A 56,146-nucleotide genomic window follows, 5' to 3' on the forward strand; every position below is an offset into this window, starting at 1 on the left:
GCGCATCCGGCTGCCCGGCAAGGGGGCGCCCGGGCGCCGCGGCGGCGCCTGGACGGGCGCCGCCGCGGTGTCGGTGTCCTCCATTCAGCGGAAGGTGTCCTCGAACTCCGTGTAGGGCTGCGGTGGCTCGGGCTCGAGCGTCTGCACCTCGTCGTTCGCGTACGGGTGGTAGTCCGTCGTCGTCACCGGCTCGTCGACCGGGGGCAGGAAGACCGGGACGCCGTCGTCGCCGAACCAGGCCAGCTGCGAGTCGTGGCTCTCCTGGTTGTCCTTGGCGAAGGAGATCCAGTCCCGGTTGAACGGGGCGCGGGCGACCTCGTAGCAACGGAAGTGCCAGATCCGCCACTCGCCGTCCTGCTTGACGAAGTCGACGCCGTACTTGCACCACACCCAGTGCGCCCAGACCGGCTTGCCGTCGACCTCACCGCCCGAGAGGACCCACGGCGGAACGCCCTTCGCGACCTCCGGGTCCATGAGTCCGGACTCCAGGCCGGCCATGATCCAGATGCCCTTGGCGGTCCGGCCGTCGGCGCCGACCTCGACGACCGGGGTGGTGGTGTAGTGGAACAGCAGCTTGCCGACCGGCCGGGGCCGCCCACGGTGGTAGGCGGTCACCGACTCGTAGGTCGTGTAGAGACCGACGTTGTTGTAGCGCGACCAGATGTCCGGCGTGCCGGGCTTCACCCAGAGCTCGTCGATGATCCGCTGGTCCTCGTACGCGTTGTGGTAGTGCATGTAGCGGTTGAAGACGTTCTCGACCGCGCCGCGGTCCTGTGCGCGGGTCGCGGCCAGCTCGGCGGCCGCCAGCCGCTCCTCCAGTGCCGCCAGGCGCTGCTCGAGCGCCTGGCTCTCGTCGATGGTGGTCATGCCGGGTCCTGCTCCTCTGTCGATTCGGATGGGGTGGGCTCACGAAGAGCGGGGCGGCCCGCGGAACGGCCTCGGCGTGATCAGCCGGCAGGAGGTGGGCACGGTCAGCCGCGATCCTCCGCCAGCGAGCGCAGCAGGGCGTGCTGGCGGCGGACCTGGTCGCGGCCGCGGCCGGGCTCGCGCCGGCCCTCGTACTCGCTGGACAGCCAGCCGTTCCAGCCGGCGTCCTGCAGGGTCGGGACGATGTCGCCCCACGGCACGTGGAGGTCGTGCAGGTCGTCGTCGATCTCGAAGAACTTGGCCTGGATGAAGTGGGTGTGCGGCAGCACCTCGACCAGGTCGGCCATGGGCACCCGCAGCGGGCGCAGCGGCGGCGGGACGTCGTCCTCGTCGTCCGTCCCGAGGCTCTCGGCGTTCTCCAGGACGGCGGCCGTCTGGAAGATGCCCGTGTCGATGAGCAGCTTGAAGTGCTCGGTGCCGGTCTTCTCGATGAAGTCGACGTAGCCCTGGGTCACCGGGTGCTTGATCGGCGTCGGCGAGTGGATCTCCGGGCAGATGACGACGTCGAGCTCGGCGGCCAGGTCGAGCGAGCGCTCGACGACCTGCTCCCAGATCGGGTGCGGGTCGAGGTCCCAGGAGGTGACGCCGAACTTCGGCCGCACCGACGTGAAGCCCAGCTGCTTCGCCAGCCGCAGGTCCAGCTGCAGCTGCTCGGCGCCCTCCTCGGCGGTCAGGTCGCGGCCGTGGAAGCGGGTGGTGTCCACCCAGGAGCCGAAGTTGGTCGGCGTCAGGCCGTACTTCTCGACCAGCCCGTGCCACGAGTCGACGAAGGCGGCGTCCGGGGTCGGGTAGTTCGGCAGGTTGCCCTCGCCGAGGATCTCGATGCCGGTGGCCCCGAGGTCGGCGATGTCGGCGAAGACGTCCTCCAGCGTCATGGAGGTGTAGACGTCGCCGGTGTAGCTGTAGGTGGAGACGCCGTACTTCAGGCCCCCCTCCGGGGCCGGCGGCACGATCACGCCCGAGCCCTGCGCGGTGAACTGCGAGCGCTCGATCATCGGCGGGAAGTACGAGCGGCGCAGGAAGACCGTCACCTCGAGGTGGTGCACCCCCACCGACAGACCGCCGGGCTTCGGCACCGTGATGGTGGCCGGCTCGTCGAGCTGCCAGCGCAGGTCGGTCGACGCGCGCAGCTCGTCGAGGGTGACGGTGCGGCCCTGCAGCGTCCAGAGCGGCACGTGGTCGGGGATCCGCTCGCCGTCGATCACGACCTCGATGCCGTCGAGCAGGCTGGCCGGGCCGCCGCGGTAGTTGGGGTTGCGCAGCCGGAACTGGAAGCCGGTGACCCGGCCGCCGTCGGCGACGTTGCGGAAGCCACGGCCCTGGATGATCGGGAACTCGAGCACGGTCATGCCCCTTCGCGGAGGTCGGTGGCCAGCGCCGTGGCCCCGCGGACGGCGAGGGCGACGCTGGTGAGGGTGGGATTCATCGAGTTGGCGGTCGGGATGAGGCCGTTGCCGGCGAGCACGAGGCCGGGGACGCCCCACACCCGCGAGAACGGGTCGCAGACGCTGGTGCCGTCGTCGGCCGCGCCCATCCGGACGGTGCCCATGTAGTGCAGCGAGCTGCCGGCCGGCATCACCTTCGGCATGCCGTCGACGAACTCGCCGAGCGCGGCGGCCGCGCGGGCCTGGTGCTTGCGCGCCCGCTCGAAGTCCGCCTCCTCGACGTCGGTGAGCGCGTAGGCGATCCGGATGCCCGGCAGGCCGTTCTCGTCGGGCTGGTCGTCGTCGAAGGTCAGCCGGTCCTCGGGGCGCGGGCGCTTGCGGATGCCCCAGCCCATGCCGACGTAGCCGGCCGGGTTGTCGCGGAACCGGCTGCCCTCGGGCAGCGGCGCGGGCGAGACGGGGCTGTACATCATCTGCGCGGAGTAGGGGTGCCCGTGCTCCTCGTCGAACGGAATGGCGATGATCGCCCGGATGGGGTCGATGGCCGCGCCGGGCTCCGGCTGGGGAAGCACGTCGGGACGCACCGCGACGACGCCGAACAGCAGCGGGTGCTCGGTCAGGTACCGGCCCAGGGCCTCGGGCCGGATGCCGGAGGCCCACAGCAGCTGCGGGGTGCGCAGCGCGTCGGCCGCCAGGACGACGACGTCGGCCCGGACCTCCTCCTCCGCGCCGGTGCGCAGGTCGCGCAGGACGGCGCCGACCGCCCGGTCGCCGTCCCGCAGCACCCGCACGCACAGCGTCTCCGGCCGCAGGGTGAACCGGTCGGCGTGCGCGCCCTCGGCCAGTGGGCCCAGCACGACGTCGGTGCCGCTCCACCGCAGCGAGCCGTCGGCGCGGGGGTCGGCGGCCACCGGGAGCGGGCGGACGACGAGGCCGTCGGGGGCGAACTCGTCGCGGATCCGCTCGAGGATCGCCGTCGCCTGCGGGGAGTCGTCGAACGAGGGCCGGTGGACGTGCAGGAGTGCCTCGGCGGCCTCGACGTGCTGCTCCCACTCGGCGTCGTCGATGAACGGCACCTTCTCCGGGCCGGTGGGCCGCGGCGTGGCGCACGTCCAGTGCACGCCCTGCCCGCCGACGCAGGTGGCGCCGGCCGCGGCCGGCATGCCGCCCGAGCCGTCGGCGGCCCGGCCGATGAGGTGGGTGCCCTGGCGGGCGGTGATCGTGCCCTCGACGACGACGCCACCGGGGATGCCGGAGACGCCGCTCTCGGTGGCCCGGCCCTGCGAGGCCAGCCGGGCGGCGGCCTGCTCGTCGGGGTCGGGGACGTTCTTCACGTTCATGCCCGGCGGCGTGGTGACGACCGGGCCGGCCTCGACCATGAGCACCGACGCGTCGGGCACCTGCTCGAGGAGCAGCCGGGCGTAGGTGGCGCCGGTCGGCCCGCTGCCGACGATCAGGACGCGGGGGGTCATGCGGAGGCCTCCTGGGGGACGGCGCCGAGCTCGGTGACGAGGGCGCGGGCGGTGAGCACGCCGAGCGCGACGGCGGTGAGGGTGGGGTTGCACGCGGTGGCGGTCGGGATGACGTTGTTGCCGCCGACGTAGAGGTTCGCCGTCCCCCAGACCCGGCCGGTCGGGTCGCAGACGCTGGTGCCGTCGTCGGCCGTGCCCATCCGGGTGGTGCCGAGGTAGTGCAGCGAGCTGCCGGGCGGCATGACGAAGGGGTCGCCGAGCGGGCGGCCGAGCGCCCGGGCGGCCTCGGCGATCTCGGTCTTCGCGGCGGCGATCGAGGCCTCGTCGGCGGCGCTGAGGGCGTAGTCGATGCGGATCGCCGGCAGGCCGTGCTCGTCGGCGGCGTCCTCGTCGAACCAGACCCGGTTGCCGGGCGAGAGCTCCTTCTTGCAGAACCAGCCGAGGCCGACGACCTGCCCGGGGCGCACGGTCACGCCCGGGTCGAGGGGCACCGGGGAGGCGTCCATCTGCATGACCTGGCCGTGGAACGGGCGGTCGGCGGCGTAGGGCACCCAGGAGACCCCGGAGACGGGCACGATCGCGCCGCCGCCGGGCGCCGCCGAGGCGGTCACCGGGAGGTCGGCGTCGACCGGGGCGTCGGCGGGCACGAACCTCTCGTCCAGCACCGACGCGGCCATGATCTGCGGGTGCTCGGTCAGGTACCGGCCGAGCGCCTCGGGGCGGACGCCGGAGGCCCACAGCAGCTGCGGGGTGCGGAAGGCGTCGGCCGCCACCACCACGGCCCGCGCGGTGACGGTCGACCGCTCCCCCGTGGTCAGGTCGACGACCTCGACGCCGGTGGCGCGATCGCCGTCCAGCAGGACCCGGCGGGCCAGCGTGCCGGCCCGCAAGGTCACGTGCGGCCGCTCCCACAGGTCGCCGGCGATGATCGCCGGGCCGGTCCAGTGCAGCGCGCCGTCCTCGCCCACCGTGACGGCGACCGGCATCGCGCCCACCGGGCGCCGGCTCGGCCGGTCGAACAGCTCGCCCAGCACCTGCTGCACGGCGCCGATCAGCGGCGCCCGGTCGAAGGCGTGCGTGGTGACGGCGAGCAGCTGCTCGGCGCGGCCGAGCGCCTCGTCGAGGACGGACGGGTCGACGCAGTCCGGCACCTCGTCGTCCACCGGCCGCGGGCACGCGGCGGTCCAGTGCGCGCCCATCCCGCCGACGTTGGTGGACATCGCGGCGTTCGGCATGCTCTCCGCCCCGACCAGCACGGTGCCGGGCCGGGCCGGCGTGCCGCCGGGCAGCGGGCCGGAACCCGTGGCGAGCGCCGCCAGCGCGGCGTCGCGCGCCTCGACGTCGGCGATGTTCTTCACGTGCCCGCCGGCCACCTCGCCGACGACCTGGCCGGCCTCCAGCACCAGCACCCGCAGCCCGGCGTCGGCGTCGGCCAGCTCGCGGGCCACCGCCGTCCCGACCGGGCCGGAGCCGACGACGACGACGTCGTAGGTCTCGCTCACCGGGCCACCGCCGGCTGCGACTCGAGCAGGCGCTTGAGCATGTCGTGCTGGGCGCGGACCTGGTCGAAGGCGTTGTACCGGTCGCTGTAGGCGTGCGCCTCGTACTCGCTCGAGATGAAGCCGGCGTAGCCCTGCTCGACCAGCACGCGGGCGACCGCGGGCCAGTCGATCGACGGGTCCTGCCCGTCCTCGATGCCGTAGAACTTGCCGTGCACGTGCACGACGTGCGGGAAGAAGTCGGCCCAGCGCTCGGGCGCCATGCGCCCGTGCATGGTGAACAGCATCTTGAGGTTGCCCACCTGCGCCGGGGTGGCGCCGGCCTCGGCGGCGCGGCGCTCCAGCTCGGGGAACTTCTCGGCGGTCGGGCCGGGCTCGGCCCACAGCTGCTCGGTGAGCGCGGTCAGCTCCGGGGCGATGCCGGCGGCGCGGTGCGCGTCGTGCACCGCGCCCGGGACCGCCCGCATGCTCGAGCTCATGTCGGGGATGAACCCCAGCCACTCGGTGTCGAGGCGGGTGAAGGCCTCCTTGAGCGCGGCGACCGGCGGGGCCTCGACGGTCAGCGGGGCGTGGATCTCCACGCCGATCTTCACCCCGAGCTCCTCGGCGAGCGGGAGCAGCCGCTCGAGGGTCGCGGGTGAGGTCTCGACGCCCACCCGCGTCACCGGGAACCCGAGCGCGGCGGCACCGCGCACCTGGACGGCGACGTACTCGTAGGACTCGTCGTCGGAGAGCAGCCGGCCCGGGTACAGCCCGAGGTCGTTGTTGATCGCCAGGCACGACGGGGTGAGCCCGGAGCGCTCGATCACCGAGCGGACCTCGCGGACCTGCTCGTCGGACGGCCGGGGCCAGCCCCGCAGCGACTGGAAGGCGACCATCTCCAGGCCCGGGCCGAGGTCGCGGGCGGCGACCTCGTCCACCAGGGAGGCGAGGTCGCGGCCGGGCTGGCGCTGCTCGAGGGTGAGGCTGAACAGGGTGGTGCCGAGGCGCGGCAGCCCCGGGGCGGTGTCGGTCACGGTCGTGCTCCAGCGGCGGTGAGGGTCTTGTCGGTCGCGCTCGGCGCCACCAGGGGCACCCGGTCGGGGCCGGTGAGGATGTACGGGATCGACAGGCCGAGCAGCAGCTGCACCCGGTGCGCGCGCCCGGGCTCGGTCGGCACCGGCGTGTGCAGCACCACCGGGTCGGTGGTGAACCAGTACTCGTCGCCCTTCGCGGCCAGCTCGGCGAAGGCGTGGCGGTGCCCGTTGACGGTCACCGCCAGCGTCGCCGGGTCGATCCGCTCGCCGTCGACGGTGAGGTCGACGCGGGCGAGCGAGGGCAGCGGCAGCGCCCGGTACCAGTGCGAGTAGACGGCGATGTCCAGGCCGTCGGGGGTGGCGGTGAGCGAGTCGGCGCGCACCACCTGGTCGTCCAGGGGTCCCATCGGTGTTCCTCTCAGGCGGCGAGCGTGAGCCGCTTGCTGTCCCGGCCGCCGCTGGGCACGGGCATGTACGAGATGCGCAGCCGGACGACGACGGTGACGTCGTGCGGGCCGGGTGCGAGGGGCTCGTCGGTCTCGAAGGCGAGCTGCGCCCGCTCCCCCATCTCCCAGCGGTCGTCGGTGACGGTCGGCAGCTCGGCGAAGGTGTAGGTGTTGCCGTGCACCGTGAAGGTGGTGCGCGCCGCCGGCACGGGCCGGCCGTCGAGCACCAGGTCGACGGCCTCGACCATCGACAGGGTGAGGCCGCGGTAGTACGGCATCCGGACCTCGACGACGCCGCCGGTGCGGCCGTCGTCGCGGGCGCGGAAGCCCTCCTCGCAGACGATGTACTTGTCGAACATCAGGCGTCGTCTCCCAAGAGGCGGGCGAACAGGGCGTGCTGGCGGCGGACCTGCTCGACGGAGTCCACGGGGAAGGCGTCCTGGATGTGCCGGTTGCCCTCGTACTCGCTGGACAGGTAGCCGTCGAAGCCGCCCTCGACCAGCACCGGGACGATCTCGTCGTAGGGGATCGAGTACTCGTACTCCCGCCCTGTCGCCTCATCCAGGGCCATCTCGTAGAACTTCGCCTGGATGTGCCCGATCAGGGGCATGTGCTCGAGCATCGCCTTGGGCTCGGACCAGATGTAGTGCGTCGCCTGGCGGGCCAGCCCGAAGTCGACGGGGCCGCCGCCGCGGTAGTTCACGACGTCCATCAGCGCGTGGCTGTCGCCGTGGTCGTCGTAGGTCCCGACGATCAGGTCGACCAGCTCGGGCGTGGCGCCGTCGCGCAGCGCGCGCTCGGCGACCACGCGCGGGAACCGCCGCACGTAGGTGCCCATGTCGGGCATCAGGCCCAGCGCCGGCGAACCGGTCCGGTACATGACCTCGAGGTGCTGCAGGATCCACGGGTGCTGGTAGTGGAACGGCGCGTGCACCTCCAGCAGCAGCCGCACGCCGGCGTCCTCGGCGTACGGGGCCGCGGCCTCCATCACCTCCGGCGGGGTGTTGATGATCGCGCGGACCACCGTCGCGCCCAGCCGGACGGCGATGTCGACGTCGCGGCGCACCGAGGCGACCTGCTCCTCCAGGGTCAGCCAGCGGTGCGGGTGCAGCTTGGTGTCGAGGAACAGGTCGGTGGCGACCGGCGTGGCCCCGTAGGTCTCCATCCAGCCGAACCACGACTCGACGAACTCGTCGGAGACGTGCGGGAAGCCCGGGATCATCTGCTCGGGGATGATCTCGATCCCGCGGGCGCCGAAGGTGGCGGCCTCGCGGATGCAGTCCTCGACCGACATCGTGCGGAGGAAGTACTCCTCCTGGAACGAGTAGAGGCTGACGCCCCGCTTGACGCTGCTCACGCCGGCCTCCCTCAGGCGGTCGCGACGGCGAGCTGCCGCGCGGTCGGGGCGAGGGCCTGCCCGGTCGCCGGGTCGAAGAAGTGCAGGGCCGACGGCGGGACGGCGAACTGCGCCCGCGTGCCCTCGCGGACCCCGGCGCCGGCGTGCAGCCGGGCGAGGACCACGCTGCCCCGGCCGAGCCGGCGCAGGTCCTCGGCGGCGGCCGCGTCGATGTCCTTCGCGATCTCGACAGTGGCGTCGTTGACCACCGGCTCGGCGTCCACCCGCAGGTGCACCAGCTTCTCCGGCGGGATGTTCTCGACCACCTCGACGTCGGCCGCCAGCCGCGGCCAGCTCGGGTCGGCGTCCGCCGCGTCGCGCAGCGCCTCGGGCCGGAAGCCGAGGGCGACCGGGGTGGCGTCGGCCCCGGATAGGGCCGGGGGCACGGCCGGGACGGCGAGCCGCTGGGAGCCGACGGCGAGCTCGTACCCGCCGGGCACCCGCAGCACGGTGGCCAAGACCACGTTCATCGGCGGCGAGCCGATGAACTCGGCGACGAACAGGTTGGCCGGCGAGTCGTAGAGCTCGTCGGGGGTGCCCAGCTGCTGCAGCAGGCCCTTGCGCAGGACGGCGATCCGGTCGCCCATCGTCATCGCCTCGACCTGGTCGTGGGTGACGTAGAGCGTGGTGACGCCGTACTCGCGCTGCAGACCGCGGATCTCGGCCCGCATCTGGCCGCGCAGCTTGGCGTCGAGGTTGGACAGCGGCTCGTCCATGAGGAACGCCTGCGGGGTGCGCACGATCGCCCGGCCCATGGCCACGCGCTGCCGCTGGCCACCGGAGAGCGCCCTGGGCTTGCGGTGCAGCAGCTCGGTGAGCCCCAGTGCCTCGGCCGCTCGCTCGACCCGCCCCGTCGTCTCCTCCTTGGGCACGCCGGCGCAGGTGAGCGGGAAGGCGATGTTGTCGCGCACCGACATGTGCGGGTAGAGCGCGTAGCTCTGGAAGACCATCGCGATGTCGCGCTGCGAGGGGTGCACGTCGGTGACGTCGCGGTCGCCGATCAGCAGCCGACCCTCGGAGATCTCCTCCAGGCCGGCGGCCATGCGCAGCGCCGTCGTCTTGCCGCAGCCCGACGGGCCGACGAGGACGAGGAACTCGCCGTCGGCGACGGCCAGGTCGAGCTCGTCGACGGCCAGGGTCCCGTCCGGGTAGCGCTTGGTGATGCGGTCGAAGGTGATCGATGCCATGACAGCTCCTCAGACGGTGTGCTTGCGGAAGTCGACCCAGCCCGGCAGCTCCCACGGCCGGACCAGGGCCTCCCGCAGGCGGGCGGCCAGGTCGTCGGCGTCGGGCAGCGGGGCGCTGCGGCCGTCGCCGCGGGTGTAGACGCGGCAGGTGAGCGCCGGCGGCGCGTCGGACGGGAAGAGGTCGCGCCCGCCGACCTGGAAGGTGGGTGACCCGGGGAAGCCGAGCCGCTGCGCGTCGGCCCGCGTGCGGACCTCGCGCCGGGCGACGTGGACCTCTCCCCTGCCGAGGTCCGCGAGGGTCTCCTCGAGCAGCTCGGCCGCCTGCCCGTGCGTCGGGCAGCCCTCCCACCAGAGCAGCTCGACCCGCCACTTGATCGAGCAGCCGGCCGGCGGCGTGCTCGGGCGGGCGACCTCGCGGCCGGCGAGGACGTCGTCGAGCGCCGCGCGGACCCAGCCCGCGCGCTGCGCGGGGTCGTCGTGGTCGCCGTCCGGGGCGCCGTGGTAGCGGACGACGCCGGCGCGGTCGACGACGAACACCTCGGGCGTGGCCGTCGTGCCGTACGCGCGGGCGGCGGACTGCTCGGCGTCGCGGAGGAACGGCCCGGCGAGCTCGCCGGCGGCGATCCGCGCGCGCATGCCGTCGACGCCGTCCTCGGGGTGGTCGGCCTCGTCGTTGCTGACGACCTGCAGGACGGCGACGTCCCGGCCGGCGTAGTCGCGGGCGAGGTCCTGGATGCGGTCGTGCCAGGCGCGGGCGTACGGGCAGCCGTTGGCGGTGAAGACGACGACGGTCGCCGCGTGCGCACCGGGGTCGAGCCGGTGGACGGTGCCGTCCGGGTCGGGCAGCGCGAGCGGCGGGGCGGGGTCGCCGACGGCGAGACGGGTCATCGGAGGGTGCCTTCCGTTCGGACGGTCGCCCGCTGCACGAGCGGCACGCCGGGGGCCTGCTGGATGTAGGGGATGCGGACGGCGAGGTCGACCTCGACCGCGTGCGCGTCCCCGGGGGCAGCACCCGCGTCGAGGACGACGTCGAGGGCGTCGCGCAGGTCCCACCAGGAATCGGTGGCGGCCGCCTCGGCGACCGGGCCGGTGAAGCCACCGGTGGTGACCTGCCGGACCGCGACGGGGGCGCCGTCGACCCGCACGTCGACCGACTCGAGGCAGGACAGCGGCAGCGAGCGGTACCAGGGCAGGTGCAGGGCGAGGCCCAGCCGGCCGTCGCGGGCCGAGAGGGCGTCGGGGCGCAGGGTCCCCTCGGTCATCGTCACGCGGTCACCGCCGTCTTCTCGCTGAGCTCGCGGAGCAGGGCGACGTGCGCCGCGGTGAGGGCGACGGCGTCGACGTCGGCGCGGTCGAGCAGCTCGTGGCCGCCCCACTCGCTGACCAGGGCGCCGTCGTAGCCGGCCGCGTCGAGGGCGGCCAGCCACCCGCCGTGCGACTCCCGGACCGCGTCGACGTCGGCGTCCCAGTACTTGGCGTGCGCGTGCCGGACGAGCGGCAGCAGGTCCTGCCATTCGGCCACGGTCGACCGCCCGCAGCGGCCGAGGACACCGGCGACGAGGGTGGTCAGCTCCGCCTGCCGCGGGTGCCCGGCGACCGCCGCGAGCGCGGCCCCGATGCGCGGGCCGATCGGCCCGTCGGCCGCCCAGGCGCGGTGCACGGCGGCGACGCCGTCCGCGTCCAGCCCGAGCCGACCGAGCGCGGTGCCGAGGGCGGCCGGCAGGGCCGGGGTGGTCAGGCTCGCGTCGATGGTCAGCCCCAGGTACGGGGTGCCGGTCGCGGCCTGCAGCTCGGCGATCTCGGTGACGGCGGGGGCGTCGGGCGGCGTGTTGCCCTGCACCTCGAAGGTGAGGACCACGCCGAGCCGCTCCGCCTCGGCGGCGACCCGGCGCAGCAGGCCGCTCTCCATGCCGAGCGTCGCCCGCACGACCGGGAAGCCGAGCCGGGCGGCGGCGGCCAGCTGCGGAGCGATGTCGTCGAAGGCCTCGTCGGCGGACATCGGCCGGCCGGGCCGGCGCCAGGTGTCGGTGTAGACGCCGAGCGCGACGGGGACCAGGCCGAGCCGGTCCAGCGCGTCGCGGAACGCGCGCTCGTCGTCGGCGGACACGGCCGGGAAGCCGCGCCACGCCTGGTGCCCGATCACCTCGACCGCCGGGCCGCCGCCGGCAGCGGCGAGCCGCTCCAGCAGCGGGACGAGCCCGGCGCCGGCGCGGAACTCCGGCGTGAGCGAGAACAACGCCGTCCCCAGGATGGTCACGTCAGGCCACCTCGACCCAGCGGCTGGTCCGCGAGGACTCGAGCACCGCGGCGGTGATCCGCGCGGCGCGCAGCCCGTCGGCGAAGGTGGGCAGGCCGTCGACGGTCTCGCCGGCCAGCGCGGCGTAGCTGTCGGCGACGAAGGCGTCGAAGCAGTCCTGGTAGCCCTGCGGGTGGCCGGAGGGGACGGTGGCGTAGCGGGCGGCGGCCGGCCCCTCGCTGGTGCCGCGCAGCAGCTGCCGGTTGACCTCGCGACCGCCGATCCACAGCGAGTCGGGGTTCTCCTGGTCGAAGCACAGCGACTCGGCCGCGCCGTCCACGGAGAACCACAGCCGGTTCTTCCGCCCCGGGCTGATCTGGCTGACGGTCAGGTTGCCGAACGCGCCCCGGTCGGTCTCGAACAGCACGACCGCGGCGTCCTCGGTGGTGACGGCGCGCCCGCCGCGCTCGGGCACCGCGGTGACCGTGCGCGCGGCGAGCCGGGCGATGCGGTGGCCGGAGACGAACTCCACCAGGTCGCACCAGTGCACGCCGATGTCGGCGAACGCCCGGGAGGCGCCGCCGGCGGCGGCGTCGACGCGCCAGTTGTCGTCGGTGTCCTCGGCGAGCCAGTCCTGCAGGTAGGAGCCGTGCAGCAGGCGCACGGGGCCGGCGGTGCCGTCGGCGACGCGGGCGCGGGCCTCGCGCACCGTCGGGTAGAAGCGGTAGACGAACGGCACGGTCGCCGTCACCCCGGCCTCGGCGGCCAGGACGACGAGCTCCTCGGCCTCGGCCGGGTCCACGGCGAGCGGCTTCTCGCACACGACGTGCTTGCCGGCGGCGAGCGCCGCGCGCACCAGCGGCGCGTGGGTGGCGTTGGGGGTGCAGACGTGCACGACGTCCACGTCGTCGGCCGCCAGCAGCTCCTCGGCCGTGTCGGCGGGGAACTCGGCCCCGATCCGCTGCGCGCCCTCCCGCGAGGACTGCGGCGACGAGCCCACGATGCGGGACACGACTCCCCCGGCGCGGCGGATGGCCCGCGCGTGGACGGTGCCCATGAAGCCGACGCCGATGATGCCGGCCCGTACGCGATCGGCCATCGGAACCCCCTGGGATCGGTGCGGCGCGGCGCCGCGTGACTGCAACCACATACTTCTGCCGACAGTCGGACGAAGTCAACCGCCGGGAGGAACAAGTCTGGTGATGCCGCCCATCGACGGCACTGATGCCGCAGTGAGCGGGCAGGCCTCGGCAACCGACATGGCGATGTCGGTTGCCGAGGAGCAGGTGCTACTTGATGCCGCCGGCGAAGCCCTGGATGAACCGCTTCTGGGCGAAGAGGTAGAAGGCGAGGATCGGCACCATCGAGATGATCACGATGGCGAAGATCTTGTTCCACGCCGAGACGAGCGAGCCGACGTAGTAGTACATCGAGACGGGCAGCGTCTGGTTGTCCGAGCCGCCCAGGAAGATGAGCGACGAGAAGAAGTCGTTCCAGACGATGAGCCCGGTGAGGATGGCGACCGTTCCCGTGGCGGGGGCCATGAGCGGGAGGACCACCCGGAAGAAGACCTTGCCGGGACCGGCACCGTCGAGGGCGGCGGCCTCCTCGTAGTCGCGCGGGAGGTTGCGGAAGAACCCGGCGTAGAGGAAGACCGCCAGCGGCATGAGCGTCCCCACGTAGAGGATGACCATCCCCCACATCGTGCCGACCAGGCCGAGCTGCCGGGCACCGATGTAGAGCGGGATGAGGCCGAGCTGGGTGGGCAGGATGATCGCGACGAGGAAGAGGTAGAAGGCCACCGTGCCCCAGCGCCGGGTCGTCCTGGCCAGCACGTACGCAGCGAGCGACCCGAAGGCCACCAGGCCGACGATGCTGCCCACGGTGATCACCACGCTGTGCAGCAGGGCCAGGAGGATGTTGTTGTCGCCGCCCTCGGTGAGCACCTCGACGAAGTTCTCGACGGTCGGGCGGTTCGGCAGCGCGGAGGTGCCGGTGGTCAGCAGCTCCTCGCTGGGCTTGAACGCCGTGACGACGAGGAAGTAGAACGGCAGCAGGGTCAGCAGCGCGACGACCCAGACGATCCCCTCGCGCAGGGCGGTGGCCTTCGTGTAGCGGAACATCGGTCGGTTCTCCTAGGGGTCGTCGCCCTTACGAACGGTCCTTGGTGGCCACCTGCTGCAGCACCGAGAAGACGAGCATGATCAAGGTCAGGAGGAGCGCGAGCGCGGCACCGAAGCCGAAGTTGCTCAGCGCGAACGTCTCCTTGTAGACCTGGGTGGCCAGGGTCTCGGTCGCTCCGGCGGGACCACCGCCGGTCAGGGCGAGGACCTGGTCGAAGACGCGCAGACCCTGGATGAGCATGAGGGTCGACGCGATCGCGATCGACGGCCGGATGGACGGCACCGTGATGTGCCGGAACCGCCGCCAGGTGCCGGCCCCGTCGAGGGCGGCGGCCTCCTCGATGTCGGCCGGCACGGTGGCCAGACCGGCGAGGTAGATGACCATGACCATGCCGGTCGTCTGCCAGGCCATGACGACCAGCACGCACCAGAGCGCGAGGGTCGGGTCGGCCAGCCAGGTCCTCGGCTCCATGCCCAACCAGCCGATGACCCCGTTGAGCGGGCCGTTGAACTCGAAGATGAACTTCCAGACGTAGCTCACCGCCAGCGGGCTCAGGACGACCGGCAGGAAGAACAGCGCCCGGAGCAGGTAGCGGGTCTTCAGGGTGCGGTTGAGCGCCAGGGCCAGGAGCAGGCCGACCACGTTGGTGAGGATCAGGAAGCCGAAGGCGAGGAAGAGCGTGTTCCGGAGCGACCCGATCATCGCCGGGTCGTCGAAGATCCGCTGGAAGTTCTCGAGGCCGACGAAGTTGAAGTCACCGATCCCCGTCCAGTCGGTGAAGGCGTAGAAGGCGCCGCCGGCGGTGGCGATGTAGTGGATGAGCAGCACCATGGCGATGGCGGGGAGCGCCCACCACCAGCGGCCGTAGGAGATGAGCGGCCGGCTGCGCCGGGGGCGGGAGGAGGTCCCGCCCCCGGCGGCCGCTGTGCCCTCTCGGACGACGGGGCCGGTCGGAATCGTGGCAGTCATCGTTTCGTCCCTTGGGTCGGTCCGAGAGCTGTGCGGCTCGGTCTTACTGGTCCCAGGCCTGGTCGACCGATTCGAGCACGGACTGGATGTCCCCCTGCCCCGCGATCAGGCCCTGCGTCCCCGTGGCCAGCGCGTCGTACACGGAGGGGTTCGGCCACGCCAGGTTCGGCAGCGGCGCGTAGTCGCCGGCCTCCAGGAGGTCCCGCACCGGCTCGTAGACCGGGTTGAGGTCGTCGTCCACCCCGGTGATCGCCACCCCGCCCTGGATCTCGGTGAAGGTGGCGGCGTTCTCGGGCTGCGCGAGCCAGTCGAGGAAGTCCTGCCCGGCCTGCTTCTGGGCATCCTCGGCGTCGGCGTTGATGCTCAGCGCGTAGTTCGAGCTGGCCAGGAGGTACGGCTGGCCACCGTCGGCCGGCGGGAAGGCCTGGACGTCGAGGGCCAGCCCCGGCGTCGCGGTGTTCAGCTCGTTGGCCGCGCTACCGGGCAGGAAGCCGCCCAGCGACGTGCCCTGGGTGATGTTCTGCGTGATGGTGTCGAAGCCACCGCCGGCGGCGCCCGGCTGGAAGCAGCCGGCCTCGTTCATGTCGACGATCGCCTGCAGGGTCTCCTGCCAGCCCTCGCTGTCGGCGAACGAGACGTCGCCCGCGGCCCGCTGCTCGTTCCAGTCCGGCGTCTCGGCGTAGACCCGGGTCGCCGAGATGGCCATGGCCATCAGGCCGGGGTTGGGCGGCACCGAACCGGCGACCACGAGCAGCGACTTGCCCTCGTCGGCGAGCGGTCCGCAGGAGTCGAGCAGGGCGTCGAAGTCCGCGGGCACGTCCACGCCGGCATCGGAGGCGGCGCCCGAGTTCCAGGTCATCCCGACGGGGATGAGGTTGGTCGGCTGGGCGTAGGTCTCGCCGTCGATGCCGTAGAGCGCCTCGCTCCCCTCCGGGACCAGCTCCGCGGACGTCTCGTCCAGCGGCTCGATGTAGCCGGCCTCGGCCAGCGGGAGCACCGCGTTCGCGTTGCCCGAGCCGGGCGAGAACATCATCACGTCCGGCGCGTTGCCGCCCTGCAGCTGCGTACGGATCGTCACGCCGTAGCTGTCCGGCGGCAGGCCCTGCGTCTCGACCTCGATGCCGGTCTCCTCGGTGTACTTCTCCGCGAGGACGGTCCACGGGTTCTCGGCTCCACCGCTGGCGTTCTCGAACGCGAAGGTGAAGCTGTCGGCCGCACCGCCGGAGCCGCCGCCGGAGCCGCTGTCGTCGTCCCCTCCGCCGCAGGCCGCGAGCGTCAGAGCGCTGATCGTGGGCACGGCGACGAGGACGCCGAAGCGGCGGAACCTCCCGTGACCTTGCTGGGTCATGTGGATCCCTTTCGGAACGGACCGGCGACCGTGCCGGTTCGAGGACGGTGGAACCTCGGGCGCCACTCCCCGGAGCGGGTGGCGGCGGTCACCGTGATGGCAACCACATACTTCTGCCTGTAATCGGAGGAAGTCAACGGACCGGGAACCTAACAGTGCTGATGGCCGGCATCAGTCGGAGTGATGGCCGCCTCACCAGCCATGTCGCATCCCGTGGCGGCCCCGCGATCACCGGACCGGGCAGTCCGCATCACCGTCGCCGGACGGCGACCGGTCAGGCGGTGGCGTCCGCGGGCAGGGCGGCGACCTCCGGGTGCCCGGCCGGCGTGGAGTGGGGCAGCCAGTGCGCCAGCCGCTCGGGGGCGAACACCGCGTCCAGCACCAGGTGAACCGCGCCGGCCAGGCCGGCGGCCCCGCCGAGGGCCGAGGGCTCGATGCGCAGGGTGCGGGTCGCCAGCGGCAGGGAGCGCCGGTAGACCGACTCCCGGACGGCGGCGAGCACGTGGTCGCCGGCGTGCGCCACCCCGCCGCCCAGCACGACCAGGCCCGGGTTGTAGAAGCTGACCAGCGTGGCGAGGGTCGCCCCGACCAGCCGCCCGGCCCGGGCGAGCATCGTGCGGGCGGCCGGGTCGCCGCGGTCGGCGGCCCGGGTGACGTCGGCCGCGGTGAGCGTCCCGGTCGCGGCGAGGACCTCGGCCATGACCGGGCTGCCGCCGGACTCGGCGAGCCGCCGGCCGTCGCGGGCCAGCGCCGCGCCCCCGGCGACCGCCTCGAGGCATCCCACGTTGCCGCAGCGGCAGACGACGTTCTCGGCCTCGGCGACCGCGACGTGCCCGATGTCGCCGGCGCACCCGTTGACCCCGCGGTGCAGGCGCCCGCCGGAGACCAGGCCCGCGCCGATGCCGGTGCCGATCTTCACGTAGAGGACGTCGCCGGTCTCCCCGGCCACCGGGTTGGTGCGCAGCTCGCCGAGGGCGAGCAGGTTGACGTCGTTGTCCACCCACACCGGGGCGGCGAACCGGCCGGCGAGCCGCTCGCGGATCGGGTAGCCGTCCCAGCCCGGCATGATGGGCGGCGCGACCGGCAGGCCGGTGGCGAACTCGACCGGTCCCGGGACGCCGACGCCGACGCCCCAGAGGGGCACCGGCTCCGGCAGGCCGGCCAGCAGCGCCTCGACAACTTCCTCGACCCGGCCCAGGACGACGTCGGGCCCGTCGGCGATGTCGACCGGCTCGTCGACGCGGGTCAGGACGGTGCCGGCGAGGTCGGCGAGGCCGACCACCATGCCGGTGGCGCCGATGTCGGCGCCGGCCACCACGCCGGCCTCGGTGCGCAGCCGCAGGCGCCGCGGTGCCCGGCCCCCGGTCGACGGCCCGAGGCCGTCCTGGGCGACGAGGCCCGCGGCCTCCAGCTCGGCCACCCGCTGGGCGACGACGCTGCGGCCGAGGCCGACCCGCTGGACCAGTTGTGGCTGGGTGATCCCGTCCCGGGTGCGGACGGCGTCGAGCACCGCCACCAGCCCGTCGATGCGTTCAGCGGGCATCGCGCCGCTCCGGGGGGACGGCGGTGGTCGCGCTCACAATTGCGAGACTAGCCGCTTCTGCCGACTACCGACAGAAGTTCCCGCTGGTTGCGCAGAAGTCAGGCGGAGAGGCTGGGCTCCCCCGCGGGTGGGCTGTCCAGCAGCGCGGGCAGGTGGTCGCGGGAGAAGAGCTCGTCGATGGCGAACTGGACCGCGCCGGTGACGCCCGCGATGTCCTGGTCGACGGCGGACGGCTCGATGCGCAGGTCGCGGGTCGCCGCCGGCAGCGAGCGGCGGTAGATCTCCTCGCGGATCGCCGCCAGCACGTGCGCCCGCGCCCGGGCGATGCCGCCACCGACGATGACCAGGTCGGGGTTGAACACGTTGACCAGGGTGGCCAGGCTGCCGCCGAGGACGGCCGCCGACCGGTTGAGCAGGGCCCGCGACGCGGGATCCCCCTTCTCTGCCGCCTGGGTGACGTCGATCGGCCGGATGGTGCCGGTCTCCGCGAGCACCGCGGCCAGGGCCGGGCTCTGGCGGGTCTGCGCCAGCAGCCGCCCGTCGCGGCTGAGGGCCCCGCCGCCGGCGACGGCCTCGAGGCAGCCGATCTTGCCGCAGCGGCAGACGACCTCGCCGGCCTCGGGCACGGGCACGTGGCCGATGGCGCCGGCCAGGCCGTGCGCGCCGCGGTAGATCCGGCCGTCCACCACGACGGCCGCCCCGATGGCGTGGCCGCCGCCCAGGTAGACCATGTGCTCCGAGGCGGCGGCGACCGGGTTGACCCGGCGCTCGCCGAGGGCGCTGAGGTTGACCCGGTTGTCCAGCCACACCGGCGCCGACCAGCGCGCGGTCAGCCGGTCGCGCGTCGGGTACTTCGTCCACTCCGGCATGGTCGGCAGCGTGGCGGGCTCGCCGCTGGCGTAGGCGACCGGTCCGGGCATGCCGACGCCCACGGACCACAGGCTGCCCGCCGAGCCGGTCTCCTCCAGCAGCGTGTCGGCCAGGCGCTCCACGTGGGGGACGACGACCTCGGGCCCGTCGGCGATGTCGATCTCCTCCTGCCGCGTGGTCAGCAGGTTGCCGGCCAGGTCGGCCACGCCCACGACGAGCTCGTTGGTGGCGATGTCCACCCCGAGGACGCGCCCGGCCTCCTTGCGCAGCCGCAGCCGGCGCGGCGCCCGGCCCCCGGTGGACGGGCCGAGCCCGTCGGAGGCGACGAGGCCCGCCGCCTCGAGCTCACCGACCCGCTGGGCCACGACGCTGCGGCCGAGGCCGACCCGCTCGACGAGCACGGGCTGGGTGATGCCCTCGTCGGCGCGGACGGCGTCGAGCACGGCGGCCAGCCCGGTGAACCGCTCACTCGGCATGGAGGAACCTCACAGGCCGATTCTCCCGGACTCGCGGCGCCGGGCAAAGGCCGGTCACCGCGGGGAGCGGTGCACCCACCGGTCGACCACGACGTCCACGACCGCCAGGCCGAGCGCGGCCACCACGAACGCACCCGCCACGAGGGTCGAGCTCGTCGTGCCGGTGCTGGCGACCTCGGGCTGCCTCGTGCGCGGCACCGTGCCGCACTACCCGTGGTTGCGGGGCAAGCCGATCCGGTGACGATCCGTCGCGGGCGGTCGCCCGGTCGGGCGAGCGGTCTGGCAGTCGCGGTGCACGGACGGTGACCATGGCTGCGTGCCACTCCGTCCCGCGTGCCACCGATGACCCGGTACCCGTTCGCAGACCTGCCCTCCCCGCGGGACGCCACCGACCAGTTCCCGGTGCCGGCGCGTCGGCCGACCGCCGCCTGGCAGACGACGGGATCCCACAACGCCCCGGACCCGGGACCGGCTCCGGCTCCGGGCCGCCGGACCTCAGGCGGTGCGCTGCGGCGCGGGGCCGCCACCGTGCTGATCGCCGCTGCCGTCGCGGCCGGCACGGTGTGGGGTCTCGACGTGGCCGGAATCGGCGCAGGGTCGGATCCCGCGGACGAGACCGCCAAGGACGCGACGCTCCGCCGGGACACGGGCTGGCAGCCGCTCGAGGTCATCGGCGACTGGAGGGTCACCGGGGACGGGGCCCGCTACAGGGTGGTGGACGGCGTGTGCTTCCTGCAGGTGCACATCCGCGACCCCGACGGCCGCTGGGAGGCCAACGCACCCGTCGCCCGCCTTCCGGAGACCGTCCGGCCCGCCTGGAACATGGGCTTCGTGGCCACGCACGACGGTGTGCCGTATGCCGAGTTCACCGTCTTCAACGACGGGCAGGTGCTCATGGTCCGCCCAGGAGCCGACGCGGGTGGGTGGGTCACGGTGTCGGCGGCGTTCCCCCTAGGCGGGTGACGGCGGTTCCGCGCGACGGCGGACGGCCCGCCATCCTGTACGGGTGCTCTCCCCCACGGCCGTGCTCGTCCACGGCCTCTGGCACGGCGCCTGGTGCTGGGACGCCGTCCGCACCGGGCTCGACGCGCGCGGGGTCCAGAGCGTCGCGGTGGAGCTGCCGCTCACGAGCCTGGACGCCGACGTGCGGACCGTCCGCGACGCGCTCGACGCCGTCGCCGGGCCGGTGGTGCTGGTCGGGCACTCCTACGGCGGCGCCGTCGTCACCGCCGCCGGCGCACACCCGTCGGTGCGCGAGCTGATCTATCTCGCCGCCTTCCAGCTCGACGAGGGCGAGTCGGTCAGCCGGCCCGGTGCTCTGGGCGGGCTGCCCGACACCCGGCTCGGTGCGGCGATGCGGATCGAGGGCGACCAGGTCGCGCTCGATCCCGACCTGGGGGTCCCGCTGCTCTACGGCGACGCGCCCGCGGATGTCGTCGCCCGGTTGCGGCCGGTGCACCGGCAGGTCTTCCGCGACGTGCCGGACGTGATCGCCTGGCGCACGGTGCCCTCGACCTACGTCGTCTGCACCGAGGACGAGGCGGTGCACCCCGAGCGGCAGCGGGCGATGGCGCGGCGGGCGACGCGCACGGTGGAATGGGCGTGCGGGCACAGCCCGGCGGCGACCCGTCCCGAGGCCGTCGCCGACCTCGTCGCCGCGCGCGTATGCACCCGGGCCAGTAGGTAGCGCACTGCGGTCCTCCTCCAGTTCGGCGACGAACCGCTCGTCGTCGGCCGGGGTGGGAGTCGCAAAACCGGGCCCGTAGGCGACGCGGATGCAGGTGGACCGGATCGAGCAGGACGACCGCGCGGTGACGCTGCACTTCGCCGACGGCTCGACCCGCCGAGCACGACGTCCTGGTCGGCGCCGACGGCATCGACTCGCTCGTCCGCCGCCCCCTGTGGGGCGACGCCCCCGAGCGCGAGCACCGGCTGCACATCTCCGGCGGCTTCACCTTCGCCGAGGTCGCCGGCACCGTCCCGGCCGATCTCAAGGCGGCCGCGGGCGCGCTGGGCGCGGAGTTCCAGGCCCCGCTGCCATGGCTGATCGCCGCGACCCGGCCGCAGGACGTGCAGCGCTGGGTGCTGCGCGACCGGCCGGCGCTGGAGCAGTGGTCGGCGGCCGCTGCGCGACTTCGTCCTCGACCACACGCCGTTCCTGCAGAAGGTCGCCGGCGACTCCAACCCGCGCGAGATCGACGAGCAGCTCGCCCTGATCGAGGGCTGACGCCGTCCGCGGGGGAAGTTTTTCCGGGCCCCTGCGCGTCGCCTGCCGTGCCGTGGTGACCAGCGCGGACCCCGGAGCGGGCCTGCGCTCGACCCCGCGGATCCGGCCGGATCCGTCTGCCGCCGAGTGGTCGCGGGTCCGGCACGGTCCTACGGTTCGGACGTCCGGTCGGTCGCTCATCCCCGCCGGGGAGTCCGACCGGGTGCCGCCGAGTCACGTCCGCCACGGTGGGCGCGAGCCGGGGACCCACCGCACCAGTGGGGTGAATCCCACCCGCCGGGCCCAGCCCGGACCGGGTGGGTAGGGCGCCTCCCCGCCCGAACCCGTCAGCTAACCCGGTAGGCGGCCACGGGAAGAACGGAGAACCACCCCACGGTGCGCCCACGGGCCCCTTCCGCGCCCGCGAGCACCCCTTCCTGCGGTTCCTCGCAGCGCACCTGAGCCGGCACGCACTCCGCACGGCGCCCTCCTCCAGGCCAGCCCGGCCTCCGACCGGACCGCACGGCCACTTCCGGCCGCTCGGCGCTCCGGTGGGTGCCGTGCGCCCACGTGGGCCGCACCGCGGCCCGGTACCAGGAGCACATCTCCATGCACCTCAGCACCGACCCCACCACCCGATCCCGCCGCCGCGCCAGGGGCCGCCACGCCGCGGCACCCTCGCGCCGGACGGCCCGCGGCCTCGCCGTCTGCACGCTCGCCCTGTCCTTCACCCTGGCGGGACCGGCGGTCGCCCAGGCCGGCGACCGCTGGGACCGCTCCGGCGGCGACGGGGACTGGAACCAGTGGTCCCAGAGCTGGTCCGGCCACCGGCCCGGGCACTGGTCCGGGGGCGGGTCCGGGTCGGCCGCGCCCGCGCCGGCGGCACCGGCCCCGGCGGCACCCGCCCCCGCTCCTGCGGCACCGGCCGCACCGGCGCCGGCCGCACCGGCTCCGGAGCCCGCGCCGTCCGGCTTCGCGCCGGCCGCCCTGTCCGGCGCGCCGACCGCCAGCTCCACCGCCTACAGCGCCTGGGCCGCGCACGTGCGCCCCGTGGTCGCCGAGGTCGTGCAGCAGTGCGGGGTGTCCACCGTCCTGACCCGTCCCGGCCACTCGCCCACCCAGGCGCTGGCCGCCGACTTCATGGTCTACAGCGACCGGGCCAAGGGCGACGCGGTGGCGGCGCACGTGATCGCCAACGCCGCCCGGATGAACGTCGAGTACGTCATCTGGCAGCAGCGGATCCACCTCATCGGCGGCTCCGGGTGGCAGGCCATGGCCGACCGCGGCTCGCCCACCGCCAACCACATGGACCACGTGCACGTCGCCTTCCGGCCGTGACCTGACGAGGGAGGCCTGACGAGAAGGCACTCCGTGCACGGGCGCGCGGCGTGTGCGCGCGTGTCCCGTGCACGGAGTGCCTTCTCGACGAGACGCGTCGGCCGCGGCCGCCGTCCGGGCGGGCACTACACGGCCCCGGCGCGGGGGATTCACGGCCACGCCGGGGCCGGTTCGACCCCTGCACTGCCCGCTACCCGGCGTGTCGAAACGCTCCGTGCAGCGTGTCGGCGACGTTTGGCGGGCGGGGCGCACCCGAGAGCACGCCCCGGGGCCCCGCCCGCCGACAGCATGCGACAGCCGGATCCGTTCCGCAACAGATGTCTAGGACGTCTGGCGGACCGCCGTCAGTCCACGGACCTCGGCGTACCGCTCGCGCACGAACGGCACGGGATCGGCCTCGTGCACCTCGGTGCCCGGGGCCGGCCACCGGGGTGGGGTGCTCCCGCCGGCCAGCACCCAGGCCGCCTGCCGGGCCGCGCCGTCGGCGACGTACTCCGACGCCGGCGGGACGAGCACCGGCACGCCGAGGACGGCGGGGGCGACCCGGCGCACCGCCTCCGACTGCGCGCCGCCGCCCACGAGGAACACCCGGCGCACCGGCGTGCCCCCCGCCGCGACGGCGTCCAGCCCGTCGGCCAGCCCGCAGAGCAGCCCCTCCACCGCCGCCCGCGCGAGGTGCGCCCGGTCGGCGGTGGCCTGGGTGAGCCCGTGCAGCGCGCCGGTGGCGTCGGGCCGGTTCGGCGTCCGCTCCCCCTCGAGGTACGGCACCAGCACCAGCCCGCCGGCCCCGGCGGGCGCCGACAGCGCCAGCCGCGACAGCTCGGCGTGGTCGACCCCGAGCAGCCGGGCGGTCGCGTCGAGCACCTGGGCCGCGTTCAGCGTGGCGATCAGCGGCAGGAAGTGGCCGGTCGCGTCGGCGAACCCGGCCACCGTGCCGCTGGGGTCGGCCACCGGCTCGGTGGTCACCATGTCGACGACGCCGGAGGTGCCGATCGAGCAGACGACGTCGCCCGGCTCGGCGGCCAGGCCCAGCGCGGCCGCGGCGTTGTCCCCGGACCCGGGTCCGAGCGCCGCACCGCCGGACGCCGTCGTCCCGGCGCGCTCGGCCGGGCCGAGCACCCGCGGCACCACGGCGCCGTGCCCGAGACCGCGCTCGAGCAGGTCGGGCCGGTACTCCCCCGTCGCCGCCGACCAGTAGCCGGTCCCGCTGGCGTCGCCGCGGTCGGTGACCAGCCCGTCCAGGCCCGGCTTGCCGGCCAGAAGCCAGGTGAGCCAGTCGTGCGGCAGGCAGACCGCCGCGGTCCGGGCGGCGTTCTCCGACTCGTGCTCGGCCATCCACCGCAGCTTGGTCACGGTGAACGAGGCCACCGGCACCAGCCCGACGGCGTCGGCCCAGGCCGCTCCGCCGCCGAGCTCGGCGGTCAGGTCGAGCGCGGCCTGCGCGGAGCGGGTGTCGTTCCACAGCAGCGCCGGGCGGACCACCTCGCCGTCCTCGTCGAGGCAGACCATGCCGTGCTGCTGGCCGCCCACGGCGATCGCCGCGACGTCGTCCAGGCCACCGGCGTCGGCGAGCGCCGCGAGGAGCGCGCCCTCCCACGCCGCCGGGTGCACCTCGGTGCCCGGCGGGTGGGGGGCACGCCCCTCGCGGACCAGCGCGCCGGTCTCCGCGTCGCGGACGACGACCTTGCACGCCTGGGTCGACGAGTCGACCCCCGCGACCAGCATCAGCGCGCGCCGGTCAGGTGCTCCACCGCCAGCTGCGACAGGCGGACCGCGCCGGCGCCCCGTGCGGCCGCGGCGTCGACGTCGAAGTCCTCGAAGGCGGAGCGGTCGGCCAGCAGGTCCTCGTAGGTCTCGCCCGCGCCCAGGGTCGGCTGCGCGAGCTCGGGCACGCGGGCGGCCTCGAGCGCCTCCTGCACCTCCGGGTCGGCGCGGAAGGCCGCCGCGCGCTCCTTGAGGATCAGGTAGGTGCGCATGTTCGCCGCCGCCGACCGCCACACGCCGTTGAGGTCCTCGGTGCGCAGCGGCTTGTAGTCGAAGTGCCGCGGGCCGTCGTAGTCGCTGTTCTCGAGGAGGTCGACGGTGGCGAAGGCCGAGAGCAGGTCCCCGTGGCCGAAGACCAGGTCCTGGTCGTACTTGATGCCGTGCTGGCCGTTGAGGTCGATGTGGAAGAGCTTGCCCTGCCACAGCGCCTGGGCGATGCCGTGCGTGTAGTTGAGGCCGGCCATCTGCTCGTGCCCGACCTCGGGGTTGAGGCCCACCAGGTCGGCGTGCTCGAGGGTGGAGATGAAGCCGAGCGCGTGGCCGATGGTGGGCAGGAAGATGTCGCCGCGCGGCTCGTTCGGCTTGGGCTCCAGGGCGAAGCGCAGCCCGTAGCCGCGGTCGATCGAGTACTGGGCCAGGGTGTCGATGCCCTCGCGGTAGCGGTCCAGCGCCGCCCGCAGGTCCTTGGCGCTGTCGACCTCGGCGCCCTCGCGGCCGCCCCACAGCACGTAGACCTGCGCGCCCAGCTCGGCGGCGAGGTCCATGTTGCGCATGACCTTGCGCAGCGCGTAGCGGCGGATGTCGCGGTCGTTGGCGGTGAGCGCGCCCTCCTTGAACACCGGGTGGGTGAACAGGTTGGTCGTCGCCATCGGGACGACGATGCCGGTCTCCTCGAGCGCGGCCTTGAAGCGCTCGATGGTCTTGGCGCGCTCCGAGTCGTCGGAGCCGAACGGGATCAGGTCGTCGTCGTGGAACGTGACGCCGAAGGCGCCGAGCTCGGCGAGCTTGTGCACGGTCTCCACCGGGTCGATCGCCGGGCGGGTGGCGTCGCCGAACGGGTCGCGCGCCTGCCAGCCGACGGTCCAGAGGCCGAAGGAGAACTTGTCGTCACGGGTGGGGGTGGTCATCGCGGGATCTCTCCTCCGAGCGGGCGAGCGGTTTTGTTTCGCGCTGGAACATAATCCACGTCACAGCTAGTCTCAAGTGCGTGACGGAGCAGACGTCGCGCCGAGCCTCCCCGTGGTCGTCGCCGCGAACGGTGAACCTCGGCGTCGTCCTGCGCACCGTCTGCGCCGCACCTGGTCCGCTGTCCCGTGCGGCCGTCGCCGCGGCCACCGGGATGACCCGTGCGACCGCCGCGCGGCTGGTCGACGAGCTGCTCGCCGGCGGCCTGCTCGACGAGGGCGAGCGCATCGCCCCGGTCTCCCGAGGCCGCCCGGCGACCCCCCTGCTGCCCGGCTCGTCGTGGGCCGCGCTCGGGCTGCAGGTCGATGCCGGCCTGCTGGCGGCCCGGGTGGTCGACCTGCGCGGCCGGGTGGTCGCCGAGCGGGTGGAGGACGGCGACTTCGTGGGCAGCGACCCGGTGGCGACGCTGACCCGGCTGGGCGCGCTGACCACCGGCCTGCTCGCCAGGTCTTCTGCCGGGCTGCGGCTGGTGGGGGCCGGGCTCGCGCTGCCGGGCATCGTCGACGCCGACGCCGGCGTGCTGCTGCGGGCGCCCAACCTCGGCTGGTCCGACCTGCGGCCGGCCGACGTGCTCGACCTGCCCGCCGACCTCGTCCCGGTGCTCGGCAACGAGGCCGACCTGGCCGCGCGCACGGTCGCGGAGTCGGCGCCCGGCCGCGCCGGCGCGCACCGCGACTTCGTCTACCTGTCGGGGCAGATCGGCATCGGTGGCGCGGCGGTGCTGGGCGGGCAGGTCATGGCCGGCACGTCGGGCTGGGCCGGGGAGATGGGGCACGTCTGCGTCGACCCCGACGGCCCGGCGTGCCGGTGCGGCTCGACCGGCTGCCTCGAGCAGTACGCCGGCCGTTCGGCGCTGCTGGCGGCCGCCGGGCTGCCCCGGAACGCCGAGCCCGGCGACCTCCTCGACCGGGCCGCCGACGGCGACCCCGCCGTCCGCCGCGCGGTCGACGACGCCGCGCGGGCACTGGGCGTCGCGCTGGCCGGCGTGGTCAACGTGCTCGACATCCCGACCGTCGTCCTGGGCGGGCACCTCGGCGAGCTGGGCGAGCTGCTCTGCCCCCGCCTGGAGGAGCACCTCGCCCGGCGGGTGCTCTCCGCCCGCTGGCGCCGTCCCCGGGTGGACGCCGTGGTGGCCGCCCCGGCCGCGGGTGCGACGGGGGCCGCGCTGCGCGCGCTGGGCGACGTCGTCGCCGACCCAGCAGCCTGGTTGGCCTGAGCTCCGGTTCCGTCGCTGCGCGCCGGGGCACCTGGCGACGGTGTTCTTCCTCTTCTCCAGCCGCCTGGGCTGTCTCGGCTCGCTGGTCGTCTCCGCCCTGCTGACCCTCGTGCTCCTGCTCGTCTTCGACGTGATCTGACCGCACCGGCCCGCCGTGTCGACAGGTCGACATGTCGCTGTCGACCGGACCACATGTCGGCTTGCGGGCTTGCCGTGAAGCCGACATGTCGCCCCCGGGGCGCACCCCGGGCGGCCCGGTCGCGACCGGACGCCGCGTAACCGGCTCAGGTCGGTGAACGGCGCACCTGATAGCGCAGGTGGAGCACCCGGTCGCCCTGGATCGCCACGTCGGGCCCGTCCAGCAGGTGCTGCGCGTCGACCGACCCGAAGTAGCGCTTGCCGGACCCGAACGCGACGGGTACGACGTCCATGCGCGCCTCGTCGACCAGGCCCGCGGCGAGCACCTGGCCACCGACGTCGCCGGCCGCGACCTCGACGATGCGGTCCCCCGCGAGCTCCTGCGCCTTGGCCACGGCTGCCTCGACGCCGGCGACGAAGTGGAACGGCGCCTCGGGGTCCCAGCCCTCGGGCTTCGGCCGGTGCGTCACGACGACCACGTGGTCGATCCCACCCGGAGGCTGCCCGTCCCAGCCGTCCGTCATGTCGAAGACGTGGCGGCCGGCGATCGTGACTCCGATCTCGTCCCAGTACGGCCGGGTGTAGTCGTAGGACCTCTGCGACACCTTCACGCGCCGCTCTCGTCCAACGGGACGTCACCGCTGGACAACCAGTCGAACAGCGGGCTGGTCGTTCTCGTCCGCGATGAAGCCGTCCACCGACACCGAGGCGTACATGACCACCTTGCCCACGGGGCTCTCCTCTGCTCGGGGTGCCGTCACGACAGGCATGTCGTGAACTGTCGCTCTTGGGAGAAGCCAGTCGGCCGGCAGGGGCCGGCCGTCCAGCGCGTGGCCGGGACGTCCGCGCAGGAACCGCCGCCGGACGTCGAGGTACCGGACCGGCGTGAGCCCGGCGCCCTGTGCCCGAGAGCGACCCTCACGGGACCCGTTCGACGACCCCGGCCCGGCTGCTGCGCTCAGGAGTAGCTGAACAGCCGGGCGAGGTGCTCAGCGACGCTCAGGTACTCCTGCTGCGTGTGCAGCGCGCGCGGCACGTCACCGCCGGCAACCGCATCGGTGTCGATCAGCTCGTCGATCTGCCTGGCACGGTGACGGCAGGCGTTGATGATGAGATAGGCCATCTCGTCGCTGATGGACACTTCGCGCGTCATCGTCCCCCCACGCGGTCGGGCGTGTCGTCCACCCAGCATGGCGCATGGAACCCGTTCCGTCACGGCGGGGAGGGAGGTGGGCGGCTACCGGCCCTGCCCCGCGCGCCAGTCTGCCGTCAGAGCTGCCGCGGCCCATTGGAGCGGCGGTCACAGAGAACTTGTGCTCTGGCGACCGTTTGCCCCAGCGAGTCACCCTCGCACAGGATCGCGGGAGGTCGTCATGACGAGCCGACTGGTCAGGGCCACGGTTGTCGGCGGTGTCGGGTTGGCGCTGGCGGCGGCGGTGCCCACCTCAGCCCAGGCTGCAGCACTGGTCTTCCTCTTCCGGGACCAGGTGGACTGCGTGGCCGGCCCCAACGACGCCCCATTCCTGCCGGCTGGTGTTGGCATCACCAACTCCACGGTCGTGGTGACCCCTGATGGCGGTCTCAACGTCACCTGCTTCGGACAACTCCCCGAGGGTGTCCCAGCGCCGACCAAGACCTACGCGGGCTCCGCAACTTGTCACAGCGACACTGGAGTCGTGGGCCGGGAGCGCGTCGTTGTGACGACCAACGGCCGGATAACCATCACCTGTCACATCCCGCCGGCCTGACCGTCGATCCACGCAGTGCGCCCTCGTGAGGGCGTCCCGCAGGCCGCCCTCGGAGTGCGACCGGCACGAAGCCCCGAGCCGCCCACTCAAAAAGACATCACGCCTTGTTCGGGAGGCTGCCCACGGGCAGTGCGCGTTCACACCTGTGCTGCGATCGTGGCCACGGCGGCTCCGAGCAGCGCCAGCCCCAGGGCGGCGGGGATGCTGCGAGGCACCGTGCGCGCCTGGCCGATCCGTTCGTAGACCCGGTGGAGTCGGCGGCGCACCCGCTCGCCGTGGAGCATGCCGACGGCGAGCAGCAGCAGGCAGGGCAGGCAGTAGACGACGGCGTAGCCCACCAGTACCCACAGCCCGGTGGCCAGAGGCACGTCGGCGGTGACCAGGCGCTCGATGGCGATCAGGTACGGGAAGGCGTTGGGCAGGTCGGCCGCCGTGACGAGCACCCCGACGGGGGCAGCGGTCCACGGGCCGAACCAGCGGGGCAGGACGACCGCCGACCGGTGCTGCGGGCGCAGTCGACGGACGGCCGCCGTCAGCAGGAGCAGCGCGGCCAGGCCGAGCGCGCCTCGGCGCACCCACACCAGCCCGCCGGTGACCACATCGGCGGCCAGTTCCGCGCCGGCGTACACGGCCACCCCGACGGCGAGGACGGTCAGGTAGGCCCCGACCACGTACGCCAGCGCGGTGGCGAGCCGGCGCTGCAGCGGCGCCAGCAGGATCAGGGCGACGCCGGCGATGGTGGCCGGGTTCAACGAGTCGAGTGCTGCCAACCCGGCGACGCCTATCAGCAGGGCTGGAGTCATCGCCAGTTCACCACGGTCATGAGACCATGCTATTTCATGTGAGACGTCGAAGTCTCACGGAGCTAGGGTGGTGCCGTGCCCGAGGAATCGCTGCTGTCCCGCGCCGCCGAGGTCCTGTCCGCGGCACCGGCCGCGTCCATGGACGAGATCGCCGCAGCCGCGGGCGTCAGCCGGGCCACCCTGTTCCGGCGTTATCCGAACCGGCAGGTGCTGGTGTCAGCGGTGGCGCGCGCGGCCGCCGAGGCCTACGTCGCCGCCACGGACGTCGCCCGGCTCGAGGAAGGTCCGCCGGAGGACGCCCTGCGTCGGCTCCTCGCCGCGCTGGCCCCGCTGGGAGTCCGCTTCGGGCTGCTGACGTCCCAGCCGCTGGACGGACTGGTGGAGAAGGAACTCCTCGCCCTGGTGCGCGACAGCGACGACCAGCTGCGCGCACTGGTCCGGCGCGGCCAGGAGGACGGCGTGTTCCGCGTCGACCTCAGTGCCGAGTGGGTCGTCATCATGGTGACGTGGTTGCTCGTCGGCGCTGCCGACGGCGTCCGACTCGGGCTACTCGCCGCACGAGAGGTCGAACGACTCGTGACCGAGACGGTCCTGAGCGCGTTGAGACGGCCGAACGCACAGCGCTGACCGGTCGATCTCCACCTGTCGCACCACCCGACCCGGAACCCCACAAGGGCTCACCAGCCGCCCCGAGCGGTCCACCCGGAGACGGAAGACCGACAATTTGCGCGCTTCTTGCGGATTCGTGGAGATGGCCGTGCGGTGGGGTCGCCAAGGTCGTCGCTGTCAGCAGGAGAACCTGCCGCGGCGATCCAGACCGGAGCACCCTTCAGATGAGCAGCAACCGCACTCGGAACACGGCCCGGAAGATCCTGGGCTCGCTGGCGGCCGTCGGGGTCGCAGCCGCCGTCGCGGGGTTGGGCACCTTCGGCACCTTCACCGACAGCACCTCGGTGGACACCGCCGTGCAGGCCGGAACGCTGTCGATCGACCTGGGCGCCCCCGGCGGCCTCCCGCACACCATCCCGGTGACCACCAGCGGCTTCCTGCCCGGGGACTCGCTCACCCGGGCGATCAACCTGAGGAACGACGGCAACGTGACGCTCTCCTCGGTGAACCTCGCCACCACCACCGCCGGGTCGGCGAACGCCCTGACGACCGACCGGGTCAACGGTCTGCAGCTGACCCTGCAGCAGTGCTCGCGCGCCTGGACCAGGGGCGGGACCACCGAGTTGCCGACCTACACCTGCGGCGGCACGCAGCAGACCCTGTACGCCGGACCGGTGATCAGCACGGCCGCGCTGCCCGTCACGGGGTCCTTGAGCCCCGGCGGGGAGGACAACATGATCTTCACCCTCTCGCTGCCGACCACCGCCGGGAACGAGATGCGGGGACTGACCGCCACGCTGAACCTCGGATTCACCGCCGTGCAGGCCGCCGGCACGGCACGCTGAACCTGCCCGCGCGCCGTGGCGCCCCCTACGGACGGGCCGGCCGGCAGTCCACGCCCACCAGGGACACGGCGGTTCGCCAGCCTGAACGGCGCACACCGTTCAGGCGTGTTCCAAGGCCGCCTGATCCGAAGATCCCGTGGTCCTGGGGTTGAGGGCGACGCTGCAGCCGAGCGCCTGTGGCTCGCGGACGTGCTGGCGAACCTTGCGCTCGGGGTTGGTGCGGGGCGCGCTGACCGCAGCCGTGCCCGACGACGTGGTCGCCGTGGCCGCGCGGCCGCGCAACAGCAACGGCAAGCGGCTGGAGGTACCGCTCAAGCGCGTGCTGCAGGGGGTCCCGGCCGCCGTGAACGCCTCCGGCCGGTCGAGGCCGCCTCCAGGACGACGCGCTCCTCCCCCGCCGGGCATCGGCGACTCCGGGGCCCTACCGCACACCCGGTCCCCCCGGCCGGCACGACACGCCGTGCAGTTCGCGCAAACTTGCAGACTCTGCAAGTTTGTGGCACCATGACGGGGTGACCAGCGGCCTGCGCGAGCGCAAGAAGCTCGCCACCCGCCTCGCGCTGCACGAGGCGGCGCTGCGGCTGGTGGCCGAGCGCGGGCTGGAGCACGTGTCCGTCGACGACATCGCCGAGCGCGCCGACGTCTCGCCGCGGACCTTCTTCAACTACTTCTCCGGCAAGGACGAGGCCGTCCTGGGCCTGGACCCCGAGGCGTCGACGCGGCAGATCCAGGCGTTGCGCGACCGGCCGGCCGAGGAGTCGCCGCTGCAGGCGCTGCGGGCCGTGCAGCGTGTGCAGGCGGCGGAGATGGCCACCGAGACCGAGCTGTGGCCGCTGCGCCTCACGGTCATCGACGCCCACCCCGCCCTCGTCGGCCGGCTGGCCGCCGCGTTCGGGGAGTCCGAGCGGGCGCTCGCCGAGGCGATCGCCGAGCGCACCGGCAGCACCGTCGGCGTCGACGTCCTGCCCACCCTGCTGGCCGGCGTCGCCGCCGCGGTCATGCGCACGTCGCTGCACCGCTGGTTCACCACCGACTTCACCGCCTCGCTGCCCGACCTCGTCGACGAGGCCTGGGACGCCGTGGCCGCCGGACTGCCCACGCCGTCCTGACCCGCACCACCCGGTGCCGCGCACCCGCGGCACCTCCGCACGACCCGATGGAGTTCCCTTGCAGGCCCCGCTGACCGACAGCCCGCCGCCGATCGTCCTCACCCGGCGCCGGATCAACCTCATCTTCTCGGCGCTGCTCGCCGGCATGCTCATGGCCGCGCTCGACCAGACCATCGTGGCGACGGCGATGCCGACGATCGTCGGCGACCTCGGCGGCGTCTCGCACATGGCGTGGATGACGACCGCCTACCTGCTGGCCACCACGCTGGTCATGCCCGTCTACGGCAAGTTCGGCGACCTGTGGGGCCGCCGCAACCTGTTCCTCATGGCGATCGGGCTGTTCACGATCGCGAGCCTCGGCGCCGCGCTGTCGCCGGACTTCACCTGGCTGGTGATCTGGCGCGGGGTGCAGGGCCTCGGCGGCGGCGGGCTGATGATCCTCTCGCAGGCGATCATCGCCGACATCGTCCCGGCCCGGGAGCGGGCCAAGTACATGGGCCCGATCGGCGCCCTGTTCGGTCTCTCCGCCGTCGCCGGCCCGCTGGTCGGCGGGTTCTTCACCGACTCCGACCTGTTCGGCTGGCAGTGGTGCTTCTGGGTGAACGTGCCGGTCGGCCTGGCCGCGTTCCTGATCGGCCGGTTCGCGCTCACGCTGCCCCGCAAGCGCAGCACCACCCCGCTCGACTACGCCGGCATCGTCACCCTGTCGGCCACCACCACGTCGCTGATCATGTTCACCGACTTCGGCGGCAGCGACGGCTGGGGCGCCGGGGTCACGCTCGCGTGGCTGGCCGCGCTCGTCGTCTCGGCCGTGGCCTTCGTGCTGGTCGAGCGGCGGGCCGCCGAGCCGATCATCCCGCTAGGCTTGTTCCGCAACCGCACCTTCGTGGTGGCGACCGCGCTCGGCATGGCCGTGGGCCTGGGCATGTTCTCCGCGGTCGCGTTCATGCCGACGTTCCTGCAGATGAGCTCGGGCCTGTCGGCGGCCAACTCCGGCCTGCTCATGCTGCCGATGACCGCCGGCATCATCCTGACCATCCAGGGCTCGGCGTCGTTCATCGCGAGGACCGGCCGCTACAAGGTCTTCACGATCGCCGGCGCCGCGGTCATCGCGGCCACGATGGTCTGGATGACGACGCTGTCGGGCGCGACGTCGCTGTGGACGATCGGCCTGATGTTCTTCGCGCTCGGCGCCGGGCTCGGCCTGATCATGCAGAACGTCGTCCTGGCCGCGCAGAACGCCGTCCCGGCCGAGCAGATCGGCACCGCGACCTCCACGAACAACTACTTCCGCGAGGTCGGCGCCACCCTCGGCATCGCGCTGTTCGGCACGCTGTTCACCAGCCGGCTGGCCGACCACCTGGTCGGCGCGCTGACCGAGAACGGCGCGCAGGCGGTGCAGGCCGGCATCACCTCGGCCGACACGCTCACCCCGGCAGCGGTCGAGGCGGCCGGCGAGCCGCTGAAGACGGCGATCGTCGACGCGTACGCCGACTCGCTCGCCCCGGTGTTCTGGTACCTCGTGCCGATCCTGCTCGTCGCCGTCGTCCTGGCGTTCCTGCTCAAGGAGATCCCGCTGGCCGAGATCGCCGGCATGGTCGCCCGCGGCGAGGCGGTGGAGTCCGAGGAGGAGCTGGCCCGGCTCACCGCGCCGGTCGACGTCGTCGACGAGCGCGTGGTGGTCGAGCGGACCGACGACCGGGACGACGACCCGCGGGAGGCACCCGTCCCCGCGTAGCTGCACCGCCGCCCGAGGCCCGGAACCGCCACGGTTCCGGGCCCCAGGTGTTTGACGCCCCGAGATCAGGCGGCGGCGCGGGGACGGCGGTAGGCGGCGCGGGCCCACAGCCAGCCGACGACGCTCAGGCCCACGCACCAGGCGATCGCCGTCCACACCGTCGACGCCGGGATCGCGGTCCCGGCCAGCAGACCGCGGACGGTCTCGATGATCGGCGTGAACGGCTGGTTCTCGGCGAACCAGCGGACCGCCGCGGGCATGGTCTCCACCGGGACGAACCCGCTGCCGAAGAAGGGCAGCAGCATCAGGATCATCGGGGTGTTCGACGCCGACTCGACCGAGCGCGCCGCGGCGCCCATCGCCACGGTCAGCCAGGTGAGCATGAGCCCGAACAGGGTGAAGAAGCCCACCAGCCCCAGCCAGCCGAGCGCGTCGGCGCCGGACCGGAAGCCCAGCGCGACGGCGACGCCGAGCACGACGGCGCCGGCCAGGAGCGTCTGCACGACCGCGCCGATGACGTGCCCGCCCAGGACGGCGACGGGCGCGACCGGCATGGTGCGCAGCCGGGTGACGATCCCGCCGGTCATGTCCATGGCCACGGTGATCGCGGTGGCCTGGGCGATGGCGGCGGCCGTGATCACTAGGATCGCCGGCGTGATGTAGTCCAGGTACGCCGACCGACCGGCCGCGCCGGTCGCCGTGCCGGCGTCGACGCCGGCGCCGAACGCCCCGCCGAAGACGTAGACGAACAGCAGCAGGAGCACGACGGGCATGACGACCAGCTGCAGGCTCAGCGAGGGGTAGCGGACCATCCGCAGCATGCTGCGCCGCGTCATGGTCAGCAGGTCGCCGGCGGCGCGGGCCGGGGCGGAGGGCCCCGCGGGCAGGCCGACGGGGGCGGGAGCGACGGCGGCGGTCATCACGCCACCTCCTTCACGTCGTGATGGGACTCGGTCAGGGCGAGGAAGACGTCGTCGAGCGAGCCGGCGTCGTGGGCCGCCTTGAGGCCGGCGGGGGTGTCGTGGGCGACCAGGCGGCCCTCGTGCAGGACGGCGACGGAGTCGGCCAGCTGGTCGGCCTCGTCGAGGTACTGGGTGGTCAGCAGCACGCTCACGCCGCCGGCCACGAGGCCGCGCACCTGGTCCCACAGCTCCCGGCGGGCCCGCGGGTCGAGGCCGGTGGTGGGCTCGTCCAGGAAGACGACCTGCGGCCCCCCGACCAGGGTCATCGCCAGGTCGAGCTTGCGGCGCATGCCGCCGGAGAGCTGCTGGGCCTGCTTGCGGCCGGCGTCGGCCAGGCCGAAGCGCTCGACCAGCTCGGTGGTGCGGCGGCGGCCCTCCGCGCGGGGCAGGTGGAACAGGTCGGCCATCAGGCGCAGGTTCTCGGTGGCCGTCAGCAGCGGGTCGACGGCCGACAGCTGGCCGGTCACCCCGATCAGCTGCCGCACGACCTGCGGCTCGCGGGCGACGTCGTGGCCGAGGACGCGGGCGGTGCCGCTGTCGGCCGGCAGCAGGGTCGCCAGGATCGAGACGGTCGTGGTCTTCCCGGCCCCGTTCGGGCCGAGCAGGGCGGTCACGGTGCCGGCGGGCACCGCGAGGTCCAGGCCGGCGAGCACGGTCTGGTCGCCGTAGCGCTTGGACAGGCCGGCGACCTCGATCGCCGGGGGTGGACTGGTGGGCATGATCGCTCCTCGGGGCGTTGCCGGGGGCACTCCCGGCGGCGCCGGGAGCGTCAGATGTCGAGGTCCTCGACCTCGGGCTGGGTCGCGTAGGCCTCCACCAGTGCGGCCAGCTCGGCCGGGACCGCCGCCTGGAGCTCCTCGAAGGTGTCGAAGACCTCGAGGGTGGCCACGGCGGGGGTCTCGCCCCACTGCTGGTCGGCGGCGAAGTGCTTGCGCCAGCCGGTCAGCTGGCCGTCCTTGCCGGCCTTGTGCACGAACCCCTTGGGGAGCGAGACGTGCACGGCGAACTTGCCGGTGCGGGTGCGGTAGACGCGGAAGCGCTCCTCGCCGCCGCTGCCGCCGCTGCCGGTCCGGTGCCAGTCGACGAGCCGGACCCCCTGGAAGCGCTGCAGCCTCCCGGGCTCCACCCCGACGCGGACGGTGACCTCCTCGAACCCCTCGAGGCGGCCCTCCTCGACCTCGACCAGCCGGCGCAGGGCCTTGGAGATGGCCGCCGAGAGGTTGCCCCCGGTGAGCTCCTGCGCCCGCTGGAAGACGGGCAGGTCGGCGTCGGAGACGTAGATCGTCTTGTTCGGCACGGGACCATCATAGGCACGGCAGAAGTATATGCATACATGTACGTATAGAAGCAAGCGCGTTCCTGCGCCGCGCCGTGCGACGCGGAGCTCAGGCGGGGTCGAGGCCGGCGTAGACCCGCAGGGCGTTGCCGCCCCACACCAGCGGGACGACGTCGTCGGGGATGCCCAGGCCGGCCACGGCGCGGGCGTTGGCCGCCTGCCCGGGCACGCCGGGCCAGTCGGTGCCGTAGATGAACCGGCGCGCCAGGCGGGCGAGGTCGAAGCGGGCGTAGTACTCGGGCAGCCGCTTGGGCGGCAGGCCGGACAGCTCGATCCACACGTTGGGCCGGGAGACGGCGAGGAACGCCGCGGCGTCGTACCACCAGCCGCGCCCGCCGTGGGCGAGCACCACCTGCAGGTCGGGGAAGTCGCGCAGCACCGCGTCGAGCAGCTGCGGATCGGCGTAGGCGTTGGTCGACCCCGGGAAGCTGCTGGTGCCGCAGTGCACCACCAGCGGCACGCCGCGCTCCACCAGCACCGCGTAGGCCGGGTACAGCGCGGCGTCGTCGGCCCGGAAGCCGCCGTGCACCGGGTGGATCTTCAGCGCGGCCGCGCCCAGGTCGAGCTGGCGGGTCAGCTCGCGGGCGATCGGGAAGTGCAGGTGCGGGTTGACGTTGGCCACCGGCCGGAACCGCCGCGGGTTGGCCTCGACCAGCGGCAGCAGGTCGTCGAAGAGCTGGTAGCCGGTGGCCTTGGGGCTGTACTCGCAGAACAGCAGGGCGACGTCGACGCCCTCGGCGGCGAACAGCCGGTCCAGCGCCGCCGGGTCGGGCGTGCCGTCGGGCCGCCAGACCTCCTCGAGCACGCCCGGGCGGCCGAACTGCCGCGCCCAGTCGACCCACGCCGGGGCCAGCGAGCCGAGCACCGGGACGTGCACGTGCGCGTCCACCAGGACGTGTCCGTCGAGCACGGCTCCCGATCCTGCCTCAGCGGTAGGGGCTGAAGTCCGGCGGCCGTTTCTCGGCGAACGCCCGGGCGCCCTCCATGCCCTCCTCGCTGTGCACGAACTGCTCGAGCCCGTCGAAGGCCAGGTGGGAGATCCCGCTCTGGTGGTCGGTGTCGGCGTTGAACGAGTGCTTGAGGAACCGGATCGCCGTCGGCGAGTAGGAGCCGATCTTGCGCGCCCACTCGCGCGCCGTGTCCAGCAGCTCCTCCTGGGGGACGACGGCGTTGACCAGCCCCCAGCGCTCGGCGGTGGCCGCGTCGTACCGGTCGAGCAGGAACCAGATCTGGCGGGCCCGCTTCTCCCCCACCACGCGGGCCAGGTACGCCGTGCCGAAGCCGGCGTCGAACGAGCCCACCCGCGGGCCGGCCTGGGCGAACGTGGCGTTCTCGGCCGCGACGGTCAGGTCGCACAGCACGTGCAGCACGTGGCCGCCGCCGATCGCGATGCCGTTCACCGCGGCGATCACCGGCTTGGGGATGTCGCGGATGATGCGGTGCAGCCGCTCGATCTCGAAGGTGCCCCACTCGGTCTCGCCGTAGCCGCCGGTCTCGGCCCGCTCCTTGACGTCGCCGCCGGTGCAGAATGCCCGCTCCCCCGTCGCCGTCAGGATCACCGCGGCCACCCGGCGGTCGGCCCAGGCGTGCTTGAACGCCGCGATCAGCTCGTCGACCGTGCGGCCGCGGAAGGAGTTCATCCGCTCCTGCCGGTCGATGGTGATGACCGCGTGGTTGTCCTCCTCCACGGCGTACCGGACGTCGGTGAACTCCTCGAGCCGCATGCGATCCCCTCCGCCGGACGCCGGTATGTCGTCATGTTGACGGTCGTAACGGAGGGGTGGCAACCTCCGCCGCATGCCCGCCCGCCGCTGCCTGGTGACCGGCGCGGGGCGCGGCATCGGCGCCGCGGTGGCCCGCCGGCTCTCGGCCGAGGGGCATTCCGTCGCGCTCACCGCGCGCAGCGCCGACGAGCTCGCCGCGGTCGCCGCCGGCCTGGCCGGTCCCTCCCTCGTCGTCCCGGCCGACCTCACCGGTCCCCCCGCCGCGGAGGACGTGCTGGGCCGCGTGGAGGAGGAGTGGGGCGGGCCGGTGGAGGTGCTGGTCCTCAACGCCGGCGCCGCGACCTCCGCGCCGCTGGCCCGCACCACCGACGCCGACTGGGACCGGATGCTCGCGGTCAACCTCACCGCGCCGTTCCGCCTGCTCCGCCGGGCGCTGCCGCCGATGGTCGAGCAGGGCTGGGGCCGCGTCGTCGCCGTCGCGTCGATCGCGGCCAAGCGCGGCGACCCCTACGTGGCCGCCTACACCGCGTCCAAGCACGGCCTGCTCGGGCTGGTCCGCTCGGCGGCGGCCGAGGTGGCGCGCACCGGGGTGACCGTCAACGCCGTCTGCCCCGGCTACGTGGACACCCCGATGACCGACCGGACCGTCGAGAACATCAGCGCCACCACCGGCCGGACGGCGGAGCAGGCCCGCGAGGCGCTGGTGCGCCGGCAGCCGATCGGCCGGCTGGTCACGCCGGAGGAGGTCGCCGACGCCGTGCTGCTGTGCGTGGCGAACGCGGCGATCACGGGGCAGGGCATCGACGTGGACGGAGGGGCGGTGCAGTCGTGAGCCGACAGGGGCGTGAGCATCGCAGCGAGGAACGAGCGAGGAGCGGAGCGCCCCGCGGAGGCGAACCATGGACGTCGTGAGCGAAAGGGTCAACCCACCGGAGCTGGCGCGGCCGGCGGGCTTCGCGCACGCCGTCGTCGCCGGCCCCGGGCGGACGGTGTTCCTGGCCGGGCAGACGGCGATGGACGCCGACGGGCGGATCGTCGGCGAGGGCGTGGTCGCCCAGTTCGAGCGGGCGCTGGGCAACCTGCTCACCGCGCTGCGCGCCGCCGGCGGCGAGCCGGCGCACCTCGTCTCGCTCACCGTCTACGCCGTCGACCTCGCCGACTACCGGGCGCACGCCGGCGAGATCGGCGGGGTGTGGCGGCGGCTGGTCGGCCGCGACTACCCGGCGATGGCCGGCATCGGGGTGGCCCGCCTCTGGGACGACGAGGCGCTGGTCGAGGTGCAGGGCACCGCCGTCGTCCCCGGCTAACCGAGCACGCGCGTGGCGTGGACCTCCGCCGGTGCGGCGAGGACGGCGCTCAGCTCGACGAAGAGGTCCGCGGCGCGGGCGCCGTTCCAGCCGGCGGGCAGCAGCGCCAGCGGGAGGCCGGGGTCGGCGTAGGGCAGCCGCCGCCAGTCGGTGACCAGCCGCACGTGGTCGGCGAACGCCGTCTCCGGTGACCAGCGCCGCAGCACCGGCTCCTGCCGCTCCAGGAACTCCGCGTACCGGGCCTGCAGGGCCTGGAGGTCCCACCACCGCGCCACGTCCGCCGCGGGGTCGCCGGAGCCGACGTGCCGGCCGGCGAACAGCTCGACGTAGCCGTCGAGCCCGCGCCGGTGCAGCACCTCGGTCACCTCGTCGGTGAGGTGGCCGGGGGCGATCCACACGCCGGGCGCCACCGTGCCGCAGCCCAGGCGGGTCAGCTCCACCCGCAGCCGGTGCCGCCGGTCGCGCTCCGACTCGGGCACCGAGAAGACGACGGTCAGCCAGCCGTCGCCGACCTCGGCCCGGCGGCGGCCGAAGATGCGCGCGTCGCCCTCGGCGAGCACCTCCACCGCGTCGGCCGACAGGGCGTAGCCCGCGACGCCGGCCTCCGGGCGGGCCACCAGCAGGCCGCGCCGCTTGAGCCGCGAGATCGACGACCGGACGGCGGGCTCGTCGACCCCGAGGTCGGCCATCAGCCGCACGACCGACGCCACCGACAGCCAGCCGCCGCGCTGCCGGGCCCACAGCCCGTACAGCGTCACGATGAGCTGCCGCGGCTGCAGGCCGGCCCCCGCGGCTGCCTCCTGGACGACGGTCACGAGGTCACGATAGGTGCTCCATGGCGTCCCGTTGACTCCCGTCAGGACGGCGGCATACTGGCCCCACGGTGCCGCCGGCCCACCGCTGCGCCGGCGGCCGCTGCCGGGAGGTCCCCATGACCCTCACCCCCGCCGCCCTCACCCCCTCGGCCCACGTCGACCCCTTCTGCCGCGAGCACCTGCCGCCCCGGGAGCAGTGGCCGGTGCTCGACCTCGGCGACCTGCCCTACGGGCCGCGGCTCAACTGCGCCGCCGAGCTGCTCGACGCCACCATCGACCGGCTCGGCGCGGACCGGCCGTGCCTGCGCACCCCCGACGGCACCTCCTGGAGCTACGGGGACCTGCGCGCGCACGCCGAGCGGATCGCCGCCGTCCTGGTCGAGGAGCTCGGCGTCGTCCCCGGCACGCGGGTGCTGCTGCGCGGGTTCAACGAGCCGTGGCTGGTCGCCTGCTGGTTCGCCGTCCTGCGGGCCGGCGCGGTGGCGGTGACGACGATGCCACTGCTGCGCGCCGCGGAGCTGGCCACCGTGGCCGAGATCAGCCGGCCCGCCGTGGCGCTGTGCGACGCCCGGCTGCTGGCCGACCTGGAGCGGGCCGCCGTCCCCGGCCTGACCACCGTCGCGTTCGGCGGCGACGGGCACGACGACCTGCTCCCCCGGGCCGCCGCCCGGCCGACCGGCTTCCCCCCGGTCGACACCGCCGCCGACGACGTGGCGCTGCTGGCCTTCACCTCCGGCACCACCGGCCGGCCCAAGGCGACCATGCACTTCCACCGCGACGTGCTGGCCATCGCCGACACCTTCTCGGCGCACGTGCTGCGGCCCGAGCCGGACGACGTCTTCACCGGCACCCCGCCGCTCGCGTTCACCTACGGCCTGGGCGGGCTCGTCGTCTTCCCGCTGCGCGTCGGCGCCAGCGTGCTGCTGCTCGAGAAGGCCACCCCCGAGCAGCTGGCCGCGGCGGTGGCGGCGCACGGCGTCACGGTGCTGTTCACCGCGCCGACCATGTACAAGGCGGTCGTCGCCGGCGGGTGGGCCCGCGGCCTCGCCGGCCTGCGCCGGGCGGTGTCGGCCGGCGAGACGCTGCCGGAGGCGGTCTGGCGGGCCGTGCACGACGCGACCGGGGTGAAGATCATCGACGGCATCGGCGCCACCGAGATGCTGCACATCTTCATCTCCGCCGCCGACGACGACATCCGCCCCGGCTGCACCGGCCGCGCCGTCCCCGGCTACACCGCCGCGGTGCTCGACGACGACGGCAACCCGGTGCCCGACGGCACCGAGGGGCACCTCGCCGTCCGCGGGCCCACCGGCTGCCGCTACCTCGGCGGTGACCGGCAGACCGAGTACGTGCGGCACGGCTGGAACTACACCGGCGACACCTACGTCCGCGACGCCGACGGCTACTTCCGCTACCGGGCGCGCACCGACGACATGATCGTCTCGGCCGGCTACAACATCGCCGGCCCCGAGGTGGAGCAGGCGCTGCTGGGCCACCCGGACGTCGTCGAGTGCGCCGTCGTCGGGGCACCCGACCCCGACCGCGGCATGGTGGTCAAGGCGTTCGTCGTCCTCAACCCCGAGCGCGCGGGCGAGGTGACCGCCGAGGAGCTGCGGGCGTTCACCAAGCAGGCCATCGCCCCGTACAAGTGCCCGCGGGTGGTCGAGTTCGTCGACGAGCTGCCGCGGACCAACACCGGCAAGCTGCAGCGCTACCGGCTGCGCTGAGGGGACGACGGATGCGCATCGCGGTGGTCGGCGGGGGCCCGGGCGGCCTCTACTTCTCGGCCCTGGTCAAGCAGCTCGACCCCACGCACGAGGTGACGGTCTGGGAGCGCAACGCCCCCGACGACACCTTCGGCTTCGGCGTCGTCTTCTCCGACGAGACGCTCGGTGGCATCGAGCACGCCGACCCCGTCGTCCACCGCGAGATGGAGCAGCACTTCGCGCGCTGGGACGACATCGACGTCCACTTCCGCGGCACGGTGACCACCTCGGGCGGCCACGGCTTCGCCGCGATGAGCCGCAAGGAGCTGCTCGGCATCCTGCAGCGCCGCTGCGCCGACCTCGGCGTGAGGGTGCACTTCCGCACCGAGGCACCGGACGTCGAGGAGCTGCGCCGCACCGCCGACCTCGTCCTCGCCGCCGACGGCGCCAACTCCCGGGTCCGCGCCCGCTACGCCGACGTCTTCGGCCCCACGCTGGAGACCCGGCACAGCCGGTACATGTGGCTGGGCACCGACCTGGTGTTCGAGGCCTTCAAGTTCTACGTCGAGGAGACCCCGCACGGGGTCATGCAGATCCACGGCTACCCGTACGACCGCACCGGCAGCACGTTCATCGTCGAGATGCACGAGCGGGTGTGGCAGCGGGCGTTCGGCGACGTCGCGGCGGTCGACCTGGCGCCCGGCGAGAGCGACGAGAAGTCGATCGAGCTGGTCCGGCAGCTGTTCGCCGACGTCCTCGACGGCCACCGGGTGTTCGCCAACAACTCGAAGTGGCTGAACTTCCTGTCGCTGTCCAACCGCACCTGGCGGCACGGCAACCTGGTGCTGATCGGCGACGCCGCGCACACCGCGCACTTCTCCATCGGCTCGGGCACCAAGCTGGCCATGGAGGACGCCCTCGCCCTGGCCGCCTGCCTGCACGAGCAGCCCGACCTCGACGCCGCGCTGACCGCCTACGAGGAAGAACGGCGGCCGGTCGTGCTCTCCACCCAGCGCGCGGCCAAGGCCAGCATGCAGTGGTTCGAGGACATCGGGCACTACGTGCACCAGGACCCCGAGCAGTTCGCGTTCAACATCGTCACCCGCAGCCGCCGGGTGACCCACGAGAACCTGCGGCTGCGCGACCCCGAGTTCGTCGCCGGCGTCGACGCCTGGTTCGCGCGCAGCCAGCCCGAGCCGACGACGCCGCGGCCGCCGATGTTCCACTCCTTCCGCCTGGGGGAGCTGGAGCTGAAGAACCGCGTCGTCGTCTCCGCGATGGACATGTACTCCGGCGAGGACGGGCTGCCGACCGACTTCCACCTGGTGCACCTGGGCAGCAAGGCGCTCGGCGGCGCCGGGCTGGTGATGACCGAGATGGTGTGCGTCAGCCCGGAGGCGCGGATCAGCCTGGGCTGCACCGGCCTGTACACCGCGGAGCAGGAGCGGGCCTGGACCCGGGTCGTCGACTTCGTGCACGGGCACACCGACGCGCGGATCGGCGTCCAGCTGGGCCACTCGGGCCGCAAGGGCTCGACGAAGCGGATGTGGGAGGGCATCGACGAGCCGCTGCCCGACGGGAACTGGGAGGTCGTCGGCCCGTCGCCGATCCCCTACTCCCCCGCCAACCAGGTGCCGCGGGAGCTCTCCGAGAGCGAGCTGGCGGGGATCCGCCAGCAGTTCGTCGCCAACGCCCGGGCGGCCGCACGCGCCGGCTTCGACCTGCTCGAGCTGCACTGCGCGCACGGCTACCTGCTGTCGTCGTTCATCTCGCCGCTGTCCAACCGCCGCACCGACCGCTACGGCGGTCCGCTGGAGAACCGGCTGCGCTACCCGCTGGAGGTGTTCGACGCCGTCCGCGAGGTGTGGCCGGCCGGGCGGCCGATGACCGTGCGGATCTCGGCGACCGACTGGTGCGAGGGCGGCACCGACGTGGACGACGCGGTGGCGGTGGCCCGCGCCTTCGCCGAGCACGGCGCCGACGGCATCGACGTCTCCACCGGCCAGGTGGTCAAGGAGGAGCGCCCGGCGTTCGGCCGCAGCTACCAGACCCCGTACGCCGACCGGATCCGCAACGAGGTGGGCCGCGAGTTCGGCGTCGCGGTGATCGCCGTGGGCGCGATCTCCAGCCACGACGACGTCAACTCCATCCTGCTGGCCGGGCGGGCCGACCTGTGCGCGCTCGGCCGGCCGCACCTCTACGACCCGCAGTGGACGCTGCACGCCGCGGCCGAGCAGGAGTGGGCCGGGCCGGGCGCCACCTGGCCCGCGCCGTTCCGGGCCGGCAGCCGGCGGCCGCAGACCGGCCGCAGCGACGGGCCGCGGCCCCGGCTGGAGCTGATCCGCCGCGGCGAGCCGCGCACCCGCCATGCACGCTGGACCCCGTGAGCAGGCTGCAGCGCGTCGGCGCCCCCGCGCTGTTCGTGCTGCTGTGGAGCACCGGGTTCGTCGGCGCGAAGTACGGGCTGCCCTACGCCGACCCGTTCACCTTCCTCGGCGTCCGGCTCGCGCTGGCCGCGGTGCTGCTGGCCGGCATCGCCGCCGCGCTGCGCTCGGCCCGGCCCCGCGGCGCGCAGTACGGGCAGGCGGCCGTCGCCGGGCTCCTGCTGCACGCCGGCTACCTCGGCGGGGTCTTCTACGCGATCTCGATCGGGGTCCCCGCCGGGGTGTCGGCGGTGGTGGTGAGCCTGCAGCCGGTGCTGGTCGCCGTCCTCGCCGCCCGGGTGCTCGGCGAGCGGCCGACCGCGCGGCAGTGGGTCGGGCTGGGGCTCGGCCTGGTCGGGGTCGCGCTCGTCGTCGTCCCCGGGGTGCTGGCCGCCGGCCCGGTCGGGCCGCTGCCGCCGGCCGGGCTGCTGGCCTGCGTCGTCGCGCTGGCCGCCGGCACCTACGGCACCGTGTTCCAGAAGCGGCACGGCGAGGCCGTGCCCCTGCTGTGGGGGACGGCGGTGCAGTACGCGGCGTCGGCGGTGCTGCTGCTCGCGATCGCCCTGGCCACCGAGGACCTGCGCATCGAGTGGACCGGCGAGTTCGTCGCCGCCTTCGTCTGGCTGGTCGTCGTGCTGTCGCTCGGCGCGGTGCTGCTGCTCCTGCTGCTGCTGCGCCGCGGCAGCGCGGCGAGCGTGTCGAGCCTCTACTTCCTGGTCCCGCCGGCCACCGCGGTCGAGGCGTACCTGGTGTTCGGCGAGCGCCTGGCGCCGGTCTCGCTGGTCGGCATCGGGCTGACCGCGCTGGGCGTGGCCCTCGTCGTGGTGCCCGCTCGCATCCCCGCGGCGGTCAGCGAGCCCGGCTGAGCTCCGCCCACGCGGCCTGCGCCCGGGGGGCCCAGGCGGCGTGCCGCTCGCGGAAGACCTCGGCGGCCCGGTGCCCGCTCCAGCGCGGCGGCAGGAGCTCGCGCGGCAGGCCGGGGTCGAGCAGCGGGAAGCGGCGCCACTCCTGCACGAGCCGGATCTGGGCCAGCAGGGCCTGCCGGTCGGTCCGCGGCCGGCGGCGGCCTACCAGCTCGAGGAAGTCCTCGTACCGCTCCTCCACCGCGTCGAGCTCCCACGCGGCCCGGACGAGCGAGCGCTCGTCGCCCACGGCGCCGGCGGTGGCCACGAACGACCAGCTGCCCGCCAGCAGGCCGAGCTCCTCCAGCACCGTGCGCGCCGCCGCCTCCCGGTCGACCCGGGGTGTCACCCACGTGCCGGCCCGCGGCGAGCCGAGGCCGACCCAGCCCAGCCGGGTGCGCAGCCGCGAGCGCAGGGCCCGGTTGTTCTCGGGCACCCCGACGCTGAGCACCAGCCAGCGGTGGTCCCACGGCTGCTCGGGCGCGGCGAAGCCGTAGATCCGCTCGGTGCCCTCGCGCAGCAGGGCGACGCCGGACGGCGTCAGCCCCCAGCGGGTCTCGCGCCCGAACCGCCGCGCCTCGATCCAGCCGGAGTCGGCGGTGCGCATGATGGCCTGCCGGGCCGCCTTCTCGGCCACGTCGAGCTCGCCGAGCAGCTCCAGCAGGGTCGCCGTCCACACCGGCTGCGCCGCGGGCAGCACGAACTCGCCGAGCACGGTGAGCAGCAGGCTCCGGGCGCTGCCGGCGCCCAGCTCGCGCCGGGCCGGGACGGGCTCGACCTCGTCGAGCTCCTCGACCGGCGCGGGGTTCACGGCGTCCATCGTGGCACCCGGCCCTCCCGTCCCCGCCGTCCCTCCGGGGCGCACCACCCCGGCGGGGCATCGATCCGGTCACGAGACCCGGCGAACGCGCTGTGACCCTTGACACACCGGATCCGACTTCTACAGCATGCGTCAACGCTCGGCGCACGTCTGTAGCACGTCGGACCCGACCCGCAGGAGCCCGCGATGGCGTTGACCTCCCGTTCCCGGCGCCGCCTCCTCGCCGCCGCCGGCGCCGGTGTGCTGACCGTGGCGGTGGCCGCGTGCGGCGGCGGCAGCCTCGGCGGGGACGACGACGGCGGGGGCGGCGGCGGCGACGGGGGCGAGGGCGGCGGCAGCATCAAGGTCGGCCTGGTGATCCCGCAGGCGGGCGTCTACACCCCGCTCGGCGAGGACATGCAGAACGGCTGGGAGCTCTGGCTGGAGCAGAACGACGGCACGCTCGGCGGCTACGAGGTGGAGACCGTCGTCGCCGACGAGGGCGAGGGGCCCGACACCGGGGTGCCGGCGGTGCAGCGCCTGCTGCAGCAGGACCAGGTCGACGTCGTCGTCGGCATCGTCAACTCGGCCACCGCGCTGGGTGCGGCCGAGCAGTTCGCCGAGGCGCAGAAGGTGCTCGTCGTGGCCAACGCCGGCGCCGGCGCCATCACCGCCGACGCCGCGTCGCCGTACGTGTGGCGCACCTCGTTCACCAACGCGCAGATCGCCTCGGCCATGGGCGAGCACCTCGCCGCCGAGGGGGTCGGCCCGGTCTACGTCATGGCGCCGGACTACGCGGCCGGCCAGGAGGTCGTCGCCGGCTTCACCGAGGCCTACGAGGCCGGCGGGGGCACGGTCGCCGGCCAGGCGCTGACCCCGTTCGGGACGACGCAGGACTTCCAGCCGTTCCTCTCCGGCATCCAGTCCTCGGGGGCGGCCGCCACCTTCGTCTTCTACTCCGGCGGCGAGGCGGTGAGCTTCGTGCAGCAGTACGACTCGTTCGGGCTCAAGGACACCATCCCGCTCTACGGCTCGGGCTTCCTCACCGAGGGCAGCGTGCTCGAGGCGCAGGGCCAGTCCGCGGTCGGCGTGCAGACGACGCTGCACTACTCGACCGAGATCGAGAACGACGCCAACACGGAGTTCGTGCAGGCCTACCAGGAGGCGTACGACGAGCTGCCGACGGTCTTCGCGATGACGACGTTCGACACCGCGAACGTGCTCGACCAGGCGTTGGCCGAGGCCGACGACCTCAGCGGCGACTCGGTCTCCGCGGCGCTGGAGGGGCTCGGCGAGATCGCGAACAGCCCGCGCGGGCCGTGGAGCTTCAGCGGGCAGTCCCCCGAGCAGGCGGTCTACCTGCGGGAGGTCACCGACGACGGCGGCACGCTGATCAACAGCGTCGTCGAGGAGCTCGGCGTGTACGCCCAGCCGGGGGCCTGAGCGCTCGTGATCGGCTGGCTGGACGCCAACCTCGTCAGCATCCTCAACGGCTTCGCCATCGGATCGCTGCTGTTCATCCTCGCCCTCGGGCTGTCGATCGTCTTCGGGATGATGGACGTGCTCAACCTGGCCCACGGCGCGCTCTACCTGGTCGGTGCCTACCTGGCCTGGGACCTGCTCGGCGGCGGCGCCACCTGGGGCGCCTTCCTGGGCGCGCTGGGCCTGGCCGCCGTCGTCGGGCTGGTCGCCGGCGCGGGGCTGTCGGTCATGACCGAGCCGCTGGCCCGGCGGCCGATCCTCGACCAGGCGCTGCTCACCCTGGGCGTCTCGCTGATCGTCGCCGAGGTGCTCTCCATCGTGTACGGCAACGACGCGCTGAGCGTGGCCGCGCCGCCCGGGCTCGACGGCAGCGTGTCGGTCGCCGGCAACTCCTACCCGACCTACCGGCTGCTGCTGATCGCGATCGGCGTGGTGCTCGCCGTCGTCGTCTGGCTGGTGGTCGAGCGGACGTCGGTGGGCGCGCTGGTGCGGGCCAGCGTGGCCGACCGCGAGATGGTCTCGGCGATGGGCATCGACAACCGCAAGGTCAAGGTCGCCGTCCTGGGGATCGGCTCGATGCTGGCCACGCTGGCCGGCGTCCTGGGGGCGCCGGTGTACGGCGCCCGGCCCGGGCTGGACGACACGATCCTCATCCTGGCCCTGGTCGTCGTGGTGATCGGCGGGCTCGGGTCGGTCAAGGGGGCCTTCATCGGGGCGCTGCTGATCGGCCAGGTCGAGTCGCTGGGCCGGGCGCTGCTGCCCGACGTCTCCTCGTTCGTCCTGTTCGGCACGCTCGCCGTCGTGCTCGTCGTCCGCCCGCGGGGGCTGTTCGGTCCCCGGAAGCTGGCCGGGACATGAGCGCCTCGGTCGACCCGGCGACGACGGAGGCGCCGGGCACCGCCCCCGTCGCCGCCGCACCGGCTCCTCCGCGGCCGGGGTGGCCGGCCGCCGTCGCCGGGCTGGCGGTCGTGCTGGCGCTGGTGGCCGTCCCGCTGTTCGTCGACCCGTTCGGCACCACGGTGCTCGGCCGGATCCTGGTGTTCGCGCTGTTCGCCGTCAGCCTCGACCTGCTGGTCGGCGTCACCGGGCTGCCGTCGCTCGGCCACGCCGCGTACTTCGGGGTCGGGGCCTACACCGCCGGGCTGGTCGCCATCCACTGGACCGCCGCTGGGCCGGTGCCGGTGCTGCTCGCCGCCGGCGCCGGCGCGGTCGCCGCGGCGGCCACCGGCTGGCTGGCGGTGCGCAGCTCCGGCGTCTTCTTCCTGATGCTCACCCTGGCCATCGGCGAGCTGGCGTTCCAGCTGGCCACGCGGCTCGACGACGTCACCGGCGGCTCCAACGGCCTCTACGGCATCCCCGCCGTCCGCTTGGGCGGCGAGCCGGTGGTGCTGGCCGGTTACGTGTACTGGTACATGCTGGCGCTGTTCCTGGCCGGCTTCGTCCTGCTGTGGCTGATCGCCGCCTCGCCGTTCGGCGGCGTGCTGCGCGGCATCCGCGACAACGAGCCGCGGATGCGGTCGCTGGGCTACTCGCCGTTCTGGTACAAGTTCGGCGCCTTCGTGCTGGCCGGCGGCTTCGCCGGGATGGCCGGCGGCATGTACGCCACCCTCGTGCGGCTGGTGACCCCGGCGGAGGCCGGGTTCACCACCGGCGCCCTCGCGCTGCTCGCCGTCATCCTCGGCGGCGCGGGCTCGCTGTGGGGGCCGGTGCTCGGCGCGGCGGTCGTCGTCCTGGTCCGCGACGCGCTCGGCCCGACCCTGGAGGGCCACGGCCCGCTGGTGCTCGGGATCGTCTTCGTCATCGCGGTGTACGTGCTGCCCCAGGGGGTCGCCGGCCTCGCCGGGCTGGTGCGCCGGAGGAGGACGACGTGACCGCGCCGCTGCTGTCGCTGCAGGGGGTGAGCCGCGCCTTCGGGGCGCTGCGCGCGGTCGACGACGTCACGCTCGAGGTGCCCGCCGGCGCCCGGCACGCGCTGATCGGCCCCAACGGCGCCGGCAAGAGCACGCTGTTCCAGCTGATCTCCGGCACCATGCCCGTCTCGGCCGGCACCCTGCACTTCGCCGGGGCCGACGTCACCGGGCGGTCGGAGCCGCAGCGCGCCCGGCTCGGCATCAGCCGGACGATGCAGCACTCCAGCCTGTTCCTCACCCAGACCGTGCAGCAGAACGTGCTGCTGGCCGCGCAGCGCCGGCACGGGTCGCGGCACGCGCTCGTCCCCCGCCGGCAGCGCGCCGCCCGCGACCGGGTCCGGGCGCTGCTGGCCGACGTCGGCCTCGAGGCGCGGGCCGAGGTGCCGGTGGCCGCGCTCTCGCACGGCGAGCGGCGGCAGGTCGAGGTGGCGGTGGCGCTGGCCTGCGAGCCCCGGTTGCTGCTGCTCGACGAGCCGGCGGCGGGGATGTCGCCGGCCGAGAGCGCGCGGCTGGTCGCGCTGCTGCGCGGGCTGCCCGAGTCGGTGACCCTGGTGATCGTCGAGCACGACCTGGACGTGGTGTTCGCCCTCGCCGGCTCGATGACCGTGCTGCACCTGGGGCGGGTGCTGGTCACCGGCAGCCCCGACGAGGTGCGGCGCAGCGACGCGGTGCAGGAGGCCTACCTCGGCACCGACCGCGGGGCGCTCTTCCTCGACGACAGCGGCCCGGCGCAGCTGGAGGTGGGCTGAGTGCTGGAGGTCCGCGGGCTGCGCTCGGGCTACGGCCGCAGCAGCGTGCTGCAGGGCGTCGACCTCGACCTCGCCGACGGTCGCGTGCTCGGCCTGCTCGGCCGCAACGGGGTCGGCAAGACGACGCTGGTGAACACCGTCATGGGGCTGGTGCACGCCACCGCGGGCGCGGTCGTGCTCGACGGCCGCGACCTCGCCGGCCGCCGTCCCGACGTGGTGGCCCGGGCGGGGGTGGCGCTGGTGCCGCAGGGCCGGCGGGTGTGGGCGCCGCTGACCGTCACCGAGCACCTGGCGCTCGCCGCCCGGCGCGGGCGGGGGCGCGGCCCGTGGACCGTCGACCGGGTGCTGGAACTGCTCCCACGGCTCGGCGAGCGGCTGCGGCACAGCGCCGGCCAGCTGTCGGGCGGGGAGCAGCAGATGCTCGCGATCGCCCGCGCGCTGCTGACCAACCCGCGGCTGGTGCTGATGGACGAGCCCTCCGACGGGCTGGCGCCGTCGCTGGTCGACCGGATCGGCGAGGTCGTCGGCGACATGAAGGCCGAGGGCGTGACGCTGCTGGTGGTCGAGCAGGACCTGCACCTGGCGTTCGCCGTGGCCGACGAGATCGCCGTCATGGACAAGGGCCGGGTGGTGCACCGCTCACCCACGCAGGAGTTCCGCCGCGACAGCTCCGTGGCCCGCGCCCTGCTGGGCGTCGGCTAGTACCGCCCCATCCGGCGAGATCGGCGGTCTCGCACGGTTCGAGCCGTCCAGGCGTGCGAGACCGCCGATGTCGACGTCGGCCGGCGTCAGTACCGGTGGTCCTCCGGGTCGACGTAGCCGCCGCTCTCCTCGTGCCCCGGGCCCAGGTCTCCCCCGCCGGCCGGCTCGTCCGGCCCGCGCCGGCCGGCGGCCCGCTCCCGCGCGGCCTCGTAGCGCGCCCGGCGCGGGTCGTCGGCCTGCGGCGTCCCGGCGTCGGGACGGCGGCCGGCGACGTGCTTGCGCAGCCGCCCGTCGTCGGTGCCGCGGAAGCCGCGGGCGACGAACCAGGCGGTCACCGCCTCCCGGTCGGGATGGGTCTCGCGCACCACGTTGACCACGTAGTTCAGCCCCCGCGCGGCGGCCTCCTCCTCCAGGCGGGCGAGCACGAAGGCGCCCACCCCGGTGCCGCGCGCGCTCTCCTCGACGGCCAGCAGGATCTCCGCGTCGCCCCACACGTCGTCGAGCCAGCCGTAGCCGACGACCCGGCCGTCGGACTCGGCCCGCCACCAGTCGCCGGCCAGCCGCTCGCCGGGGGTGCGGCCGGCCGAGCGGAACACCGCCTCGGGCACGCCGGCGAACACCCGCTCGCGGTCGGGGTCCCAGCGCGGGTCGCCGTCCTCGACCCAGGTGAGCGTCGTCGCCGTCGTGCGCGTGGATGCCATGCCTGCTCCTCAGCCGGTCCCCGCCTACCATAGTGACCTGCGGCACTTGTCTACAGATGGACGGCGCCTTGCACATCGTCGTGTAGCACGACAGCATGGGCCGCGAGGACGTCGGCCCGCACCCTCCTGGAGGCTCCGTGACCACCCTCGACGACCGGCCGGCGACGACGTCGGAGGCGCCGCCCGAGGTCTCCTTCGACACCTCGCCGGAGCGCTACAAGCACTGGCGGCTGGCGGTGGACGGGGAGATCGCCACCCTGACCCTGGACGTCGCCGAGGACGGCGGGATCGTCCCGGGTTACGAGCTGAAGATGAACAGCTACGACCTCGGCGTGGACATCGAGCTGCACGACGCGGTCCAGCGGATCCGCTTCGAGCACCCCGAGGTCAAGGCCGTCGTCGTGACCAGCGGCAAGGAGCGGATGTTCTGCGCCGGCGCGAACATCAAGATGCTCGCGGCCTCCCCGCACAGCTGGAAGGTGAACTTCTGCAAGTTCACCAACGAGACCCGCAACGGCATCGAGGACGCCTCCGCGCACTCCGGGCTGCCGTTCCTCGCCGCGGTCAACGGCGCCGCGGCCGGCGGCGGTTACGAGCTGGCGCTGGCCTGCGACCAGATCGTGCTGGTCGACGACAACTCCTCCGCCGTCTCGCTGCCCGAGGTGCCGCTGCTCGGCGTGCTGCCCGGCACCGGCGGGCTGACCCGCGTGGTCGACAAGCGCGGCGTGCGCCGCGACCTGGCCGACGTCTTCTCCACCACCGCCGAAGGGGTCCGCGGCCGGCGCGCGGTGGAGTGGCGGCTGGTCGACGCCACGGTGAAGGCCCGCGACTTCGACGCCGAGATCGCCCGCCGCGCCGCCGAGGCCGCGGCCACGTCGACCCGCCCCGGCGCCGGCACCACCGGCATCAGCCTGACCCCGCTGCAGCGCGAGGTGGACGGCGACACCACCCGCTACCCGCACGTCCGCGTGGTCCTCGACCGCGGCTCCGGCACCGCGACGCTCACCGTGCACGGCCCGACCACCGTCCCCGGCGGCGTCGAGGAGCTGCACGAGCAGGGCGACGCCGCCTGGCTGCTGGCCGCCACCCGCGAGCTCGACGACGCGATCCTGCGGCTGCGCACCAACGAGCTGGAGATCGGCACCTGGCTGCTGCGCACCGAGGGCGACCCCGCCGTCGTCGCCGCCTACGACGAGTTCCTGCTCGCGCACCGCGACGACTGGCTGGTCACCGAGACCGTCGGCTTCTACCGCCGCACCCTCAAGCGCCTGGACACCACCAGCCGCAGCCTGTTCGCCCTGGTCGAGCCCGGCTCCTGCTTCGTCGGCACGCTGGCCGAGATCGCGCTGGCCGCCGACCGGCAGTACATGCTCGAGGGGCAGTTCGAGGACGACGACGACCCGGCGCCGCCGGCCGTCCTCCGGCTCGACGCGTTCAACACCGGCCTGCTGCCGATGAGCAACGGCCTGTCGCGCCTGCAGGTCCGGTTCCTCGGCAGCGCCGACGAGCTGGCCGCCGCCGAGGCCGCCGTCGGCCGCGACCTGCTCGCCGCGGACGCGGCCGAGCTGGGCCTGGTGACCGGCACCCCCGACGACATCGACTGGGAGGACGAGATCCGCCTCCTGGTCGAGGAGCGCGCCAGCTTCTCGCCCGACGCGCTCACCGGCATGGAGGCGAACCTGCGCTTCGCCGGCCACGAGACGCCCGAGACGAAGGTCTTCGGCCGGCTCACCGCCTGGCAGAACTGGATCTTCCAGCGGCCCAACGCCGCCGGCCCCGAGGGAGCGCTGCGCCGCTACGGCACCGGCAAGCGCGCCGACTACGACAGGAAGCGGGTCTGAGGGCATGACTGGCACCGTTCACCCACCCACCCCACCGGCCACCGAGTCCAACCCCACGCAGGGCACCGTCCACGGGGAGTCCCCCGCGCCGTCCGGGCCGCTGTCGAGGATCGACTACAGCGAGCGCATCCCGAACAACGTCGACCTGGCCGGCGACCGCAAGCTGCAGCGGGCACTGGAGGGCTGGCAGCCGAAGTTCCTCGACTGGTGGAAGAACCTCGGCCCCTCCATCCCCACCCACGACGTCTACCTGCGCACCGCCATCGAGGTCGGCCGCGACGGCTGGGCGCACTTCGACCGGGTGCCCATGGAGCAGTACCGCTGGGGCATCTTCCTCGCCGAGCGCGACCCCGACCGGACGATCGGCTTCGGCCAGCACAAGGGCGAGCCAGCCTGGCAGGAGGTGCCGGGTGAGTACCGGTCGGAGCTGCGCCGGCTCATCGTGATCCAGGGCGACACCGAGCCGGCGTCGGTGGAGCAGCAGCGGCACCTGGGCATGACCGCGCCGTCGCTCTACGACATGCGCAACCTGTTCCAGGTCAACGTCGAGGAGGGCCGGCACCTCTGGGCGATGGTCTACCTGCTGCACGCCTACTTCGGCCGCGACGGCCGCGAGGAGGCCGAGGAGCTGCTCAAGCGCAACTCCGGCGACTACGACTCCCCGCGCATCCTCGGCGCGTTCAACGAGGAGACGACCGACTGGCTGTCGTTCTTCATGTTCACGTACTTCACCGACCGCGACGGCAAGTACCAGCTCGGCACGCTCAAGGAGTCCGGGTTCGACCCGCTGGCCCGCACCTGCACGTTCATGCTGCGCGAGGAGGCGCACCACATGTTCGTGGGGACGACGGGGGTGCAGCGCACCGTCCAGCGGACCGCCGAGCTGATGAAGCAGCACGGCACCGACGACATCTGGGACCGCGGCGGCATCCCGCTGTCGGTGATCCAGAAGTACCTGAACTTCCACTACTCGGTCTCGCTGGACCTCTTCGGCTCCGAGACGTCGTCCAACGTCGCCGCCTACTACACCGCCGGCCTCAAGGGGCGCTGGATGGAGAGCCGGCGCAAGGACGACCACGTGCTCACCGACGCCACGATGGACATCCCGGTGGTCGAGGACGGCCGGATCACCACCCGCACCGTGCCGATGCTCACCGCGCTCAACTACGACCTGCGCAGCGACTACTCCGCCGACTGCGGGGCCGGCGTGAAGAAGTGGAACAAGGAGCTCGAGGCCGCCGGCCTCGACGAGCGCCTGTACCTGCCGCACCAGGGCTTCAACCGCAAGGTCGGCGCGTTCGCCGGCACGCACGTCTCGCCCACCGGCGAGGTGCTCGACGAGGCGACCTGGCAGGCGCACGCCGACGAGTGGCTGCCCACCGCCGAGGACCACGCCCGCGTCGCCGCGCTGATGGTGCCGCACTACGAGCCCGGCGAGTTCGCCGGCTGGATCAGCCCGCCGCCGGTCGGCATCAACAACCTGCCGGTCGAGTACGACTACGTGCGGTTCTGAGGGACGGCCGCCGTGTCCACGCTCGAGGCCCCGGCCGCCGCGCCGGTCACCGGGGAGCCGTTCAACGCCGCCGAGTGGCTGGTCACCCGGCACGCCCGGGCCACCCCCGAGAAGCGGGCGATCACCGCGATCGACCTCGACGGCAGCGTCCGCACGCTCAGCTACGGCGAGCTGGACGACGCCGTCCACCGGTTCGCGGCCGCCCTGGTCGCCGCCGGGGTCCGGCCCGAGGAGCGCCTGCTGCTGTGCATGGGCGACACCCCGGAGCTGCTCACCGCCTTCCTCGCCGGGCTGCGCATCGGGGCCGTGCCGGTGCCGGTGAGCACCATGCTCAAGCCGCACGACGTCCGGACCCTCGCCGCCGACAGCCGCGCCCGCCTGCTGGTGCTCACCTCGGAGTTCGCCGAGCTGGCGCCGGCGGTCGGCGGGGCGCGCGACCTGGCCGACGTCGTCGTCCTGACCGGGGACGCCCTCCCCGACGTGCCCGGGAAGCGGGTGCGGTCGTGGGACTCGTTCGCCGCCGCCGGCGCGGACTTCCTCGACGCCGTCGCGGAGCCCTACCCGACGGTGGCCGACTCCCCGGCGTTCTGGCTCTACACGTCGGGGACGACGGGGACGCCGAAGGGCGCGATGCACCGGCACGGCTCGCTGCGCGACACCGCCGAGACCTACGCGCGCGACGTGCTGGCGATCGGTCCGGACGACGTGACGTTCTCGGTGGCGAAGTTCTTCTTCGCGTACGGGCTGGGCAACACGCTGACCTTCCCGTTCTCGGTGGGTGCGAGCACCGTGCTCGACCGCGCCCGGCCGGCGCCCGCCCGCACCGCGCAGGTGCTGCGCGAGCACCGGCCGACGCTGTTCTTCGGCGGGCCCACCTACTACGCGGCGCTGCTGGCCGCCGGGCTTCCGGCCGACGCCTTCGCCGGGGTGCGGGCCTGCGTGTCGGCCGGGGAGGCGTTCCCGGCGGCGCTCTTCGAGCGGTTCACGCAGACCTTCGGGGTCGAGATGCTCGACGGCATCGGCTCGACGGAGATGCTGCACATCTTCATCAGCGGCCGGCCGGGCCGGACCCGCGCCGGCGCGACCGGCGAGATCGTGGCCGGCTACGAGGCGCGGATCCTCGACGACGACGGGCAGCCGGTGCCCGACGGGACGCCCGGCCACCTGTGGGTGAAGGGCGACAGCGCCGCGTCCGGCTACTGGTCGCGGACGGCGACCACCCGGCGGGTGTTCCAGGGCGAGTGGGTGCGCACCGGCGACACCTACGTGCGCAGCGCCGACGGCTACTACTCCTCGCTCGGCCGCACCGACGACATCATCAAGGCCGGCGGCATCTGGGTCTCCCCCACCGAGGTCGAGGAGCGGCTGCGGGCGCACCCGGCGGTCGGCCAGGCGGTCGTCGTCCCGGTGCCGGACGACGACGGGCTGGACAAGCCGGTGGCCTGCGTGGTCCTGCTGCCCGGCGCGACCGCGAGCGCCGAGGACCTGGTCGCCTTCTGCCGGGAGGGGCTGGCGGCGTTCAAGCGGCCGCGGCACATCCTGGTGTTCGACGAGCTGCCGACGACGGCGACGGGCAAGCTGCAGCGCTTCCGCATCCGCGAGCTGGCCTGCGAGCGCCTCGGCGGCGCGGCCGCGCCCGACCTCACCCCGGTCACCGGCACGCCCACCGGCTGATGCTGCC

General features: G+C 74.0%; 55 protein-coding genes and 1 riboswitch (1 of these 56 cut by a window edge). Of the genes, 23 read left to right on the forward strand and 32 right to left on the reverse strand.

The annotated features are described in order from the left end of the window. Positions 1–84: 84 nt before the first annotated feature. The 19 genes from ACI797_RS01445 to ACI797_RS01535 all read right to left on the reverse strand — a co-directional run bounded on the left by ACI797_RS01445 (position 85) and on the right by ACI797_RS01535 (position 19,092). Positions 85–867: a nuclear transport factor 2 family protein gene (locus ACI797_RS01445; protein ID WP_456856535.1), complete on the reverse strand. Its 783-nt coding sequence runs from the start codon at positions 865–867 to the stop codon at positions 85–87. Between the two features lie 104 nt (positions 868–971). Then, positions 972–2,276 carry a C-glycoside deglycosidase beta subunit domain-containing protein gene (locus ACI797_RS01450; protein WP_456856537.1) on the reverse strand — a complete coding sequence of 435 codons (1,305 nt, stop codon included), beginning with the start codon at positions 2,274–2,276 and terminating at the stop codon, positions 972–974. Then, positions 2,273–3,784 (reverse strand): GMC oxidoreductase, encoded by a 1,512-nt coding sequence (locus ACI797_RS01455; RefSeq protein WP_456856539.1) that lies wholly within the window; start codon positions 3,782–3,784, stop codon positions 2,273–2,275. Before ACI797_RS01455 ends, ACI797_RS01450 begins: the two co-directional genes overlap by 4 nt. Then, entirely contained in the window at positions 3,781–5,286 is a 1,506-nt protein-coding gene (locus tag ACI797_RS01460) for a GMC oxidoreductase (RefSeq protein ID WP_456856541.1), read from the reverse strand. The genes ACI797_RS01455 and ACI797_RS01460 overlap by 4 nt, the downstream gene beginning before the upstream one ends. Then, a complete protein-coding gene (locus ACI797_RS01465) occupies positions 5,283–6,299 on the reverse strand; it encodes a sugar phosphate isomerase/epimerase family protein (RefSeq protein WP_456856543.1) in 1,017 nt (338 codons plus the stop codon). The genes ACI797_RS01460 and ACI797_RS01465 overlap by 4 nt, the downstream gene beginning before the upstream one ends. Beyond that, positions 6,296–6,706, reverse strand: a complete 411-nt coding sequence (locus ACI797_RS01470; protein ID WP_456856545.1) for a C-glycoside deglycosidase beta subunit domain-containing protein — start codon at positions 6,704–6,706, stop codon at positions 6,296–6,298. The genes ACI797_RS01465 and ACI797_RS01470 overlap by 4 nt, the downstream gene beginning before the upstream one ends. Before the next feature lie 11 nt (positions 6,707–6,717). Then, complete coding sequence (locus tag ACI797_RS01475) at positions 6,718–7,104, reverse strand: C-glycoside deglycosidase beta subunit domain-containing protein (protein WP_456856547.1); 387 nt, start codon at positions 7,102–7,104, stop codon at positions 6,718–6,720. Continuing rightward, positions 7,104–8,102, reverse strand: a complete 999-nt coding sequence (locus ACI797_RS01480) for a sugar phosphate isomerase/epimerase family protein (RefSeq protein ID WP_456856549.1) — start codon at positions 8,100–8,102, stop codon at positions 7,104–7,106. Before ACI797_RS01480 ends, ACI797_RS01475 begins: the two co-directional genes overlap by 1 nt. A gap of 11 nt (positions 8,103–8,113) precedes the next feature. Beyond that, positions 8,114–9,328 carry an ABC transporter ATP-binding protein gene (locus ACI797_RS01485; RefSeq protein ID WP_456856551.1) on the reverse strand — a complete coding sequence of 405 codons (1,215 nt, stop codon included), beginning with the start codon at positions 9,326–9,328 and terminating at the stop codon, positions 8,114–8,116. A gap of 9 nt (positions 9,329–9,337) precedes the next feature. Beyond that, positions 9,338–10,216 (reverse strand): redoxin family protein, encoded by an 879-nt coding sequence (locus ACI797_RS01490; protein ID WP_456856553.1) that lies wholly within the window; start codon positions 10,214–10,216, stop codon positions 9,338–9,340. Continuing rightward, positions 10,213–10,590, reverse strand: a complete 378-nt coding sequence (locus ACI797_RS01495) for a C-glycoside deglycosidase beta subunit domain-containing protein (protein WP_456856971.1) — start codon at positions 10,588–10,590, stop codon at positions 10,213–10,215. Before ACI797_RS01495 ends, ACI797_RS01490 begins: the two co-directional genes overlap by 4 nt. A gap of 2 nt (positions 10,591–10,592) precedes the next feature. Further along, positions 10,593–11,585, reverse strand: a complete 993-nt coding sequence (locus ACI797_RS01500) for a hypothetical protein (protein ID WP_456856556.1) — start codon at positions 11,583–11,585, stop codon at positions 10,593–10,595. Position 11,586: 1 nt separating this feature from the next. Continuing rightward, positions 11,587–12,663, reverse strand: coding sequence for a Gfo/Idh/MocA family protein (locus ACI797_RS01505; RefSeq protein WP_456856558.1), 1,077 nt, complete (start codon positions 12,661–12,663; stop codon positions 11,587–11,589). A gap of 190 nt (positions 12,664–12,853) precedes the next feature. Further along, positions 12,854–13,687: a carbohydrate ABC transporter permease gene (locus tag ACI797_RS01510; protein WP_456856560.1), complete on the reverse strand. Its 834-nt coding sequence runs from the start codon at positions 13,685–13,687 to the stop codon at positions 12,854–12,856. A 28-nt stretch (positions 13,688–13,715) separates the two neighbouring features. Next, complete coding sequence (locus ACI797_RS01515) at positions 13,716–14,657, reverse strand: carbohydrate ABC transporter permease (protein ID WP_456856562.1); 942 nt, start codon at positions 14,655–14,657, stop codon at positions 13,716–13,718. Between the two features lie 43 nt (positions 14,658–14,700). Further along, entirely contained in the window at positions 14,701–16,005 is a 1,305-nt protein-coding gene (locus tag ACI797_RS01520) for an ABC transporter substrate-binding protein (RefSeq protein WP_456856564.1), read from the reverse strand. A gap of 274 nt (positions 16,006–16,279) precedes the next feature. Continuing rightward, positions 16,280–17,548 (reverse strand): ROK family transcriptional regulator, encoded by a 1,269-nt coding sequence (locus ACI797_RS01525; RefSeq protein WP_456856566.1) that lies wholly within the window; start codon positions 17,546–17,548, stop codon positions 16,280–16,282. A 98-nt stretch (positions 17,549–17,646) separates the two neighbouring features. After that, positions 17,647–18,894 carry an ROK family transcriptional regulator gene (locus ACI797_RS01530; protein WP_456856568.1) on the reverse strand — a complete coding sequence of 416 codons (1,248 nt, stop codon included), beginning with the start codon at positions 18,892–18,894 and terminating at the stop codon, positions 17,647–17,649. A 54-nt stretch (positions 18,895–18,948) separates the two neighbouring features. Then, the gene (locus tag ACI797_RS01535; protein ID WP_456856571.1) at positions 18,949–19,092 is read right to left on the reverse strand and encodes a hypothetical protein; all 144 of its coding nucleotides are present in this window, start codon (positions 19,090–19,092) and stop codon (positions 18,949–18,951) included. A gap of 144 nt (positions 19,093–19,236) precedes the next feature. Between ACI797_RS01535 and ACI797_RS01540 the strand changes: the two genes are divergently transcribed. The 3 genes from ACI797_RS01540 (at position 19,237) to ACI797_RS01550 (ending at position 22,438) form a co-directional block, all read left to right on the forward strand. Beyond that, a complete protein-coding gene (locus tag ACI797_RS01540) occupies positions 19,237–19,857 on the forward strand; it encodes a hypothetical protein (RefSeq protein WP_456856573.1) in 621 nt (206 codons plus the stop codon). Between the two features lie 43 nt (positions 19,858–19,900). Beyond that, on the forward strand, positions 19,901–20,581 hold the full coding sequence (locus ACI797_RS01545) for an alpha/beta fold hydrolase (RefSeq protein ID WP_456856575.1): 681 nt from the start codon (positions 19,901–19,903) through the stop codon (positions 20,579–20,581). Between the two features lie 750 nt (positions 20,582–21,331). Beyond that, positions 21,332–21,481, forward strand: a riboswitch (cyclic di-AMP (ydaO/yuaA leader). Positions 21,482–21,670: 189 nt separating this feature from the next. After that, complete coding sequence (locus ACI797_RS01550) at positions 21,671–22,438, forward strand: hypothetical protein (RefSeq protein WP_456856577.1); 768 nt, start codon at positions 21,671–21,673, stop codon at positions 22,436–22,438. A gap of 321 nt (positions 22,439–22,759) precedes the next feature. Here the strand turns inward: ACI797_RS01550 and xylB are convergent, their stop codons facing one another. After that, positions 22,760–24,163: a xylulokinase gene (gene xylB / locus ACI797_RS01555; protein WP_456856579.1), complete on the reverse strand. Its 1,404-nt coding sequence runs from the start codon at positions 24,161–24,163 to the stop codon at positions 22,760–22,762. Further along, positions 24,163–25,329, reverse strand: a complete 1,167-nt coding sequence (gene xylA / locus ACI797_RS01560; protein ID WP_456856581.1) for a xylose isomerase — start codon at positions 25,327–25,329, stop codon at positions 24,163–24,165. The genes xylB and xylA overlap by 1 nt, the downstream gene beginning before the upstream one ends. Before the next feature lie 80 nt (positions 25,330–25,409). On the opposite strand from xylA, the gene ACI797_RS01565 reads away from it, so the two are divergent. Next, the gene (locus ACI797_RS01565; RefSeq protein WP_456856583.1) at positions 25,410–26,603 is read left to right on the forward strand and encodes an ROK family protein; all 1,194 of its coding nucleotides are present in this window, start codon (positions 25,410–25,412) and stop codon (positions 26,601–26,603) included. Positions 26,604–26,887: 284 nt separating this feature from the next. Here ACI797_RS01565 and ACI797_RS01570 read toward each other — a convergent pair whose 3' ends face one another. Both ACI797_RS01570 and ACI797_RS01575 read right to left on the reverse strand, forming a co-directional pair. Beyond that, positions 26,888–27,352: a dihydrofolate reductase family protein gene (locus tag ACI797_RS01570; RefSeq protein ID WP_456856585.1), complete on the reverse strand. Its 465-nt coding sequence runs from the start codon at positions 27,350–27,352 to the stop codon at positions 26,888–26,890. Positions 27,353–27,699: 347 nt separating this feature from the next. Further along, the gene (locus tag ACI797_RS01575) at positions 27,700–27,882 is read right to left on the reverse strand and encodes a hypothetical protein (protein WP_456542078.1); all 183 of its coding nucleotides are present in this window, start codon (positions 27,880–27,882) and stop codon (positions 27,700–27,702) included. A gap of 232 nt (positions 27,883–28,114) precedes the next feature. Between ACI797_RS01575 and ACI797_RS01580 the strand changes: the two genes are divergently transcribed. After that, positions 28,115–28,489: a hypothetical protein gene (locus ACI797_RS01580; RefSeq protein ID WP_456856587.1), complete on the forward strand. Its 375-nt coding sequence runs from the start codon at positions 28,115–28,117 to the stop codon at positions 28,487–28,489. A 137-nt stretch (positions 28,490–28,626) separates the two neighbouring features. On the opposite strand, the gene ACI797_RS01585 is transcribed toward ACI797_RS01580, so the two are convergent. Next, entirely contained in the window at positions 28,627–29,292 is a 666-nt protein-coding gene (locus tag ACI797_RS01585; RefSeq protein WP_456856589.1) for a GAP family protein, read from the reverse strand. A 75-nt stretch (positions 29,293–29,367) separates the two neighbouring features. Here ACI797_RS01585 and ACI797_RS01590 point away from each other — a divergent pair, with 75 nt between their 5' ends. From ACI797_RS01590 to ACI797_RS01605, 4 genes are all read left to right on the forward strand, one after another. After that, positions 29,368–29,919 carry a TetR/AcrR family transcriptional regulator gene (locus ACI797_RS01590; RefSeq protein WP_456856591.1) on the forward strand — a complete coding sequence of 184 codons (552 nt, stop codon included), beginning with the start codon at positions 29,368–29,370 and terminating at the stop codon, positions 29,917–29,919. A gap of 206 nt (positions 29,920–30,125) precedes the next feature. Beyond that, positions 30,126–30,746: a TasA family protein gene (locus tag ACI797_RS01595; protein WP_456856593.1), complete on the forward strand. Its 621-nt coding sequence runs from the start codon at positions 30,126–30,128 to the stop codon at positions 30,744–30,746. A 512-nt stretch (positions 30,747–31,258) separates the two neighbouring features. Further along, complete coding sequence (locus ACI797_RS01600; RefSeq protein WP_456856595.1) at positions 31,259–31,855, forward strand: TetR/AcrR family transcriptional regulator; 597 nt, start codon at positions 31,259–31,261, stop codon at positions 31,853–31,855. A gap of 58 nt (positions 31,856–31,913) precedes the next feature. Next, positions 31,914–33,593 carry a DHA2 family efflux MFS transporter permease subunit gene (locus ACI797_RS01605; protein WP_456856597.1) on the forward strand — a complete coding sequence of 560 codons (1,680 nt, stop codon included), beginning with the start codon at positions 31,914–31,916 and terminating at the stop codon, positions 33,591–33,593. A 65-nt stretch (positions 33,594–33,658) separates the two neighbouring features. On the opposite strand, the gene ACI797_RS01610 is transcribed toward ACI797_RS01605, so the two are convergent. The 5 genes from ACI797_RS01610 to ACI797_RS01630 all read right to left on the reverse strand — a co-directional run bounded on the left by ACI797_RS01610 (position 33,659) and on the right by ACI797_RS01630 (position 37,615). Beyond that, entirely contained in the window at positions 33,659–34,513 is an 855-nt protein-coding gene (locus tag ACI797_RS01610) for an ABC transporter permease (protein WP_456856600.1), read from the reverse strand. Beyond that, complete coding sequence (locus ACI797_RS01615; protein WP_456856601.1) at positions 34,513–35,274, reverse strand: ABC transporter ATP-binding protein; 762 nt, start codon at positions 35,272–35,274, stop codon at positions 34,513–34,515. The genes ACI797_RS01610 and ACI797_RS01615 overlap by 1 nt, the downstream gene beginning before the upstream one ends. Positions 35,275–35,324: 50 nt before the next feature. Then, positions 35,325–35,852, reverse strand: a complete 528-nt coding sequence (locus tag ACI797_RS01620) for an EXLDI protein (protein WP_456856603.1) — start codon at positions 35,850–35,852, stop codon at positions 35,325–35,327. A gap of 88 nt (positions 35,853–35,940) precedes the next feature. Continuing rightward, entirely contained in the window at positions 35,941–36,801 is an 861-nt protein-coding gene (locus ACI797_RS01625) for an amidohydrolase family protein (RefSeq protein ID WP_456856605.1), read from the reverse strand. A gap of 16 nt (positions 36,802–36,817) precedes the next feature. Further along, positions 36,818–37,615: an enoyl-CoA hydratase-related protein gene (locus ACI797_RS01630; RefSeq protein ID WP_456856607.1), complete on the reverse strand. Its 798-nt coding sequence runs from the start codon at positions 37,613–37,615 to the stop codon at positions 36,818–36,820. A 73-nt stretch (positions 37,616–37,688) separates the two neighbouring features. On the opposite strand from ACI797_RS01630, the gene ACI797_RS01635 reads away from it, so the two are divergent. After that, entirely contained in the window at positions 37,689–38,447 is a 759-nt protein-coding gene (locus ACI797_RS01635; protein ID WP_456856609.1) for an SDR family NAD(P)-dependent oxidoreductase, read from the forward strand. Positions 38,448–38,514: 67 nt separating this feature from the next. Then, positions 38,515–38,922 (forward strand): RidA family protein, encoded by a 408-nt coding sequence (locus ACI797_RS01640; RefSeq protein WP_456856611.1) that lies wholly within the window; start codon positions 38,515–38,517, stop codon positions 38,920–38,922. Here ACI797_RS01640 and ACI797_RS01645 read toward each other — a convergent pair. Beyond that, entirely contained in the window at positions 38,919–39,737 is an 819-nt protein-coding gene (locus tag ACI797_RS01645; protein WP_456856613.1) for a PaaX family transcriptional regulator, read from the reverse strand. The two genes, ACI797_RS01640 and ACI797_RS01645, sit on opposite strands and share 4 nt — an antisense overlap. A 116-nt stretch (positions 39,738–39,853) precedes the next feature. Here ACI797_RS01645 and ACI797_RS01650 point away from each other — a divergent pair, with 116 nt between their 5' ends. From ACI797_RS01650 to ACI797_RS01660, 3 genes are read left to right on the forward strand one after another with little or no spacing between them, the layout of a single operon-like run. Continuing rightward, entirely contained in the window at positions 39,854–41,464 is a 1,611-nt protein-coding gene (locus ACI797_RS01650) for an AMP-binding protein (protein WP_456856615.1), read from the forward strand. Positions 41,465–41,475: 11 nt separating this feature from the next. Beyond that, positions 41,476–43,830, forward strand: a complete 2,355-nt coding sequence (locus ACI797_RS01655; protein ID WP_456856617.1) for a bifunctional salicylyl-CoA 5-hydroxylase/oxidoreductase — start codon at positions 41,476–41,478, stop codon at positions 43,828–43,830. Further along, positions 43,827–44,732, forward strand: a complete 906-nt coding sequence (locus ACI797_RS01660; RefSeq protein ID WP_456856619.1) for a DMT family transporter — start codon at positions 43,827–43,829, stop codon at positions 44,730–44,732. Before ACI797_RS01655 ends, ACI797_RS01660 begins: the two co-directional genes overlap by 4 nt. Here the strand turns inward: ACI797_RS01660 and ACI797_RS01665 are convergent. Continuing rightward, positions 44,716–45,579 (reverse strand): PaaX family transcriptional regulator, encoded by an 864-nt coding sequence (locus tag ACI797_RS01665; RefSeq protein WP_456856621.1) that lies wholly within the window; start codon positions 45,577–45,579, stop codon positions 44,716–44,718. The genes ACI797_RS01660 and ACI797_RS01665 overlap by 17 nt on opposite strands. A 195-nt stretch (positions 45,580–45,774) precedes the next feature. Between ACI797_RS01665 and ACI797_RS01670 the strand changes: the two genes are divergently transcribed. The 5 genes from ACI797_RS01670 to ACI797_RS01690 are packed head-to-tail and all read left to right on the forward strand — an operon-like array spanning position 45,775 to position 50,410. After that, positions 45,775–47,010 carry an ABC transporter substrate-binding protein gene (locus tag ACI797_RS01670; protein ID WP_456856623.1) on the forward strand — a complete coding sequence of 412 codons (1,236 nt, stop codon included), beginning with the start codon at positions 45,775–45,777 and terminating at the stop codon, positions 47,008–47,010. 6 nt (positions 47,011–47,016) lie between these two features. Next, the gene (locus tag ACI797_RS01675) at positions 47,017–47,907 is read left to right on the forward strand and encodes a branched-chain amino acid ABC transporter permease (protein ID WP_456856625.1); all 891 of its coding nucleotides are present in this window, start codon (positions 47,017–47,019) and stop codon (positions 47,905–47,907) included. Beyond that, on the forward strand, positions 47,904–48,920 hold the full coding sequence (locus ACI797_RS01680; protein WP_456856627.1) for a branched-chain amino acid ABC transporter permease: 1,017 nt from the start codon (positions 47,904–47,906) through the stop codon (positions 48,918–48,920). Before ACI797_RS01675 ends, ACI797_RS01680 begins: the two co-directional genes overlap by 4 nt. Continuing rightward, positions 48,917–49,708 (forward strand): ABC transporter ATP-binding protein, encoded by a 792-nt coding sequence (locus ACI797_RS01685; protein ID WP_456856630.1) that lies wholly within the window; start codon positions 48,917–48,919, stop codon positions 49,706–49,708. The genes ACI797_RS01680 and ACI797_RS01685 overlap by 4 nt, the downstream gene beginning before the upstream one ends. After that, positions 49,709–50,410, forward strand: a complete 702-nt coding sequence (locus ACI797_RS01690) for an ABC transporter ATP-binding protein (RefSeq protein WP_456540468.1) — start codon at positions 49,709–49,711, stop codon at positions 50,408–50,410. 86 nt (positions 50,411–50,496) lie between these two features. On the opposite strand, the gene ACI797_RS01695 is transcribed toward ACI797_RS01690, so the two are convergent. Then, a complete protein-coding gene (locus ACI797_RS01695) occupies positions 50,497–51,111 on the reverse strand; it encodes a GNAT family N-acetyltransferase (protein ID WP_456856632.1) in 615 nt (204 codons plus the stop codon). Positions 51,112–51,248: 137 nt separating this feature from the next. On the opposite strand from ACI797_RS01695, the gene boxC reads away from it, so the two are divergent. The 4 genes in view from boxC to ACI797_RS01715 are tightly spaced (at most 12 nt apart) and all read left to right on the forward strand, a layout consistent with a single transcriptional unit that may run on beyond the window. Beyond that, a complete protein-coding gene (boxC, locus tag ACI797_RS01700; RefSeq protein ID WP_456856634.1) occupies positions 51,249–52,952 on the forward strand; it encodes a 2,3-epoxybenzoyl-CoA dihydrolase in 1,704 nt (567 codons plus the stop codon). A 4-nt stretch (positions 52,953–52,956) separates the two neighbouring features. Beyond that, the gene (gene boxB, locus ACI797_RS01705; protein ID WP_456856636.1) at positions 52,957–54,465 is read left to right on the forward strand and encodes a benzoyl-CoA 2,3-epoxidase subunit BoxB; all 1,509 of its coding nucleotides are present in this window, start codon (positions 52,957–52,959) and stop codon (positions 54,463–54,465) included. Between the two features lie 12 nt (positions 54,466–54,477). Beyond that, positions 54,478–56,139, forward strand: a complete 1,662-nt coding sequence (locus tag ACI797_RS01710) for a benzoate-CoA ligase family protein (protein WP_456856638.1) — start codon at positions 54,478–54,480, stop codon at positions 56,137–56,139. After that, a protein-coding gene (locus ACI797_RS01715; RefSeq protein ID WP_456856640.1) for an aldo/keto reductase crosses the window boundary here: on the forward strand, positions 56,139–56,146 show its beginning. Its footprint extends 982 nt past the window's final position; 8 of the gene's 990 nt are visible here — the first part of the coding sequence; the start codon lies at positions 56,139–56,141; its stop codon lies off the right edge, out of view. The genes ACI797_RS01710 and ACI797_RS01715 overlap by 1 nt, the downstream gene beginning before the upstream one ends.

The sequence above is a fragment of the Geodermatophilus sp. SYSU D00691 genome, assembly GCF_054050275.1.

What these genes read in the sequence shown, in the direction of transcription:
- ACI797_RS01445 (WP_456856535.1), bottom strand. Translation starts at nt 867, where the DNA reads ATGACCACCATCGACGAGAGCCAGGCGCTCGAGCAGCGCCTGGCGGCA.
- ACI797_RS01450 (WP_456856537.1), bottom strand. Translation starts at nt 2,276, where the DNA reads ATGACCGTGCTCGAGTTCCCGATCATCCAGGGCCGTGGCTTCCGCAAC.
- ACI797_RS01455 (WP_456856539.1), bottom strand. Translation starts at nt 3,784, where the DNA reads ATGACCCCCCGCGTCCTGATCGTCGGCAGCGGGCCGACCGGCGCCACC.
- ACI797_RS01470 (WP_456856545.1), bottom strand. Translation starts at nt 6,706, where the DNA reads ATGGGACCCCTGGACGACCAGGTGGTGCGCGCCGACTCGCTCACCGCC.
- ACI797_RS01475 (WP_456856547.1), bottom strand. Translation starts at nt 7,104, where the DNA reads ATGTTCGACAAGTACATCGTCTGCGAGGAGGGCTTCCGCGCCCGCGAC.
- ACI797_RS01485 (WP_456856551.1), bottom strand. Translation starts at nt 9,328, where the DNA reads ATGGCATCGATCACCTTCGACCGCATCACCAAGCGCTACCCGGACGGG.
- ACI797_RS01490 (WP_456856553.1), bottom strand. Translation starts at nt 10,216, where the DNA reads ATGACCCGTCTCGCCGTCGGCGACCCCGCCCCGCCGCTCGCGCTGCCC.
- ACI797_RS01495 (WP_456856971.1), bottom strand. Translation starts at nt 10,590, where the DNA reads ATGACCGAGGGGACCCTGCGCCCCGACGCCCTCTCGGCCCGCGACGGC.
- ACI797_RS01505 (WP_456856558.1), bottom strand. Translation starts at nt 12,663, where the DNA reads ATGGCCGATCGCGTACGGGCCGGCATCATCGGCGTCGGCTTCATGGGC.
- ACI797_RS01510 (WP_456856560.1), bottom strand. Translation starts at nt 13,687, where the DNA reads ATGTTCCGCTACACGAAGGCCACCGCCCTGCGCGAGGGGATCGTCTGG.
- ACI797_RS01515 (WP_456856562.1), bottom strand. Translation starts at nt 14,657, where the DNA reads ATGACTGCCACGATTCCGACCGGCCCCGTCGTCCGAGAGGGCACAGCG.
- ACI797_RS01520 (WP_456856564.1), bottom strand. Translation starts at nt 16,005, where the DNA reads ATGACCCAGCAAGGTCACGGGAGGTTCCGCCGCTTCGGCGTCCTCGTC.
- ACI797_RS01525 (WP_456856566.1), bottom strand. Translation starts at nt 17,548, where the DNA reads ATGCCCGCTGAACGCATCGACGGGCTGGTGGCGGTGCTCGACGCCGTC.
- ACI797_RS01530 (WP_456856568.1), bottom strand. Translation starts at nt 18,894, where the DNA reads ATGCCGAGTGAGCGGTTCACCGGGCTGGCCGCCGTGCTCGACGCCGTC.
- ACI797_RS01540 (WP_456856573.1), top strand. Translation starts at nt 19,237, where the DNA reads ATGACCCGGTACCCGTTCGCAGACCTGCCCTCCCCGCGGGACGCCACC.
- xylB (WP_456856579.1), bottom strand. Translation starts at nt 24,163, where the DNA reads ATGCTGGTCGCGGGGGTCGACTCGTCGACCCAGGCGTGCAAGGTCGTC.
- xylA (WP_456856581.1), bottom strand. Translation starts at nt 25,329, where the DNA reads ATGACCACCCCCACCCGTGACGACAAGTTCTCCTTCGGCCTCTGGACC.
- ACI797_RS01580 (WP_456856587.1), top strand. Translation starts at nt 28,115, where the DNA reads ATGACGAGCCGACTGGTCAGGGCCACGGTTGTCGGCGGTGTCGGGTTG.
- ACI797_RS01585 (WP_456856589.1), bottom strand. Translation starts at nt 29,292, where the DNA reads ATGACTCCAGCCCTGCTGATAGGCGTCGCCGGGTTGGCAGCACTCGAC.
- ACI797_RS01595 (WP_456856593.1), top strand. Translation starts at nt 30,126, where the DNA reads ATGAGCAGCAACCGCACTCGGAACACGGCCCGGAAGATCCTGGGCTCG.
- ACI797_RS01610 (WP_456856600.1), bottom strand. Translation starts at nt 34,513, where the DNA reads ATGACCGCCGCCGTCGCTCCCGCCCCCGTCGGCCTGCCCGCGGGGCCC.
- ACI797_RS01615 (WP_456856601.1), bottom strand. Translation starts at nt 35,274, where the DNA reads ATGCCCACCAGTCCACCCCCGGCGATCGAGGTCGCCGGCCTGTCCAAG.
- ACI797_RS01630 (WP_456856607.1), bottom strand. Translation starts at nt 37,615, where the DNA reads ATGCGGCTCGAGGAGTTCACCGACGTCCGGTACGCCGTGGAGGAGGAC.
- ACI797_RS01635 (WP_456856609.1), top strand. Translation starts at nt 37,689, where the DNA reads ATGCCCGCCCGCCGCTGCCTGGTGACCGGCGCGGGGCGCGGCATCGGC.
- ACI797_RS01640 (WP_456856611.1), top strand. Translation starts at nt 38,515, where the DNA reads ATGGACGTCGTGAGCGAAAGGGTCAACCCACCGGAGCTGGCGCGGCCG.
- ACI797_RS01650 (WP_456856615.1), top strand. Translation starts at nt 39,854, where the DNA reads ATGACCCTCACCCCCGCCGCCCTCACCCCCTCGGCCCACGTCGACCCC.
- ACI797_RS01655 (WP_456856617.1), top strand. Translation starts at nt 41,476, where the DNA reads ATGCGCATCGCGGTGGTCGGCGGGGGCCCGGGCGGCCTCTACTTCTCG.
- ACI797_RS01670 (WP_456856623.1), top strand. Translation starts at nt 45,775, where the DNA reads ATGGCGTTGACCTCCCGTTCCCGGCGCCGCCTCCTCGCCGCCGCCGGC.
- ACI797_RS01680 (WP_456856627.1), top strand. Translation starts at nt 47,904, where the DNA reads ATGAGCGCCTCGGTCGACCCGGCGACGACGGAGGCGCCGGGCACCGCC.
- ACI797_RS01695 (WP_456856632.1), bottom strand. Translation starts at nt 51,111, where the DNA reads ATGGCATCCACGCGCACGACGGCGACGACGCTCACCTGGGTCGAGGAC.
- boxB (WP_456856636.1), top strand. Translation starts at nt 52,957, where the DNA reads ATGACTGGCACCGTTCACCCACCCACCCCACCGGCCACCGAGTCCAAC.